Origin of the sequence: uncultured Sphingomonas sp. (assembly GCF_964235535.1) — a bacterium.
Classification (GTDB): Bacteria; Pseudomonadota; Alphaproteobacteria; order Sphingomonadales; family Sphingomonadaceae; genus Sphingomonas.
The window spans coordinates 1-55,635 of sequence record NZ_CAXSBH010000012.1 but is presented as its reverse complement, the minus strand read 5'-3'; the positions used below and the strand labels follow the sequence as shown (position 1 = coordinate 55,635).

The following is a 55,635-nucleotide window of genomic DNA, read 5'->3' as shown; positions in this document are numbered from 1 at the left end:
GGGGTTGGTGTCGACCACCTCGGGGGCGGGTTGCTGACAGCCGGTGAGCGCAAAGGCGACGGCGACGGCGACGGGGAGGAGGATGGTTTTCATGACGCGGCGGCGCTTGGCGGAGGCGTTAACACTCGTCAAGCCGGGCGGCGGACCCCGCGCAAGCCGAGCTTTAGCCCGGCGGTGAGCACTTGCCTTGCCGAGCATGCAAGCGCGCGTCATTGGCGCGGACCATGACCATCCTATCCGACCCGCTCGCGCTAATCGGCAACACGCCGCTCGTTCGGCTCAAGAGCCCGAGCGAGGCGGCCGGGGCCGAGATCTTCGGCAAATGCGAGTTCAACAATCCGGGCGCGTCGGTGAAGGACCGGGCGGCGCTGTTCATCGTCGAGGATGCGGAGGCGCGCGGGGCGTTGCTGCCCGGCGGCACGATCGTGGAGGGAACGGCCGGAAATACGGGCATCGGCCTCGCGCTCGTCGCGAACGCCAAGGGGTACAAGACAATCATCGTCATGCCCGAGACGCAGAGCCGCGAGAAGATGGACACCTTGCGCGCGCTGGGCGCCGAGCTGGTGCTGGTGCCGGCCGCGCCCTTTTCGTCGCCCTGCCATTTCGTTCACATCTCCCGGCGGATGGCGGAGGAGACGCCGGGGGCGGTGTGGGCCAACCAGTTCGACAACGTCGCCAACCGCCGCGCGCACATCGTCGGGACCGCCGAGGAGATCTGGGCGCAGATGGACGGCCGCATCGACGGCTTCACCTGCGCGGTCGGGACGGGCGGAACGCTGGCGGGGGTCGGGCTGGGACTGAAGGCCAAGGACGATCGCGTGACGATCGCGCTCACCGACCCGGACGGAGCGGCGCTGTACGACTATTACGCGCACGGGGAGCTTCGGAGCGAGGGCAGCTCGGTCGCCGAAGGGATCGGGCAGGGGCGCATCACGGGCAACCTGGAAGGCGCGCCGGTCGACACGCAGTTCCGGGTGTCGGATGCCGAAGGGTGGGATTGGGTCAAGCGGCTGCTGGGCGAGGAGGGGCTGTGCCTGGGCCTGTCGGCGGGGATCAACGTGGCCGGCGCGGTCAGGCTGGCGCGCGAACTGGGGCCCGGATCGCGCGTGGCGACGATCCTGTGCGACACGGGCTTCCGCTATCTGTCGACGCTGCACGACCCCGAATGGCGGGCGGCCAAGGGGCTCCCCGCCTGACGCGGATCGACAGTCGCTCGACATCGGGCTAGGCTCGTCGCCGAAATGAAACGGTTCGCCGATGAAAAATCGCAGACGGCGCAGCGGGTCCGGGTCGGGACGATCGGGCTTCTGGCGATCATCCTGCTGATCGGGCTGGCCTCGGTCATCCTGGGTCGTGTGCGTGACGACCGAGCGCCGGAGGCTGCGGGCGGCAGCAACGCGTCCGTGGTCGCGAACCTGGCGACGACAGACGAGACGGTCCTGAACAAGTCGGAGGAGCCGTTGGCCGATCTCGGCGTCGCGCCCGGATCGGCCAGCGTCGATGCGGCGGAGAACGCGAAAGGCCGCTGAGTCGGCCACCGAAGCCGGCATCCCGAAAAAAGAACGATGGGTGTGCGCTGTGTCCCGGACGACGGCCGATCAATCCACATTAGGATAGTTATCCCCAAAAATCCCGTAATCTCCCGTTGCGTCCCGATGGGGTGATTGGTACACCCAAATCACAACGGGGCAGACTCATCGTTCGCTGGAGACAGGGGCGGATCGCGGCGAAGGTCGCGGGCCGAATGCGATGGGTCGTGCGCCTCCCGGATGTGAGGGTGGCGTGTCGGACAGGCGTCTGTATCAGGGTGGGGGGCTCGGGCTGGTGGACGACAAGGGTCGCGTCTCCATCCCGAACGCGCTCCGTTCGATCCTGGCCGAGAACGCGCCGCGGCCCGACGGCAAGGATGGCGGAACCATCATCGTCGCGGTGCACGAGGACCAGCCGTGCCTGATGGCGTACGATCCCGCCTACCTCACCGAGCTGAAGGTCGAGCTCGACCGCCGCGCCGAACTGTCGCGCGGGGCCGACGGCAAGATCGATCCCAACATCAAGCGTGGCGGCGCGAACGGCGAGGCCGTGCCGTTCGACGGGTCGGGCCGCTTCATCATGCCCGGCTTTCCGCGATTCCACGCCGGGATCGGGCAGAACGCGTTCTTCTGGGGCACCTTCGACTATATCGAGATCTGGGATCCCGCGACGTTGCTCGCCACGCCGGGCGTCGCGCCGGCGATGGTGTCCGCCTGCCGGTACCATTGCCGGGAAAAGGGGATCGCGTTTTGAGCCCCGACACGAACGGCGCCCCGCACGTCCCCGTGCTGCTGGACGAGGTGGTGGGCGCGCTCGCGCCGGTCCCCGGCGAGGTCATGGTCGACGCGACCTTCGGGGCGGGCGGCTATACGCGCGCGCTGCTGGGGCGGGGCGCGGCGGTGATCGCGTTCGACCGCGATCCGGACGCGATCGCGGACGGTCGGACGCTGGAGGCCGAGTCGGACCTGCGTCTCGTTCACGACGACTTCTCCGGGCTTGAGCGCGGGATCGACGCGCCCGTCGACGGCGTGGTGATGGATATCGGCGTATCGTCGATGCAGCTCGACCGGGGCGAGCGAGGTTTTTCGTTCCAGGCGGACGGACCGCTCGACATGCGGATGAGCCGGGAGGGACCGACCGCGGCCGACTTCCTGAACGACGCGGACGAGGGAGCGATCGCCGACGTCATCTACACCTATGGCGAGGAGCCCAAATCGCGGCGGATCGCGCGCGCGATCGTGGAGGCGCGGCCGCTGACGCGCACGGGCGAGCTGGCCACCGTCGTGCGCCGCGCGCTGGGGCACAGGCCGCACGATAAGAAGGATCCGGCGACCCGCGTCTTCCAGGCGATCCGCATCCACGTGAACCGCGAGCTGGGCGAGCTGGCCGACGGGCTCGCAGCGGCCGAGCGCGTGCTCAAGCCCGGCGGACGGCTGGCGGTGGTCACGTTCCATTCGCTCGAGGACCGGTTGGTGAAGCGGTTCCTGCGCGACCGGTCGGGCGCTGCGCCCGGCGGCTCGCGCCACCTGCCGCAAGGGCCAGGCGGCCCGGCGGCGAGCTTCGAGAAGATCGGGCCGGCGGTGAAGGCGGGCGAGGCCGAGCTGGCGCGCAATCCCCGCGCGCGGTCGGCGACTTTGCGTACGGCGCGGCGAAGTGCTGCCGCGCCCTGGTTGGAGAAGAGCATATGACCGCGGCATACAGGTTCAAGGGGCTGGGCTGGTTCGCGAGCTGCACGGCGATCGTGCTGGGCTTCTATCTGGTCTCGCTTCAGGTCGCGTCCGAGCGGAACAAGCTCGATGCGTTGAACGGCCGCATCCGCACCGCCGAACGCGACATCCGCGCGCTCGAGACCGAGTTCGACACGCGCGCGAACCTGCAGCAGCTGGAACGGTGGAACGGAGACATCCTGGCGCTGTCCGCGCCGGTCGCGGGCCAGTTCGTTCGGCATGAGGCCCAACTGGCGTCGGTGCGCTTCGACGGGCCCGCGCCGCTCAGCGGAGCCGAGATGAAGACGGCGGCGCTGGTAGTGCCGTCGATGCCCGCGATCGAGCCGATCGCGGCACCGGTGGTGGTCGCATCGATCCCAGCACGGGTTCCGGTTGCGTCCGCATCCACGCCGACGCCTGCCCGACAGCGGATAGCATTCGTCGTCGCAAAGGCGGCCACGACCGCCAAGATGGTCGCGTCCGCGCCCAAACGGATTGCGCGGCCGGACCTGGTCCGACCGCAGGCGTCGGTGGCGGTCGCGTCTGACTCCGCCTCCGTCTCCACCGAGCGTCGTCCTTCGGCCAAGCCGCAGCGCGTGGCGATGCTCGACGGCGACCTGTTGTCCGACCTGACCTCCCGCGCCCGCGACGAGGCGGGACGCCGTTGACCCTGGTGCTGGCCCGCCCGCTGGCGTCCGGCCGCCGCACCGCCGGGCAGCGTCATGCGCTGGTCGCGGTCGCGCATATGCGGCTGATGATGCTGATGCTGCTGTTCGCGGCCGGCGTGACGCTCGTGATCGGCCGGCTGGCGATGCTGGCGCTGATGTCGGGCGGCGAGACGCAGGCGGGAATGCTCCAGCGGAGCCCGCGCGGCGACATCGTCGACCGCAACGGCCAGCCGCTGGCGCGCACGATCGACGCCTGGACGATCGCGGTGCATCCCAGGAAGCTGATCGGCGACCCGGCCGAGATCGCGACGAAGCTGGCCGAGCTGATGCCGGACAGGGGCGATCAGGCGTATTTCCACCGGCTGCTAACGAACGATGTCTCGTTCACCTATCTCCAGCGGCGCGCGTCGCCCGCGCTCGTCGAGGCGGTGAACGCGATCGGCGAGCCTGCGATCGTATTCGACCGCGAAACGCAGCGGCTCTACCCGCAATCGACGATGGCGGCGCATGCGCTCGGTTTCCTGTCCACCGACGGCCACGGTATGTCGGGGATGGAGCGTGTGCTCGACGAGCGGCTGACCAACCCGGCGTTGAACGGCAAGCCGGTCGCTCTGTCGATCGACACGCGCGTCCAGGCGGCGATGGAGTCGGAACTCGGCCGCGCGATGACGGCCTATGGCGCGCGCGGGGCGGCGGGGCTGGTGCTCGATGTCGACACGGGCGAGGTCGTGTCGATGGTGTCGCTACCCGTGTTCAACCCTAACCGGGTCGGCATGGCGGGCACGGAGGAACTCCGCAACATCAATACCCAGAGCGTGTACGAGCTGGGTTCGACCTTCAAGGTGATCACCGCCGCGATCGCGCTGGAGACCGGGGTCGCGAACCTGTCGCGCCGGTTCGACGCGACGGGCGCGCTCCAGGTGGGGCGGTTCAGGATCAAGGACGATCATCCGCAAGGCCGGTGGCTCAATATTCCCGAGACCCTGGTTCATTCGTCCAATATCGCCACCGCGCGCATGGCCGACGAGATCGGCGCGGCGCGGATGCAGGCGATGTTTCGGCGGCTGGGATTCGACACCAAGCCCGATATCGAACTGCGTGAAAAGGGCCGGCCGCTATGGCCGACCTTCTGGGCCCGGACGACGGTGATGACGACCGCCTACGGCCATGGAATCGCGGTGACGCCGCTGCATCTGGCGAGCGCCTACGCCGCGATGATCAACGGCGGCGTCTGGCGACCCTCTACCCTGCTGAAGGTCGAGCCGGGTCGCGCGCCCAAGGGCCGGCGCGTAATCAGCGCGGAGACCAGCCGGCGGATGCGGCAGATGATGCGGCTGATCGTGCAGGAGGGCACCGGCCGCAAGGGTGAGGCTCCGGGCTACCGCGTCGGCGGCAAGACTGGGACGGCCGAGGTCGCGCAGGGCGGCGGGTACGCATCGAACGCGAACGTATCGACCTTCGCCGCGGCGTTCCCGATGGACGCGCCGCGCTATGTCGTGATCGCGATGATGGATTCGCCGAAGCGCGTCGAGGCCAATCAGTTCCAGACCACGGCGGCCTACACCGCCGCGCCGGTCGTCAGCCGGGTGATCGCGCGGACGGGCGCGATCCTGGGCGTAATCCCCGACGACCACGTCGATGTCGACCAAAGCGACGTCATGCCGCTGCTGTGGCGCGCGCCGGGCGAGAGCGGCGGGCATGGCGAATGAGGCTCTGGAAATGAGGCTGGGCGCGCTCACCGGCGGCGACGAGACCGCGGCGGTGACGGGGTTCGCCATCGATCACCGGAAGGTCGCGCCGGGCACGGTGTTCGGAGCGTTCCCGGGCGCGCATTTCGACGGCGAGGCGTTCATCCCGCAGGCGATCGGCAGCGGCGCGGTGGCGGTGGTGGCGGGGCCGAACGCGGTGGTGCGGGGCGCGGCTCATATCGCCGACGCCAATCCGCGCAGACGCTTCGCCAGGCTGGCGGCGCGGTTCTTCGAACCGTTTCCGCAGGTGGCGGTGGCGGTGACCGGCACCAACGGCAAGACGTCGACCGTTGAGATGTGTCGCCAGCTGTGGCGCATGGCGGGGCATCATGCGGCTTCGATCGGGACGCTGGGCGTGACGACCGCCGACGAGCGCGTCGTCACGGGGCTGACCACGCCCGACATCGTCACCTTCCTGTCGAACGTGGCTGGGCTCGCGCGCGAGGGCGTGACGCATCTGGCGTTCGAGGCGTCGAGCCATGGGCTGGATCAGTACCGGACCGAGGGCGTACCGGTCTCAGCGGCGGCGTTCACCAACCTGTCGCGCGACCATCTCGATTATCACGGAACGATGGAGGCGTATCTCGACGCCAAGCTCCGGCTGTTCGCGGAGATGCTTGGCGTCGGCGGCGCGGCGGTGGTGTGGGCGGACGATCCCATGGCCGGCCGGGTCGGCGAGGTCACCCGGAAGCGCGGCGCGCGCGTGCTGACGGTGGGCGAGCGCGGCGAGCTGCTGCGGCTCGTCGGTCGGACCCCGACGCTGCTAGGCCAGACGTTGGCGATCGAGGCGGAGGGCGCGACGCACATCGTCGATCTGCCGTTGATCGGGGCGTATCAGGCGGCCAACGCGCTGGTCGCGGCGGGGCTGGTGATCGCCACGGGCGGCTCGGTCGATGCGACGCTCAAGGCGTTGGCGCGGCTGCAGCCCGTGCGGGGGCGGCTGGAGCGCGCGGCGATCGCGCGGTCGGGCGCGCCGGTCTATGTCGATTACGCGCATACGCCTGACGCGCTCGAGGCGGCGATCGCCGCGCTCAAGCCGCATGCGGGCGGGCGGCTGATCCTGGTGTTCGGGGCGGGCGGCGACCGCGACCCGGGCAAACGCTTGGCCATGGGCGCGGTCGCGGCGACCGGGGCGGCTCACGTGATCGTCACCGACGACAATCCGCGCACCGAGGACGCGGCGGCCGTCCGCCGCATGGTCCTGGAGGGCGCGCCGCAAGCTTTGGAAATCGGGGACCGGCGTGACGCGATCGCGGCGGCGATCGGGGAGGCCGGGCCGCACGACGTCGTGCTGGTGGCCGGCAAGGGGCATGAACAGGGTCAGGTCATCGGCGACCTGATCCTTCCTTTCGACGACGTGGCCGTGGCCAGGGAGTATGCAGCATGAGTGTGACGGAACGCAAAGCGATGTTCGAGCCTCGCAAAGACGAGGGCAAGCGACCCAAGCTGGGGCTGAAATTCGGGAGCGGGGAGACCTCCGCGCGGCCGTTGCCCCGGGTGGAAGGCGCGCGGTGAGCTTATGGACGGCCGCCGAGATCGCCATAGCGACCGGCGGCACGGTTCAGGGCGACTTCGAGGTAACAGGCGTCGCATTCGACTCTCGCGAGGTGGAGTCGGGCGACCTGTTCGTGGCTATGTCGGGTGAGGCTACCGACGGGCACCGCTTCCTGCCCCACGCCTTCGCGGCGGGCGCGGGCGGCGCGATAGCGTCCGAACGGTGTGACGGCCCGCATGTGCGGGTGGCGGACGGGTTCGCGGCGCTCCAGGCGCTCGCGCGCGCGGCGAGAGACCGGTCGGCGGCGCGGATCGTCGGGGTGACGGGATCGGTCGGCAAGACATCGGCCAAGGAGGCGCTGTACGCCGCGCTGGAGCGGTCGAACCACGGCCAAGTGCACCGGTCGGTCAAGAGCTACAACAACCATACGGGCGTGCCGCTCAGCCTTGCGCGGATGCCGCGCGACGCCGGGTTCGGCGTGTTCGAAATGGGGATGAATCATGCGGGCGAGCTCGCCGCGCTGACGCGGATGGTCAGGCCGCATGTTGCGATCGTCACCGCGATCGCGCCTGCGCATCTGGAGTTCTTCGCCGACGAAGCGGCGATCGCCGATGCCAAGGCGGAGGTGTTCGAGGGGTTGGAGCCAGGCGGGACGGCGATCGTGCCATTCGACAGCCCGCACCGCGACCGGCTCGTGGCCGCCGCGCGCGAGCACGCGGAGCGGGTGGTCACGTTCGGGTTGGAGAAGGGCGCGGACGTCCATGCTCGCGAGGCAATGCGGGTGGGGACGGGCGGCACGTTCGTGACCGTGACGCTGGGCGGCGGGCGCGAGCTGAGCCTCACGGTCGGGCAGCCCGGCGCGCACCATGTGTCGAACGCGCTGGCGGTGCTGGCAGCGGTCGATGCGCTCGGCGCGGATTTGGGGCAGGCGGGGCTGGCCTTGGCGGAGCTGGGTGGGCTGGCGGGTCGCGGCGCGCGGATCAGGGTGCCGGTCGCGGGCGGCGAGGCGCTGGTGATCGACGAGTCCTACAACGCCAACACCGCATCGATGCGCGCCGCGCTCGCCGTGCTGGGCGACGAGCCGGGGCGGCGGATCGCGGTGCTGGGCGAGATGCGCGAGCTGGGCGAGCGATCGGGCGAGCTCCATGCAGGATTGGCAGATGCGGTGATCGCCGCGCGCGTCGAACGGGCGCTGCTGGTCGGCGAAGCGACGGTGCCGCTGGCGCGCGCGCTTGAGGGCGCGGTGGATCTGGTGCATGTCGTTGACGCCAACGCGGCGCTGTCGTCCTTGCGCGATCTGATCGCGCCCGGCGACGCGGTGCTGGTCAAGGGGTCGAACGGGGTGGGGCTGTCACGCGTGGTCGCAGGCCTCGGAGGCGCATAGGTGCTGTATTGGATCGCGGAGGCGCTGGGCTTTCCCGGCGCTCTGAACCTCATCCGCTACCTCTCATTCCGCACGGGCGGCGCAGTCGCGACCGCGCTCGCCATCGGGCTGGTGATCGGGCCGAAATTCATCGGCTGGCTGCGCGTGCGCCAGGGCAAGGGCCAGCCGATCCGCGCCGACGGACCGCAATCGCATCTGGCCAAACGCGGCACGCCGACGATGGGCGGGCTGATGATCCTGACCGCGCTGACGCTGGCCGTGCTGATCTGGATGAACTTGTCGAGCCCGTTCGTGTGGGCATGCCTGTTCGTGACGCTAGGCTTCGGCGCGATCGGATTCATGGACGATTGGGACAAAGTGCGCAAAGCCAGCACGGCGGGCGTGTCCGGGCGAACACGGCTGCTGCTTGAGTTCGCGGTGGCGGGAATCGCCGCGCTGATCGTCATGCGGCAGAACGGAACGCCACTCTATTTCCCGTTCACCGACCGGTATTATCTGGAGCTAGGCTGGTTTTACCCAGTATTTGCGGCGTTCACGATCGTGGCGTTCGGGAACGCGGTGAACCTGACCGACGGGCTCGACGGGTTGGCTACGATGCCGGTGATCATCGCTTCGGTGGCGTTCATGATCATCGTCTATCTTGTTGGGAATGCACGTTTTTCCGAGTATCTGGGCATCCCGCACGTCGTGGGGGCGGGCGACCTCGCCATCTTCTGCGGCGGGATCGTCGGCGCGGGGCTGGCGTTCCTCTGGTTCAACGCGCCCCCCGCCGCCGTGTTCATGGGCGACACGGGAAGCCTCGCGCTCGGCGGCGCGCTGGGAACGATCGCGGTAGTGTCGCATCACGAAATCGTCCTGGGGATCATCGGTGGGCTGTTCGTGGCGGAGGCGATGAGCGTCATTATCCAAGTGTTTTTCTATAAGCGCACCGGGCGGCGGGTGTTCAAGATGGCCCCGATCCACCATCATTTCGAGCAGCTGGGGTGGAGCGAGCCGACGGTCGTGATCCGGTTCTGGATCATCAGCCTAGTGCTGGCGCTCGCCGGCCTGTCGACGCTGAAGCTGCGGTGATCACGAGCCGGACTTGGGCGGGGCAGCGTTACGCCGTGCTCGGGCTGGCCCGGTCGGGCACGGCGGCCGTGCGCGCGCTGGTCGCGGGCGGGGCGAATGTGATCGCGTGGGATAAGGATGAGGAACGGCGCGGTCCCTTAGCCCCTTCCTTTCAGGGGAGGGGTTGGGGAGGGGAACGCCATCAGCCGAGTGGGTCCCGGGGTGCTAGCTCGTTGACAGCGGCCCCCTCCCCAAACCCCTCCCCTGAAGGGGAGGGGCTTACTATCGCCGACCTGGACACTGTCGATCTCGCCGGGCTGGATGCGTTGGTTCTGTCCCCCGGCGTGCCGCTGAACACGCATCCGCTTGTCACTAGGGCGCGGACAGCTGGACTCACGGTGATCGGCGACATCGAGCTGTTTGCGCAAGCGAGGGCGGACCTGCCCACGCACAAGGTGGTCGGCATCACCGGCACGAATGGCAAGTCGACCACGACTGCGCTCGTCCACCATATCCTGCGGACGGCGGGGGTGCCGAGCCTTATGGGCGGCAATATCGGGTTGCCGATTTTAGCTCAGGAGCCGCTGCCCGGGGGCGGCGTGTATGTGCTCGAGCTGTCGAGCTTTCAGATTGACCTCACGGCCACGCTCGATTGCGAGGTGGCGGTGCTGCTGAACGTCACGCCCGATCATCTCGACCGATATGACGGGTTCGACGCCTACGCCGCTTCCAAGGCTCGGCTGTTCGCGATGCAGTCGGCGAGCCATGAGGCAGTGATCGGGATCGGGGACGACGCCTCCGCGAAGATCGCGCGGTCGTTGTCGGGGCGCGGGGAGCGATTGACGAAGATCGCGCCGGGCGTGTGCATGGATCAGTCGCGCTGGCCCGCGTTGCAGGGGCCGCACAACGCGCAGAACGCGCTCGCCGCGATCGCGGTCGGACGGGCACTGGGAGTGGGCGAGCAGGACATCACGCGCGGGCTCGAGAGCTTTTCCGGACTGCGGCATCGGATGGAACAGGTCGCGGTTCGGAACAAAGTTTCGTTCGTGAACGACTCCAAGGCCACGAATGCGGAGGCAGCCGCTCCGGCACTGGGCTCGTTCGAGCGGGTGCATTGGATATTAGGCGGTCGCGCGAAAGGCAACGACCTGGACGCTTGCCGGCCGCGGTTCGATCGGGTCGTGCGAGCCTACACCGTCGGCGAATCGGGCCCACACTTCGCCACATACCTGCGCGAGGCGGGCGTTGCGGTCGAGGAGGCGGGGACGGTGGCCCGCGCCGTCGAGGCGGCTGCGAGCGCCGCCCGGCCGGGAGAGGTCGTGCTACTGTCGCCCGCCGCAGCGTCGTTCGATCAGTTTCGCAATTTCGAAGAGCGCGGCGATGTATTCCGCGCGTGCGTGGGGGAACTGGCGTGAGCGACGCTCTGGGGCGCGGCGAGCAGGCGAGTGCGCAGGCGGGCGGGATCATGTCACGCATGAAGGGTCGGGGCGGGCGCGGCGACCGGTCGCCGCTCGGCACCTGGTTCTGGGATATCGACCGCGTGCTGCTGTTGCTGACGCTGTTCCTGATCGCGATCGGGCTGCTGGCAGTAGCGGCCGCCTCGCCCGCCAGCGCCCGACGCTATTCGGGCGAGGCGGTGCGGATCGCGCCACTATATTACTTCTGGCGGCAGCTGATGTGGGTAGGCGTGTCGCTGCCCGTTCTGGTCGCGACGTCGATGCTACCCGTGGCGGCAGCGCGGCGTTTGGCGTTGATCGGGGCGGCGTTGTTCGTCGCGCTGCTCGCCCTGACGCCGCTGATCGGCGTGGAGGTGAACGGGGCCAGGCGCTGGATCGGCCTCGGCATCGCGCAGTTTCAGCCTTCCGAGTTCCTCAAACCGATGTTCATAGTCTCACTCGCCTGGATCCTCTCGCTCAAGGCCAAAGACGAGGAGCTGCCGACCGTGCTGCTGACCGGAGGCGCAACCGGGTTCGTCGCGCTGCTCCTGATGCTCCAGCCTGATTTCGGGCAAACGATCATCTTCTGTCTCGTTTGGATGGCTCTGTTAATGATCGCGGGAACGCCGACCAAGATAATGGCCGGGCTGGCGGCGATGGTGCCCGTCGGATTGGTCGCAGCATATTTCTTTTATGGAACCGCACGCAATCGGATTGACGCTTTCCTGTTTCCCGATGTCGAAGGCGTCGGCGCTGGAGACCATTTTCAAACGGACGCGGCGCACCGGACGCTTACGTCGGGCGGATGGACGGGAACGGGGCCGGGTGGCGGCAACGCCAAGTTCGGACTGCCCGAGGCGCATACCGACTATATCTTCTCCGTCATCGGCGAGGAATTCGGGCTGATCGCCTGTTCGGTGATCGCGGTAGTGTTCCTGGCGATCGTCGTGCGCGTGTTCGTCAAGCTGCTCGACGAGCAGGACGAATTCCGTCTGCTCGCGGCTGCGGGGCTGGCGACGCAGTTCGGGGCGCAGGCACTGGTGTCGATGGCGGTCAATACGGGGCTTGCCCCGTCGAAGGGGATGACGATGCCGTTCATCAGCTATGGTGGATCCTCGACGATCGCATTGTCGGTTGGCATGGGGTTGCTGCTGGCGTTCACCCGGCGCAATCCGTTCCTGACGCGGAGCCCTTATGTGGTCCGCTGGAGTGGACAATGACGGCAAGGCATTTCGTACTCGCGGCCGGGGGCACCGGTGGGCACATGGTGCCGGCGGCGGCGCTGGCGACCGAGCTGGGGAGGCGTGGACACCGGGTTGCGCTGGTCAGCGACGAGCGTGGGATTCGCTTTCCGGGGGTCTTCGCTGATGGTCCCGGGGGCGTGCAGACGCATGTGCTCCCGGCCGGCCGGATCGCGGGCGGGCCCGTCGGATGGTTGCGGGCCGGGCGCGAGATGCTACGCGGGCGGTCGATGGCGCGCGAGCTGTACCGGACCTTCAAGCCAGAGGCGGTGATCGGCTTCGGCGGCTATCCGGCGCTGCCCGCACTGCTGGCGGCATTCGCGGACGGCGTGCCGACGGCGGTCCACGAGCAGAATGCGGTGTTGGGGCGCGTCAATCGGTTGGTCGCGGGGCGGGTCGATGCGATCGCCACATCGTACGCGAAGACCGAGCGGCTGGCGGGCAGGTATGCGGGCAAGGTGCGGCACATCGGCAACCCGGTGCGTGAGGCGGTGCTGGCTTTGCGGAGTCGGCCCTATCCGCTGCTGGAGGAGGACGGCATCTTCCGCGTGCTGGTGACGGGGGGTAGCCAGGGCGCGACGATCCTTGCCGACGTGGTGCCCGACGGGCTGGCGATGCTGCCGATCACCTTTCGGCGGCGGCTGCAGGTAACGCAGCAGGCGCGGATCGAGGACATCGACGCGGTGCGCGCCAAATACGCCGCGCATCAGATACCCGCCGATCTCGCCACTTACCTGCCCGATATGCCCGAGCACCTGGCCTGGGCGCACCTCGTGATCGCGCGCGCGGGCGCATCGACGATCGCCGAACTGACGGCGGCGGGGAGGCCGGGCATCTTGGTGCCCCTGCCGAGCGCGACCGACGACCACCAGACGGCCAACGCGCGCGAGATCACCACGGCGGGCGGCGCGCGGACGATCGCGCAGGGCGACTTCACCGCGGTGGAACTGGCCAAACAGATGCAGAAACTGGGGCTGGACCCGGCGGCGCTGGAGAACGCGGCCGGGCGGGCGCGGGCTTGCGGGAAGCCGGACGCGGCGCGTGAGCTGGCCGATCTGGTCGAGAATCTGGGCGCGCCCGTATCGCGACTGCCGGTCGGGGTCGCCAACACCAGGCGCAAGGCGGCGTTGGCGGGAGCTTTCGGCGCGTGAGAATGGCCGCGACCGACATCGGCGTGATCCACTTCGTGGGGATAGGCGGGATCGGCATGTCGGGAATCGCCGAGGTGATGATGAACCTGGGCTACCGCGTCCAGGGGTCGGACGTCGCCGAGGGGTATGTCGTCCAGGGCTTGCGCGCCAAGGGTATTCCCGTCGCGATAGGGCACAGCGCGGACAATCTGGGCGAAGCGGCCGTAGTGGTCGTATCGACCGCGATCACGCGGTGTAATCCGGAGGTGGAGGCCGCGTTGGAGCGGCGCGTGCCGGTAGTGCGGCGGGCGGAAATGCTGGCGGAGCTGATGCGGCTGAAATCGACGGTCGCGGTGGCGGGCACGCACGGCAAGACGACGACGACGTCGATGGTGGCGGCTCTGCTCGATGCGGGCGGGGTTGATCCGACCGTCATAAACGGCGGGATCATCAATAGCTACGGGTCGAATGCGAAGCTCGGTGCGAGCGACTGGATGGTCGTCGAAGCGGACGAGAGCGACGGGTCGTTCCTTCGGCTCGATGGCACGGTGGCGGTCGTCACCAATATCGATCCCGAACATCTGGACCATTACGGCTCGTTCGAGGCGGTGAAGGACGCGTTCGTCCAGTTCGTCGAGAACGTACCCTTCTACGGCGCGGCCTTGCTGTGCCTCGACCATTCGGAAGTGCAGGGCATCCTGCCTCGTTTGCGCGACCGACGAGTGGTGACCTACGGCTTTTCGGCGCAGGCGGACGTGCGCGGCGTCAACGTCGTGCCCGTCGCGGGGGGCAATCGGTTCGAGTGTCTGGTGCGCGCGCGCGACGGGTCGGTTCGCTCGATCGAGGGGATCGAGTTGCCGATGCCGGGCCGCCACAACGTTCAGAACGCGCTGGCGGCGATCGGCGTGGCACTGGAGCTGGGGATCGACGACGCGACGATCCAGAACGGCTTCGCGAAGTTCGGCGGGGTGAAGCGGCGTTTCACCAAGGTCGGCGAGGTAGGCGGCGCGACGATCATCGACGATTACGGTCACCATCCGGTCGAGATCCGCGCGGTGCTGGCGGCGGCGCGTGAGGGTGTGCGCGGTCGTGTGATCGCGGTGGTGCAGCCGCATCGATACTCGCGGCTCGGCGCGTTGATGGAGGAGTTTCAGACGGCGTTCAACGACGCCGACCGGGTGCTTGTGACGCCGGTCTATGCGGCGGGCGAGCAGCCGGTCTCGGGGGTGGACTCGGACGCGCTGGTCGAGGGGTTGAAGCGGCGCGGGTATCGGTATGCGGCGACGGTCGCGGACGCGGATGCGCTGGCGGTGGAGCTGGTGGGGACCATCGAGCCTGGCGATATTGTGGTGTGCCTGGGCGCGGGCGACATCACTAAATGGGCGGCGGGGCTTGCGGACGCGATCGCGGCACGGCGCGAGCGGGCGGCGGCGTGAGCATGGCCGCGACCATTCCGCGTGTTGCCGGGCGGATCACCGAACATGCACCGCTCGCGCCGCTCGTCTGGTTCAAGTCGGGAGGCGCGGCCGAGATGCTGTTCGAGCCCCGAGATACGGACGATCTATCGGCGTTTTTGGCCGACCTGGGTCCCGCGGTCCCGGTCATGGCGCTCGGGCTCGGCTCAAACCTGATCGTTCGCGACGGCGGCATGTCCGGTGTCGTGGTGCGGTTGGGCAAGCCTTTCGCCGGTGTCGAGCGGCTGGATGCGACGATGTTGCGGTGCGGTGGCGGCGCGAGCGGGATCCTGGTCTCGTCCAGTGCGAGGGATGCGGGGATAGCGGGGGTGGAGTTCCTGCGTTCGATTCCCGGAACGGTCGGCGGCGTCGTGCGCATGAACGGCGGAGCGTACGGCCGCGAGGTGAAGGACATCCTCGTCGAGTGCGAGATCGTGCTCCGCTCGGGCGAGCGGCGCGTGTTCGCCGCGCGCGAGCTCGGCTACAGCTACCGCCATAGCGAGCTGCCCGACGGGTGCGTAGTGACGAGCGCGACGTTCCGCGGCCGGCCGGGCGAGGTCGGCGCGATCCAGGCGGAGATGGACCGGATCGCCGCCGAGCGCGAGGCTTCGCAGCCGCTGCGGTCGCGGACGGGCGGGTCGACCTTCAAGAACCCCGCCGGGCATAAGGCTTGGGGGCTGATCGACGCGGCGGGGTGTCGGGGGCTTTGCAAGGGCGACGCACAAGTATCGGAGAAGCACTGCAACTTCCTCCTCAATTTGGGCGGCGCGAGTTCCGCTGAGATCGAGGCGTTGGGGGAGGAAGTGCGTGCGCGCGTGCTGGCGCATTCGGGGATCGAGTTGGAGTGGGAGATACAACGCGTGGGGAGGCCGGCGTGAGCGGGCCGCTGCACATTGTCGTGCTGATGGGTGGCTGGTCGGCGGAGCGCGAAGTGTCGCTGTCGTCGGGGTCCGGCATCGCCGAGGCGTTGGAGAGCCTGGGTCACCGGGTGACGCGCATCGACATGGGGCGCGATGTCGCCGCGCGGCTAACCGAGTCCGCGCCCGACCTGGTGTTCAACGCGCTCCACGGAACACCCGGTGAGGATGGGTCGGTGCAGGGGATGCTCGATTTGATGGGCTTCCGGTATACGCATAGCGGGCTCGCGACCTCGGTGATAGCGATCGATAAGGTGCTGACCAAGCAGTTGCTGGTCCCGCACGGCCTGCCGATGCCAGGAGGGCGCATCGTCAAGTCGGCCGAGGTGCATCAGCGCGATCCGCTGCCACGGCCGTATGTGCTCAAGCCGGTGAACGAAGGGTCGTCGGTGGGCGTCGCGATCGTTACCGATGAAGGCAATTATGGGAACCCGATAGCGCCCGATGTTCAGGGACCGTGGCAGAAGTTCGATGAGCTGCTTGCGGAGCCGTACATACGCGGGCGCGAGTTGACGACTGCGGTGCTGGGCGGGCGGGCGCTGGGCGTGACCGAGCTCAAGCCCAAGTCGGGCTGGTACGATTACGACGCGAAGTATACCGACGGGATGACCGAGCACGTCTTTCCAGCGGATATCCCTGTCGAGGTCGCAAACGCGTGCCGGGGCATCGCGATCGAGGCGCATCGGCTGCTCGGCTGCAGGGGAGCGTCGCGCGCCGACTTTCGATGGGACGACAGTCAGGGCGTCGACGGGCTGTTCCTGCTGGAGGTCAATACCCAGCCGGGTATGACGCCGCTCAGCCTTGTCCCCGAACAGGCGCGGCATACGGGCATGAGTTACCCCGAGCTGGTCCAGGCGATCGTCGAAGAGGCGATGGCCCGATGAGTCGGACGATCAAGCGCGGCGCGCCGCCCCGAAAGTCCTTACGGCGGAAGGTCGTCAAGAAGCAGCCCTTGTTCGACCGGGTGCTCGGGCGGCTGCCGGTCAGCCCGGAGCTGCTCGCGAAGGCGGCGACCTGGACGATGCTGGGCGTCGTTGGGGCGAGTGTAGTCGCGGCGGCAAGCTGGGCGGGGATGCCAGCCATGATTGGGGCCGAGCTGTCGGAGGGAGCGGGCCGCGCAGGCCTGCGCGTCGGGCGGATCGAGATCACCGGACTGAAACGGATGAGCCGCCTGGACGTGTACGCCGTGGCGATGGAGCAGCGGTCGCTGGCGATGCCGTCGGTTGATTTGGCGGCGGTGCGAGGCAAGCTTCTTAGGTACGGTTGGATCGCGGACGCACAGGTGTCGCGGCGGTTGCCCGATACGTTGCTTGTCAACATCGTGGAGCGCGTACCCGCCGCCGTGTGGCAGGATGGTGGGCGGCTGACGCTGATCGATGCGGAGGGTGTGCTGCTCGCGCCGGTGGCGCCCGGCGAAGCATTCGACCTGCCGCTTCGGATCGGGCCGGGTGCGGATCGGCAGGAGCGCGGCTATCAGGCGCTGCTCGCCGCCGCGCCGGGGCTTAGGGCGCGCGTGCGAGCCGCGACCTGGGTGGGTCACCGGCGCTGGGACCTGACCTTTCGGACGGGCGAGGTGCTGGCGCTGCCCGAGGAGGACGCGCGGCGCGCTATCGTGCGCTTCGCCGAGCTCGACCGGTCGGGTCCGCTGCTGGGGCGCGGGTGGAAGCGGTTCGACATGCGCGACCCGGCGAAACTGGTGGCGCGCAAGCCGGATTCGAGCGAACGTGTAACTGCGACGCCGGGGGGCGACGCGGAGTCTGGTGATAAGCCGACGAGCAGGGAGGGCTGAGGATGGCGAAGACGGCACCTGAAGGGTTGATCACGGCGCTCGATATCGGGTCGTCCAAGGTATCGGCGATGATCGCGCGTAAGGGCGACGGCGGCGAGTTGATCGTGCTGGGCACCGGTCAGCGCGAGAGCCGGGGCGTAAAGCGCGGCTACATCGCCGACATGGGCGCGACCGAGGCGGCGGTGCGTGAGGCGGTGGAGCAGGCCGAGCGGGTAGCGGGACTGAACATCGAGGATGTGTGGGTAGGTTTCTCCGCCGGAGGGCTGATCTCTGACGTGGCGTCGGTCGAGTCGGACTTGGGCGGGCACCGGGTGGAGCAGGGCGATATCGACGCGCTGCTCGCGGCCGGACGTCAGTCGATCGATCCGCACGGGCGCATGGTGCTCCATGCGCAGCCCGCGCTCTATACGCTCGACGGGCTGACCGGCGTCAAGAAGCCGCTCGGGCTTCATGCCGACCGGCTGGGCGTCCACATCCATGTCGTCGCGGCGGACGGGTCGCCGGTCCGAAATCTCGATCTGTGCGTGCGGTCGGCGCATCTGGAGGTGCGCTCGATCATCGCATCGCCCGTCGCGACGGGGCTTGCCTGCCTGTCGGACGAGGAGCGCGAGCTGGGCGTCGCGCTGGTCGAGATGGGAGCGGGGATCACCAACGTGTCGCTGTTCGCAGGGGGTATGCTCGTCGGGCTCACATCCATCCCGTTCGGGGCGGCGGACGTAACCGACGACATCGCCTCCGCTTTCGGAACGCGGCGGCAGCAGGCCGAGCGGATGAAGTGCTTCCACGGCTCGGCGAACACGAGCCCGCGCGACAATCACGACATGATCTCCGTGCTGCCGATCTCCGCGGAGGACGGGGCGGGCGATGCGGTGCAGATCACCAAGGCGCAGCTGATCGGCGTAATCCGCCAGCGGCTGGAACATTTGACAGGCGAGATCGGCAGGGCGCTCAAAGAGCTGAAGTTCGAGGGGCCGGTCGGGCGGCAAGTGGTGCTGACGGGCGGCGGCGCAGAGCTGAAGGGCGTGGCCGATTACGCACAGGCGGCGCTGGGCCGATCGGTCAGGATCGGGCGGCCGCGCGGGCTGACGGGGCTGCCTGACGCGCATGGCGGACCCGCCTTCGCGACGCTGGCGGGGCTGGCGTTCTACGCCGCGTCCGACCCGATCGACCTGCGCGCGATGGCTCCGCAGGCCCAGACGGTGTACCGTCCGGGTGGGTTCCAGCTGGTTCGCAAGCTGATCCAGGCGGCGCGCGCGAATTATTGAAGAGGCGGGACATTCGGACTGGCGGCGCACGGGTCGTTGGTGCATTCACGGTTAATTATCGGGGGCCGCGAGGTCGGCTTCGGGGTGTGGAGTAGAGTCGAATGCCGATCGAGTTCATGGACACCAACGACGTGGACGAGCTGACCCCGCGCATCGCGGTAATCGGCGTGGGCGGGGCGGGCGGCAACGCGATCGCCAACATGATGCGCGCAGACGTACAGGGCGTCGACTTTCTAGTCGCCAATACCGACAGCCAGGCGCTCAAGCAGTCGATCGCGCCACAGCGCATCCAGTTGGGTGCGAAGATCACGCAAGGGCTCGGCGCGGGATCGCGGCCCGAGATCGGGCGCGCGGCGGCCGAGGAGACGATCGACCAGCTGTCCAAGCTGCTCGAGGGTAGCCACATGTGCTTCATCGCAGCGGGCATGGGCGGCGGCACCGGCACGGGCGCGGCTCCCGTCATCGCCAAGGCGGCGCGCGACATGGGCATCCTGACGGTGGGCGTCGTGACCAAGCCCTTCGCCTTCGAGGGCAAGCGTCGCTCGAAAAGCGCCGAGGCGGGCATCGAGGAGCTGCAAAAGTATGTCGACACACTGATCGTCATCCCCAACCAGAACCTGTTCCTGATCGCCAACGCCAACACGACCTTCAAGGAGGCGTTCGAGATGGCGGACGAGGTGCTGCAGCAGGGCGTGCGCGGCATCACCGACCTGATGGTCATGCCCGGCCTCATCAACCTCGATTTCGCCGACGTGCGGTCGGTGATGCAGGAAATGGGCAAGGCGATGATGGGCACCGGCGAGGCAGGCGGCGACAACCGCGCGCTGGAGGCGGCGCAAAAGGCGATCGCCAATCCGCTGCTCGACGGCGTGTCGATGCAGGGGGCCAAGGGCGTCATCATATCGATCACCGGCGGCGACGACATGCGTCTGCTGGAGGTGGATGAGGCCGCGAACCACATCCGCGACCTGGTCGATCCCGACGCCAACATCATTTGGGGATCGGCGTTTAACCAGGATCTGGAGGGGCGTATCCGCGTATCCGTCGTCGCGACGGGTATCGAGGCGGAGGCGCAAATGGCCGGAGCGCCTGCGCAGCCGGAAGCGACGCGGTCCTTCGGCTTCGGCCTCGCGCGCAAGAGTGACGAGCCGCAATCCTTCCGCCCGGCTGCTTCTGCGGCGTCGATCCCGACAGCTGTGGCCACGCCGGTGACGCCCAAGGCCGCGCCGACGCTGGTCAAGGAGGAGCCGCTCGATCTCGCGACCGTTCAGGCGCAGGCCGCCGATGCGCTGCCCGAGACGGCCGACGCGGCGAATGACGAACTGGTGCTGGGCGCGGAAACGATCGTGCCACAGGTGCCGGGCGAGCGTACCGATGGCTATGCGGGTCAGGCCGTGCCCGCACCGCCGATCGCGCCCACCGGCGGTTCGGTCGACGACGCCGCAGCACGCCGCCGCTGGCTCGCGCCGGGCGCTGACGTCCAGGCGGCGGGCGAGCCCGCGCCGGCCGCGCCGCGCGTGAAGATGGGCGGAACGCTGTTCGAGCGGATGTCCAATGCCGCGAGAGGCGTTCAGCGCGACGAGCAGGTTCCCGAGGACAAGGCCGAGCTGGACATCCCGCGCTTTCTGCATCGCCAGAACAATCAGTGAGTTGACGACAAGGTCGAGCAGGGTGAAACCGCGCCGCTTCGCCGTGCGCGGGACCCGATCCGCCGCGTATAAGGTGTTACGTCATTGCCGGTTCAGGCGGTGTCGGGTTTAAATCGTCGGCGGATGCGAAGCTTATACTACATCGCTCTGGCGCTCTCTACGGGCCTCGCCGGACCAACCGCGGCGCAATATCGGGCGGCTGTGCCGGTCATGCAGCCGCCCGCGACCGCCGACCAGCTCGCGACCGTGATGCGGCGCGTCGCGGCGGCTCCGACCGACGTATATGCGTTGCTGTCGGCGGGCGAGTTGTCGATCAAGCTGGACGATATGAGCGCCGCCGCCGCATTTTTCGCACGTGCCGAGAAGATCGATCCTCGTAATGGCCGCGCTAAGGCGGGTATGGCCGCGATCCTGGTGCGCGCCGAGCGGCCAGGCGAGGCTTTGCGCTATTTCCAGACGGCCGAAGGGCTCGGGCATCCGGTCAGCCGGTTCGCGGCGGACCGGGGATTGGCGTATGATCTTCTTGGCGAGCAGGAGCGGGCGCAACGCGATTACCGGCTGGCGCTCCGGACGATCGCCGACGACGAGACGATCAGGCGCTACGCCTTGTCGCTCGGCATCTCCGGGCGGCAGGCGCTGGCGCTCGAACAACTGGAGCCGCTGACGCGGCGGCAGGACCGCGCGGCGTGGCGCGTGCGCGCGTTCGTGCTGGCGATGAGCGGCGACGTCGCGGGCGCGTCGACGATAGCCGTGACGATGATGCCGCGCGGCATGGCGGGCGGGCTTCAGCCTTTTTTCGAAAGGCTGCCGTCGCTATCCGCCGCCGACCGCGCCTTCGCCGTGCATTTCGGCGAGGTGCGGCCGACGCCTGCGCGCCTAGCCGATGCGCGCATGAAACCGGGCCTGGCTCCGCTAGGACCCGATCCTTTCCCGCCGGTGCGGGTCGCCGTCGCGCGTACCGCGACGCCGCCGGTGGTGCTCGCGTCGCGTGGGGATCGTCGGCGCGTCCGCGATCGGGTCGAGCGCCAGGCCGCCGTACCTGTCCCGCCGCGTGTAGTCGCATCGACCGTGCCGCGCGCGGTCGCTGCGCCCGAGCGCCGGGTCGTGGCGTCGGTTGCTCCGCGCATTCCCGCTTCGATCGAACGGGGTCGCGTACCGGTCGCCGTGGCCGTTCCGGTCGAGCAGCGGCGCGAACCAGTTGCGGTCGCCGCGACAGCTCCGGATCCGATCGATGCCCCGGCGCTGGCCGCGCTCCGGGCGTTGGCGCAGATTGAAGGAAGTGGATCACCCGCAACCGTCGCGGCGTCGGCAACGACGCCCTCGGTCGCGCCGACCCCTGTCCAGGTCGCCTCGGCCGCTCCGGCCCTACCGAGCCCGAGCGCTGCTGCGCCGCTCGTTGTAGGGCCTGTCCTTCCGCCCGCGAGCGCGCCGACGCAGGTCGTGGCGCTCCCGACGATCACGCCGCAGCCCACGCTGCCGAGTTACTCGCTTCCAGGGACGATCAAGTCGGTACCCGACACGAGCGCGCCGGTGCGTACCGCGGGCGTACCGTCGTCGGGAACTCCGACCCCGATCCAGACAGCGAACACGACGCTAGCTCCAACCCCCGTGGCTTCGGCGACAACTTCTAATCCAACACCAGCCGCAACGATTGACATGATTGCGGCGAGCCCGGGCTTTGCAAACCTCGCGCCCGGGTCGGCCGTGGTGCCGACCTCGGTGGCGACTACGGCCGTCGTACCGCCCTTGTCCGCCACGGCGGTCCGGAGCGAGGACTCGATCCTCGCGCGAATCGTCGCGTCAATCACGATCCCCGGCGCGGAGCTGGGCGTGGTGCAGGCCGGGCGGCACTCGCCGGGCGTAGCCGCAATCGAGCCCGCCACCGCGCGCGTGCTCGCTGCCGGTGCCGCCAAGGCGGCAAGCCAGACTACCGACCGTGCCGCGGCCGTCCGCACGATTGCGATCGCGGCGAAGAGGTCGGCGGTGGAAGCCAGGCCTGTCGGGCATAATGTACGCGGCCCGAGGACCACCGCCGAGCGCCGCGCTGCCGAGCGGGCAGAATTGGCCGAGGACAGTGCGGTCCGCGCAAAAGTCGAGAAGGTGCAAAAAGATCCCGAGCGCATCTGGGTGCAGGTGGCGGGCGGCGCGAGCGAGGGCGATCTGCCGCGGGCCTGGAATGCGGCCCAAAAGAAAGCGGCGGTGCTGAAAGGCCGCGCGGCTTACGTGACACCGCTACGCGCGACCAACCGCGTCGTTACCGGTCCGTTCAAGACCGACGCCGAAGCGCGCCTGTTTGTGAACCAATTGGCAAAGCAGGGCGTTTCGGCATTTCAGTTTAAGAGCGTGACGGGCCAAAAGATGACCAAGCTTTCCGCCAAGTGACCGTGCCGCGCGCTTGCGCGTCGGATCCGGCGCGCAGCAGAGGACGCCTTCATCTCGAAATCGCGACGGAGCGGGGACCGCGCGACGCGTTTCAACGCGACCGCGACCGCATCGTTCATTCCATCAGCTTCCGCAGACTGCGCCATAAGACGCAGGTCTTCATGGCACCCGACGGTGACCATTTCCGTGTTCGCCTGACGCACAGCATCGAGGTCGCGCAGATCGGCCGCGTGATCGCGCGGGCGCTGGGGCTGAACGAGGATCTGACTGAGGCGTTGTGCCTAGCGCACGATATTGGCCATCCACCCTTTGGCCATGCGGGCGAGGACGCGCTGAAGGCAGCGCTCGCGGAGCAAGGTGGGTTCGATCACAATGGTCATACATTGAGGGCCCTTACCGAGATCGAACGACCTTACCCGCTTTGGAATGGCTTGAACCTAACTTGGGAGACGCTTGAAGGCTTGGCCAAGCATAATGGCCCGGTAGGTCAGCCCGGCTGGGCGTTGGCGCAGGCCGAGGCGGAGTTAACGATGGATCTTTCATGCTGGCCATCGCTCGAGGCGCAAGTGGCGGCGATCGCGGACGATATCGCCTATGACAATCACGATATCGACGATGGGCTTCGTGCCGGGTTGCTGACGCTCGATCAGCTGCTGGCGGTGCCGATCGTCCAGAAGAGTTGGGACGCCGCACGTGCGCGATATCCGAAGGTCGAGCCCAACCGACTATTGGGCGAACTGGTGCGCGGACAGATCGGGGCGATGGTCAACGATCTCCTGGTCGAGACCGACCGACGGATCGCGGTGTCCGGGGTAGGGGACATCGCCGACGTGCGCGGGGCCGGGCGCGCGCTGGTCGGCTTCTCCGACGAGGTGCGTGAGGCGGAGCGTGACTTAAAACGGTTTATGTATGCCAACCTTTATCATCACCCACGCCAGGTTGCGGCGGCGGCGGCGGCTCACAACGTGGTGGCGGGGCTATTCGCGGCCTACCGCGCTAGTCCAGACGCCCTGCCGCCCGCATGGCGCGCACGGCTGCCCGGAGACGAGCCGTGGCGAAGTCGGCATATCGCCGACTTTATCGCAGGGATGACTGATCGCTACGCCGTGACGCGCTACCGCGAGGTGGTCGGGCCGATCGACCTGCCCGAGGGGTTCTAGCCTCGCGCGCGCTGGGCTAAGACGCGCTGCATGACCTTATATGTCCGTTTCGCCGCGCACATCGACGCGGCGCTCGACAGCCTTACCGCCGCGGGTACGATCCCGGCGGGCCTTGCCCGCGCGAACGTGACGGTTGAGCCGCCGCGCGATGCCGCGCACGGTGATCTCGCTACCAACGCCGCGATGGTGCTGGCCAAGCCAGCGGGCGCGAACCCGCGCAAGTTCGCCGAGGCGATCGCGGCCGAGCTCGTTCGGCTGGATGAGGTGAGCGCGGTCGCGGTCGCCGGGCTGGGCTTCATCAACCTGACGCTGACCGACGATGCGTGGCGGGACGAGCTGGCCGCCATCACGCAAGCGGGCGACGATTACGGGCGGTCGCGGACGGGCGAGGGCCGGACGGTCAACATCGAATATGTCTCCGCCAATCCGACGGGTCCGATGCATATGGGCCATTGCCGGGGCGCGGTGGTGGGCGACGCGCTGGCCAAGCTGCTTGAGTTCGCGGGTGCCAAGGTGATCCGCGAATATTACGTCAACGACGCAGGGAGCCAGGTCGATACGCTCGCGCGGTCGGTCCACCTTCGGTATCGCGAGGCGCTGGGCGAAAGCGTAATCATAGCCGAAGGACTATATCCCGGCGACTATCTCGTGCCGGTCGGCCAAGCGCTCGCGGGCGAGTTCGGCGACCGCTACGCCGTCGCGCCCGAGGGCGACTGGCTGGTCACGTTCCGGACGCGCGCGGTCGAGGCGATGTTGGTGCTGATCCGTGAGGATCTCGCGCTGCTTGGCATCCATCACGACGTGTTCGCGTCGGAGGCGGCGGTGCAAGCGGCGGGCAAGCCGGAGGCGGCGGAGGCGGCGCTGCGCGCGCGCGACCTGGTCTATGATGGCGTGCTCGAGGCACCAAAGGGGGAATTGCCCGACGACTGGGAGGCGGTCGAGCTGCCGCTCTTCCGATCGACGCGGTTCGGCGACGATCAGGACCGCCCGATCAGGAAGTCGAACGGGCAGTGGACATATTTTGGCGCAGACCTCGCTTACCACTATCAGAAGGCGGAAACGGCCGACGCGCTGATCGACATATGGGGCGCGGATCATGCGGGCACCGTCAAGCGCATCGTCGCGGCCGTACAGGCGCTGACCGAGGGGCGGACGCGGTTCGATGTGAAGCTAATCCAGATGGTCCGGTTGCTGCGTGGCGGCGAGCCGGTAAAGATGTCCAAGCGCGCGGGCAACTTCGTCACGCTGGCCGATGTCGTGCGGGAGGTCGGGCGCGACGTGGTTCGGTTCACCATGCTCACGCGTCGCGCTGACGCGCAGATGGATTTCGACTTCGCCAAGGTCGTCGAGGCGTCGAAGGACAACCCGGTCTTCTATGTCCAGTATGCGCATGCGCGGATCGCGTCGCTGCACCGTCGCGCGCTCGAGGCGGGAGTCGTGCCGGGATCGGCCGACCTGTCGCGGCTTGACACGGCGGAGCTGGCGCTGATCAAGATCGCAGCGCAGTTCCCGCGCGTGGTCGAAACGGCGGCGGCGACGCGTGAGCCGCACAGGATAGCCTTCTACCTCTATGATTTAGCGGCGGCCTTTCACGGCTGGTGGAATGTAGGGAACGATGAGCCCTCGCGTCGCGCGATCCAGGCGGAGGATCACGATCTGACGCGCGCGCGGCTTTGCCTGAGCGCCGCGATCGGGCAGACGATCCGCAACGGGCTTGCCGTAATGGGCGTGACGGCGGTCGAGGAGATGAATTGATGGCCGAGCGGACCGAACCGCGTGACGAGGATCGCCTGCCCTGGTTGGAAACGGTCGAGCCGGACGAGCCGCCCCGGAGCAACACGGGGCGCACGGTCGCGCTTGCGTTACTGGGGGTCGGCCTGCTGGTCGCGATCGTGCTCGGCCTCGCTCAGTGGCAACGCGGTCCGAGCGCGAGCGGCGACAGCACGCTGATCGCTGCGCAAGAGGGTGATTACAAGGTTCGCCCCGACGATCCCGGCGGCTTGAAGGTTGAGGGCGAGGGCGACGCGGCGATCGCCACCAGCGCGGGCGAGGGTGCGGGCAACGGCGCGGTCGACCTGAAGGCGGTGCCCGAAGTGCCTGCCTTAACCACCCGCGATCCTCGTCGCACCCCGAACCCATCGCCCACTGTCGGGCGGAGCACGGTAGCGCAGGTGCCCGCGTCCGGCGGACGGCTGGTGGCGGCCGTGCCGATAGGGTCGCCGCGCGGGGCCATCCCCGGCGCGGTCGGAGGCGGCGCGCTCGTCCAGCTCGGCGCATTTCCGAGCGAAGGTGCGGCGAACGGAGCGTGGGGCAACTTCGCCAAGCGTTTCGGATACTTGGCCGCGCTGGGCAAGTCGGTCGAGGCCGCCGAGGTGGATGGGCGTACCGTTTACCGCCTGCGCGTCAATGCGGGCAGCGCGGGCCAGGCGGCGAATATTTGTGGGCGCTTGCGCGTCGCGGGCGAGGGGTGCTTCGTCACGAGCTGACGTTCGAGCCGACAGTTGTGGCGCGGTTCGATAGGTCGCGCTAACAAACCGGGCATGAAGCCCGTCATATTCGGCCTGTCGGGGCCGGTTCTCACGCCCGACGAAGCCGCCTTCTTCCGCGTCACCGACCCGGCCGGGTTTATACTGTTTCAGCGCAATGTCGTGGATCGGAGCCAGTTGCGGGCGTTGACCGACTCGCTCCGCGATCTAACCGGCCGCACGGACCTAGCCGTGCTGATTGATCAGGAGGGCGGGCGTGTAGCGCGGATGGGGCCGCCGGAATGGCCGGCCTTTCCCGCGGGTCCGGCCTTTGACGAGTTATATGAGATCGCGCCTATGTCGGCGATCCAGGCGGCGCGCGCGAATGCGCAAGCGCTTGGGCTTATGCTGGCGGAGGTGGGGATCACCGTCGACTGCTTGCCGCTGCTGGACGTCACGCGCGCGGAAACGACCGATGCGATCGCGACGCGCGCCTATGGCGGCGAGCCGATGCGCGTCGCCGCGATGGGCCGCGCAACGTTGGAGGGTCTGGCCGCGGGCGGCGTCGTCGGCGTGGTCAAGCATATGCCGGGCCATGGCCGCGCGGTCGTCGATACGCACTATCACCTTCCCACCGTGACCGCGACGGCCGAAGAGCTGGCGATAGACCTGGAGCCGTTCCAAGCGCTCGCTCACGCGCCGATGGGGATGACGTCGCATATCGTGTTCGAGGCATGGGACCGCGACCGGCCCGCGACGCTATCGCCCATCGTGATCGAGAATGTAATCCGCGAGCGCATCGGCTTCGATGGGCTGCTGATGACCGACGATATCGATATGAAGGCGTTGTCGGGCACCGCCGGACAGAAGGCGGCGGGCGCGGTGGCGGCCGGATGCGACATTGCGCTCGATTGCTGGGCGCGGATGGCGGAGATGGAGGACATCGCGGCATCGCTCGGCGAGATCAGCGACCGATCGCGCGTGCGGCTGGACCGTGCAATGGCGACGATGACGTCGCCAGAGGGCGATTTCGCCGAGCTGATCGCGAAGCGGGATGCGTTCCTTGCGCTGGTCCGATAGGGGCGGTGGCAAATGCGGTCGCGGCACCTTAGATCATGTTGAGTCGTTACGGGAGATTCAATATGGGCGGTTTCAGCCCCATCCACCTGCTCGTTCTCGCGGTCGTTGCGATTTTGCTGCTCGGCGGCGGTCGCTTCTCCAGCCTGATGGGCGATGTCGCCAAGGGCGTGAAGAACTTCAAAAAGGGCATGGTCGAGGAGGAGGATACGTCCAAGCCCATCACGCGGATCGAGACGACCAAGGTTGTCGAGCCTGCTCATGACCGTGACGGCGCGCGCGTCCGCGACGATCGCTGACGCCGCTCCGCTCGCCTGAAGCACGGCCAGCATGTTCGACGTAGCGCCGACCGAGTTCCTGCTAGTGGCCGTGATCGCGCTGCTTGTAATTGGGCCGAAGGATCTGCCCAAGGCGATGCGCGTCGTCGGTTACTGGGTTGGGCGCATGCGCGGGGTGGCGCGGCAGTTCCGTTCGGGCTTCGATACGATGGTGCGCGAGGCGGAGCTGGAGGAGATGGAGAAGCGCTGGGCTGCGGAGAACGAGCGGATCATGCGTGAACACGCCGCCGGAACCGAAGCAGAGGCGGTCGATCCTGCGTCGCTGGGGAACCCGGCCGGTGCGGATCAGTCCGACGACGCGACCGCCGAGCCCGTTCATCTAGAGCAACCCGTACTGCGCCCCGCGCCGGGCAAGTCGCTGCCGCCGCAGGGTGATGGGGTCACGTCGTGAGCGAAATCGACGAGAGCCGCGCGCCGTTGATGGACCACATGCTCGAGCTTCGAAAACGGCTGTTATATTGCTTGGTCGCCGTAGCCATCGCGTTCGCCGCGTGCCTGTATTTCGCGCGACCGATCTTCGGGTTCCTGTTGCAGCCGCTGCTGGAGGCGGGACAGAAGACGGTGATCTACACGCAGGTGTTCGAGGCGTTCTTCGTCGAGATCAAAGTCGCGTTCTTCGCGGCGTCGATGGTCTCGTTTCCGATCATCGCCAGCCAGATGTGGCAATTCATCGCCCCCGGGTTGTACCGCAAGGAACGGCGCGCTGTATTGCCATTCCTGTTCGCGACGCCCGTGCTGTTCGGCATGGGCGCAGCGATGGCGTATTACGTCGCGATCCCGACCGCGCTCCACTTTCTGCTAGGATTCGATGGCGAGGTCGGAGGTGTGCGGCGCGAGGCTTTGCCGGCGATCGGCTATTATCTGTCGTTCATCATGCAGTTCCTGTTCGGATTCGGGCTGGCTTTCCTGCTGCCCGTGCTGCTGATGTTCCTGGAACGGGCTGGCGTCGTGACGCGCAAGCAACTCGTGGGTGCCAGGCGCTATGCGATCGTCGGCGCGTTCGCGATCGCGGCAGTCCTTACACCACCCGATGTGGGGTCGCAGCTGCTGCTCGCGATTCCCCTATGCATCCTGTACGAACTGGCGCTGATCGGCATCTGGATCACCGAACGTCGCAGGGCGAAGGGCTCGGTCGCGACCGATGTCGCGGTCGACTGACCGAGCCCGAAACGTCGATTAATCGGCGGCCTTTTCGACGGCCTTGCCTGCAGACTGCACGTCCTTGCCCGCACCCTCGACGGTATTGCAAGCAGCCATCAACAGCATTCCAGCAATGAGCGCCGAACCGAACAACTTACGCATGATGGTATCTCCGAAAAGCGGGCGTCATCGCCGCGGAGGAAATGATCAGGAAGGCCGATCGTTCCGGCAGCGAAGCTTGAATGGAATTTGAAAGCTCGACAGCGTCATCACGCGGAGCACAATCTGGGAAAAGGCCCGAAAGCGTCACCGGGGGGGGGAGGGGTGGACGCTTCCGGGCCTATCACTTGAGCAACGAGAGCGGGGGGGCTGTTCGTCGATGCTCAGGGTACCAAACAACGTGATCGCGCGCTGGTTCCCAAAAAAAAATTGCGGCGTGCAAATCAATCTCGGCCGATCACCGCGACGGTGATCTCGTACGCTCCCAACTCCGGATCGTGGAGCAGCTGCCCGCGTAGCTGGCGGGCAAGACCCGCCATGACGCGGCCGTACCGCGTGTCGATCAGATCCCGCAGCGCGCCATTCTCGACCAGTGCCCGGGAGAAGATGTGCAGGCGAGCGCGATCGTCCGTGTCGGATCGCTTCAGCGCGATACGGATGACGGAGGCCTGATCGATGCTCATCGCCAACTCGATGACCTCGGTAACGATGAACGCAACCGCGACCGCCACGTCCTGCGTGACGAGATAATTGTCGATATCGAGCGTTATGCTTAAGCCCGAAGCTCCGTCGGGCGCGGTTGCGCGGATGTTGGAGGCGAGCTCGCCCAATACCGACCGCATGCCGAGCCCGCGATTGTCCTCCATCTCCGCGAAATGGTTGCGGTGGACGACCGCGAGCGCATCAACCCGCCGTTGGATCGATGCATAGGCCGTCACCGCCTCGGGCGTCGGAGCGCCGCGGGCGTGAAAATTGATGAGGCTGGAGATGACCTGTAGGTTGTTCTTGACGCGGTGGTGAACCTCGCGGGTCAGTCTAGTCTGACGAACCAGGCCCTCGGCCAGGCCCGCCTCATGGTCGGCAACGGTGCGCGTGATCGCATCGAAGGTCGCGCCGAGTTCACGGATCTCCTGCGCGGGCAGCGTGCTCGCACCGGCGTCAATCACCTGACCAGGTCGGTAGGTCGCCACGCTCGTGCGCAGGCGGCGAAGCGGCGCGATGAGCAGATGATCGACTACGAACCACCCAATCCCAGCGGCTGCGGCCCACATCAGGATCGGCAGCAGCATCGCCACCACGAACGAGGAGGTGATCGGCGCGGCGCGTATGCTCGTCCGCAAAAAGAGGTCGGCCAGCCCCAGCGGCAACCGTATCGTTTCCATACGGTCGAGCGGAGCCGCATCCGCGATGGTCGCGAGATCGATCGCATCGGGGCCCAGCATCAATGATTGGGAGTAGCTGGTCGGTTGGCTGGTGGGTGCCCCGATCCGGCCCAGGAACGCGCCCGAAAAGAAGGCGCGCGCCGTCAAACCGTTCCGGTCCGAGACGGACAGCACCAGTCCGCGACCGGGTACGATCGCGCCGGCGATCGACGAACCGCCGTCCGCGCTGATCGGCGCAGACTGGAACGACCGACCGCACACCGCCCGCCCCGCGCGATCGAGGATGACGAAGCGCGTGCCGAGTTCGACCTGCTGGGCGAACACGCCCTCCACGCGGGCGCATGACGCCGGATCGGCCCCGGTTCGCCCGAGCATGCCGAGCGCGGACCTGAGAGCGGTCATGTCGCCGACCAATTCGATCGTGATGGACCGAGCGCTTTCGGTCGCGGCTACCCGCAACCGGGCGCGCGCTTCGGAGTCCGCCAAGCGGCTGGTCTGGAGCGTGGCGACGATGGCGATCAACGCGAGCGGGAGTAACGCCGCCGAGAGGATCAGGAAGAGCTTGGCTCCGGTCGGCAGTCGCGAGAGCGCCCCGAGCGGGGCGCCCAGCCCGCGTTCAACCTGCGGAATATTGATCACGCACCGGCTAGTCGAGCTTGCTCAGAAGGTCCAGCAACTCGTCGGGAACCGATTCCTGCACGGCTTCGTCGTACACGGACCGAAGCGCCTCGCCCATTTCGCGCTCGCGGACATCGGCTGGACCGCGCTGGCCGGCCGCGGGCTTCTTGGCGGGCGGCTCTTTTTCCGAACTCAACGCATGATCCTCTGTACCGCCCACCGGAGGTTTCGGTCGTCACAAACGCATGCGACTTATCCCCTCGCCCCGTCCGCGTTAGGTCGAGGCCTACGCGTGAAACTAAAAAGCGGGTCGTGAGTTCCGGCGCGAAGAAAAAAACGGTCAACCTTTCCCAACGGCGTCGGCGTCATCATCAAGCGTTGCAACGGGTGCCGTGGGGGTTCAGGGAACGCGGACTTCCAGGGAGCTAAGTCATCTCATGTCGCTCGGACAGCAACTCGCACCGCATCTACCATTTCTCAGGCGCTATGCCCGCGCGCTTACCGGCAGCCAGGTGCAGGGCGATCGGTATGTCCGCGCCACGCTGGAGGCGATAGTCGCCGCGCCCGATGAGTTCCCGCGCGACGTCGATCCGCGCCTGGGCATGTACCGGATGTTTCAGGGGATCTGGAACTCGACCAATTACGACGAGGTGGAAGGTCACGCGGAGCCCGGCGAAGGCGCAGAGGCGGTGACGCGGGCACGCCTCGCCAAAATGACCCCGCTGTCGCGTCAAGCGCTGCTGCTGACGGCGATGGAAGGCTTCACGCCCGAAGATGCCGGGTACCTCATCGAGGTCGACACGGCCGAGGTCGACGTGCTCGTCGCCGAAGCGCTCGCCGAGATCGAGCAGCAGACCCGCGCGCGCGTGCTCATCATCGAAGACGAGCCGATGATCGCGATGGACATCGAGACGATCGTCCGGGATCTCGGGCATGAGGTGACGGGCGTCGCGGTCACGCGCGACGAGGCGGTGGCGCTGGCGTTGGACGATCGCCCCGGGTTGGTGCTCGCCGACATCCAGCTGGCCGACGACAGCTCCGGCATAGACGCGGTCAAGGATATCCTGGTGGACCTGCAGGTGCCGGTGATCTTCATCACCGCATTCCCCGAGCGGTTGCTGACGGGTGAGCGTCCGGAGCCGACCTTCCTGATCACCAAGCCGTTCCAGCGCTCTACGGTAAAGGCGGCGATCAGCCAGGCGCTGTTCTTCGACCAGTCGACCGTTCCCGCGCAGGTGGACTGATCGCCGGCTGGGCGGACCCAAACCGAGCTCGGAAGGTTTAAGCATCATGGCTGACGAAGAGAAACCGATCCACATTTCCACCGACCGCGCACGCGGAGGGGCCACGCCGCACATGACGCGCGTGATCCTGCCCATTTCGCTGGTGCTGGTCATCGCCATCTTCGCGTACATCATCCTGGCCTGACAGGCTTTTCCCGCCGCCGCTGGCATATGCGACGCCGCTCGCCTATCTCTAGCGTGTGCGCGCTGGCCGCGCCTGTTTGGGGATGATCGGATCTACATGACGGACGCAGTCGCGCGAGACGATGGTGCCGCGCCCGAGCAGATCGAGCATGTCTCGCTGTCGGATCCCGAGTTCAAGACGCAGTTGGCTCAAGTCATTCCGCATCTGCGCGCTTTCGGGCGGTCGCTGTCGGGCAGCCGCGATCTCGCCGACGACCTTGTGCAGGAGACGCTTCTGAAGGCGTGGGCGGCGCGCAAGCGATTTCAGGCGGGCACCAACATGCGCGCCTGGACCTTCATCATCCTGCGCAATCTGTATCTTTCGCAGATGCGCCGAGCGCGGTTCAAGGGAGAGTGGGACGACCTCGTCGCCGACCGCATCCTCGCCGCTCCCGCGAGCCAGGACCGGCATGTCGAACTCGGCGACATGCAGCGCGCGCTGATGCACTTGCCGCAACCGCAACGCGAGGCGCTGATCCTCGTCGGCGCGGGCGGTTTCGCGTATGAGGAGGCGGCCGACATCTGCCGGGTCGCGGTGGGCACCATCAAGAGCCGGGTCGCGCGAGGGCGCGTCGCATTGGAGGCATTGTTGACGAGTGGTGCGCTGCCGTCACGGCGTGATCACGAGCAGGATGTGAACAAGACCGCGCTCGACACGATAATGGGCGAGGTGGATCAACTTAGCAGGGAGCGGTGACGCCTCCCGGGAAGGGATGGATCAGCGGCGCTCCCGGTCGAGCCGGTCGAGGCAGCGGCGCATGTCGTCCGGCACTGCCGCGGCATGCGAAAAGGCCCGCAGCAGAGCCCCGCCGACCGCATCGGTCGCCATCGGGCGACGGACGACATAGCCGCATACGCCGCGATCAGCCGGTCCTGACATGATGTCCGTCATGCGACTAGAAACGTCGATCGCTGCAAATCGTTTCCCGGAGCATGCTGATTCAGATGAGTATCGGTTCGCATTCATAAGCAGCGGCGCGAATCAAGCTCAGCTTTCCGCGGCCGTCCGCCGCGCGGAGGCCTGCTCCGCCTTCCTCGCCGACCTGATCGGACGCGATCCCGCTGTGGTGAGCGATCTGTCGGCGGGTGCGGCAATCTCCATCTTCGACGCGGCCGAGCGAGATGTGCCGGTGCCGCGTCGCCTGCGTCTTGCACGTCGGCGGCTCTCGCTCTTGGTCGCGTTGGCCGACCTGTCGGGTGCCTGGGACCTGACGCAGGTCACCGCCGCGTTGGCCGATTTCGCCGACTTTGCGCTCGATCTGGCGATCCGGACCGCGATCGCCGAGCGGACGCCGGGGACGAAGCCGGGCGGCTTCGTCGCGATTGCGCTCGGCAAGCAGGGTAGCCGCGAGCTCAATTATTCTTCGGACATCGACCCGCTCCTGCTATTCGATCCCGAGACGCTGCCGCGCCGCCCGCGCGAGGAACCCGGCGAGGCGGCGGTCCGCATCGCCCGGCGCGTGGTCGACCTGCTGCAGACGCGAGACCGCGACGGATACGTGTTCCGCGTCGATCTACGCCTGCGACCGTCGCCCGAGATGACGCCGATCGCGATCCCGGTCGACGCCGCAATCGGTTATTACGAAAGCCTGGCGCTGCCCTGGGAGCGTGCGGCCTTCATCAAAGCGCGGGCGGCGGCGGGCGACCGGGGGCTGGGCGAGCGTTTCGTGCGGACGATCCAGCCCTTTATCTGGCGGCGCTCGCTCGATTATGGCGCGATCGGCGAGATCCGCGCGATTACCCGGCGCATCCGCGACCATCACGCGCGTGGTCAGGCGTTTGGTCCCGGATACGACCTGAAGCGAGGGCGGGGCGGCATCCGCGAGATCGAGTTCTTCGCGCAGATGCACCAGCTGATCCATGGCGGTCGCGAGCCAAACCTACGCGCGCCTGCGACCCGCGCCGCGCTCGCCGCGCTCGCGAAGGCGGGGCGAATCGATCCGGACGAGGCGGCGGATTTGTCGCACGCCTACACTCTGCTGCGCACGATCGAGCACCGCGTCCAAATGCTCGACGACCGGCAGACGCATGCCCTTCCGACGGGTGAGGCGCTGGACCGGGTCGCGCGCCTCCACGATCTCACCAACGGGCGTGCGCTGTTGGGGCTGATCGCTCCGCACGTCGACCGGGTGGGCGCAATCTACGACGCGGTCGAGGATCAGGCGCGGCCCGGCCTGCCGCGCGACCCGGCCGCGCTCGACCAGACGTTGCGGGGGATGGGTCACGTCGATCCGGGCGGACCTGCCGAGCGTATCGCCGGGTGGCGCGCCGCCCGCTACCCCGCGTTGCGAAGCCCGGCCGCGCAGGAGGCGCTGGAATATGTGTTGCCCGGACTGTTCGCGGCGCTCGCCCGCGCACCCGACCGCGATGCGGCGCTGCTGCGGCTCGATCGATTGCTGGAGCGGTTGCCGAGCGCGGTCAACCTGCTCCGTCTGCTGCAGGCCAGGCCGGCGCTCGTCGACCTGCTGATCGCAGTCCTGAGCCATGCCGCACCGCTCGCGGACGAGATAGCCCGGCGGCCCGCGCTGCTCGACGGACTGGTGGACGCCACCGCATTCGAGGCGGTCGGGTCGGTCGAGGCCGTGGCCCGGGGAATGGCGGGCGATCCGACCGGCGATTATCAGGTGCGGCTCGACCACATCCGCGCGGTCGTGGGCGAGATGCGGTTCGCGTTGGGGGCGCAGATCGTGGCGGGACGCGCCGATCCGCTGGAGGTCGGCGAAGGCTACGCCCGGATCGCCGAGGCGGCGATCACCACGCTGGCGGCGGGGACGGCCGGGGAGTTCGAGCGGGTGCACGGCCGGGTACCGGGCGGCGAGCTGGTCGTGCTCGCGCTCGGGCGGATGGGGGGCGGGCTGCTCACCCATGCGTCCGACCTCGACCTAGTCTATCTGTTCACCGGCGACTTCGGTGCCGAGTCGGACGGGGCCAGGCCGCTCGGCGCGACGCTGTATTTCAACCGGCTGGCGCAGCGGGTAACGGGCGCGCTGTCGGTCGCGACCGCGGCGGGGCCGCTCTATCCGGTGGATACCCGGTTGCGGCCGTCGGGGAACAAGGGGCCGCTCGCGGTTTCGGTCGACAGCTTCGCGCGATATCAGCGCGAGGAGGCGTGGACGTGGGAGCACATGGCGCTCACTCGCGCGCGCGTCGTGCACGGGTCGGAGCGCGCGCGCGTCCTTGTGGGAGCAGTAATCGCGGGCGTGCTGGCGGGCGGGCGTCCCGGTCGCGACATCCGTGCCGACGCGCGCGCGATGCGGGCCGAACTGCGCGCGCACAAACCCGCGAACGGGCCGCTCGACGCGAAGCTTTTGGAAGGCGGGCTCGTGGATCTGGAGTTCGCGGTGCACGTGGTGCAGCTGACCGAGCGGACCGGTTTCGAGCCGCATCTTGGCCGGGCGATCGCGATCCTGGCCCGGCGTGGATTGGTTCCAGCGGAAATGGTCGCGGCGCACGATCTACTCACGCGGCTGCTGGTAGCGGCGCGTCTTCTCGCGCCCGACGCGCGGGAGCCGGCCGAGAGCACCCGCGCCCTGATCGCGCGCGCGCTGCGGCAACCTGACTGGGCGACCGTGGTTGCCGAGTTCGAGCGTACCCGCCATGAGGTCGCGGCAATCTGGACCCGAGTAGGAGCAGGCGCATGAACAAGGGCGATCCGATACCGGCCGTGACCGTGGCCGACGCGGACGGGGCGGTACCGCTCCGCTCGCTCGTGGGCGGGTGGGCAGTCGTGTATTTCTATCCCAAGGACGATACGTCGGGCTGCACGCGCGAGGCGCAGGACTTTACCGCGCTCGCCCCCGAGTTCGAGGCGGCGGGCATCCAGCTCGTCGGCCTGTCCAAGGACGATGCCGCCACCCACGACAAGTTCGTGGCCAAATACGATCTGCGCGTGCGGCTGCTGAGCGATGAGGGCGGTGCGGCCTGCGAGGCGTTCGGCGTCTGGACCGAGAAGTCGATGTACGGCCGTAAATACATGGGCATCGAGCGCGCGACGTTCCTGTTCGACGCGCAAGGATTGCTGATCGAGGAATGGCGCAAGGTAAAGGTGCCGGGACATGCGCAAACCGTGCTGGCCGCCGCCAAGATGGGCGGCGATGCCGGTCCGGGACGACCGGTTCGGTGAGTCGAATGTGTTGCAGGGACCGGAACTTTCGCTCGACTCAACGGTTTGCCTCGTCCTGGCGCCGGTCCGCCCCGGTTCCGAACCGGCTCTATTGATGTCATTAACCGGTTTCGCCCACACACGAATCCGTACTGAGACGCGGTGGGGCTGCGTATCAGGACGGTGTTTTGGGGGTCGACAACCCGCTTAGGCGAGAAGTCAACAAGCGAAAGCTACCGAATTTTGATAAAGAAGCATGTCATTGGCCGCGTCGCGGCGACGGTTCTGCTCTCAACGATCGGTGCCGGCCAGGCGCTTGCCGCCGAGCCGGCGGATAAGGGATCCGTGATCGCGACAGCCCAGACCGGCGGTCCCCTGATCGCCGCAGCCAGTGTCGAGGCATCCTCGGTTCTCGGCACGGATCGCAATTTCCGCTCGCTGTTCACTGCCTGGAAGAAGCTGGACGGCGGCCAAAGTCCGAGCAGCATCGGCCAGATCGCCATTCCGTCGGTCCAGCCGGTCGCGCAGATGGATTATTCCAGTAATTTCGGCATTCGCTCCGACCCGTTCCGGGGCACGGCGGCAATGCATTCGGGCGTCGATATCCGCGGGCCGCTCGGCACGCCCATCTACGCCACCGCCGACGGGATCGTCGCCGGGTCGGATCGACGCGGCGGTTACGGCAACCTTATCGAGCTCGATCACGGCAAGGGCATCGCGACGCGCTACGGCCATCTGTCGCGGCTGCTCGTCACCGCAGGCGCGCGCGTCAAGCGCGGTCAGCTGATCGGGCTGATGGGCTCAACCGGCCGGTCGACCGGCAGCCACCTGCATTACGAGGTCCGCATGGACGGTCGCGCGGTCAATCCGGTGCCGTTCCTGACCAGCGCCAACCATCTGCTCGCCGCGCAGGACCGATCGGTCCATATCGTGCCGACCTCCGCGAACGTGCCGCCGTCACTCGATTGAGCGTGAACCCCGGCCCGCACGGGGCGGGACGGCTGTTGCCCCGGATAGCGCGCGCGCCTATCTTCCGAGCATGATTGCACTCTCCTCCGACATCTCGCTTTCGCCTTCCGCCGCCGAGCGCGTCGCGGCGATCGCGGCCAAGCAGGGGCACCCGGCGATCCTGCGGCTGTCGGTGGATGGCGGGGGTTGTTCGGGCTTTCAGTACCGCTTCGGTTTCGCGGACGCGGCGGATGACGACGACGCCATCGCCGAAACAGATGGCGTGCGGCTGGTAGTCGACTCCGTTAGCCTGGACCTCGTGCGCGGCGCGCAGGTAACATATGTCGAGTCGCTCGGTGGGGCGGCGTTCCGGGTCGAGAACCCCGTCGCCGCAAGCGGCTGCGGATGCGGGTCGAGTTTCTCGATCTGACGTGAAGATCGTCACCTACAACGTCAATGGCATCAAGGCGCGCCTGCCGCGCCTGATCGAGTATCTGACCGAGGAGCAGCCCGACGTGGTCTGCCTTCAGGAACTCAAGACGACCGACGAGACCTTTCCGGAATTCGAGATCCGCGCCGCCGGTTATGGCGGGCTGTGGCATGGGCAAAAAGGTTTCAACGGCGTCGCGGTGCTCGTGCGTGGAGCGGACCCGGTGCTACGCCGACGCGGCCTGGACGGCGAGCCGGAGGACGATCAGAGCCGCTATCTTGAGGTCGACATCGACGGGCTGGTCGTGGCGTCGATCTACCTACCCAACGGCAATCCCCGGCCCGGACCCAAGTTCGACTATAAACTGCGCTGGATGGAACGCCTGCTGGCGCATGCGCGAGGTATGCTGGCCGATGAAGTACCAGCCGTGCTTGCGGGCGATTACAACGTCATCGCCAACGACGACGACAGCTACTCGGTCGCGAATGTGGCGGAGGACGCGCTGATGCAGCCTGAGAGCCGTGCCGCTTACCGCCGGCTACTTGCGCAAGGTTGGACCGATTCGCTTAGGATCCGCGCGCCGAAGGGTGGGGTCTGGACGTTCTGGGACTATCAGGCGGGCGCGTGGCAGCGCGATGCGGGCTTTCGGATCGACCATCTGCTTCTCAGCCCGGCGGTCGCCGACCGGCTGGTGGCCGCGGGCGTCGACAAGGAGCATCGAGGGCGGGAAAAGGCGAGTGACCATGCCCCGACTTGGGTCCGCCTGCGCTGATCCATCAGCCGTGCGATCGTCAAAGGTCGCGCGCGTAGATCTGGTAGACCTTGTTGACGCGGCATTCGATCGCGTCCGCGATCGAGCGCATTCCCTGATTGTCGTCCAGTATCCAACCGATCTCCGCGCGGGATGCGTCATACCCCTCGACCGAGGCGCGCCGGATATATTCGATCATCATGAAAGCGAGTTGGCTCGCCAGCCGCGACGATTGCAACTCCTTGAGAACGCCCATCAACGGTACGCGAACGGTACGGACCCTGGGACGGCGTAGCCAACGCAGGAGCTTGGCCCAGCCGAACGGGAACAGCGAACCGCCTAGTGGTTTCAGCACCTCGTTCAAATCGGGAAGCGTGATCATGAACGCGACCGGCCGCCCGTCAAGTTCGGCAATGCGGATCAGGTTTTCATAGACGATCGGCTTCAGCTTAACCCCGACATCGGCGATCTCGGGCGCGGTCAGGGGTACGAAGCCCCAATTGTCCGACCAGGCATCGTTGAGGATCGAGAGGATCAGCGCCGCCTCTTCATCGAAGCGCGACTTGTCCACGGTACGGACGCGGATGCGCGGGTTCCGCTCGCCGGACCGGACGATGCGTTGAACCAACGGCGGAAAGGGACGGGTGATGTCGAGATCGTAGGTCAGGAGCCGTTTGACCGGATGATAGCCCGCTCCCTCGATCCACCCGCGATATTCGGGTTTGGCGTGGCCCATCATCACAGTGGGTGGGTGGTCGTATCCGTCCACCAGCAGCCCGGGCTCTTCCCACACCGACATGCTGATCGGCCCGAGCGCGCGGATCATGCCCCGGTCGCGCAGCCACCCCTCCGCAGAGACAATAAGGCGCGCTGCGACCGCGGCGTCCTCCGCCTCGAACAGACCCCATTGCCCGACGCCGGGACCGAAGCCCCGGTCGGGAGGCATCGTCAGCGCGAGCGTGTCGATGTGCGCGGAGATGCGGCCGACCACCACGTCGTCGCGCTCGGCCAGAAAGAGTTGCGCCTCCGCATGGCTGAACCACCCGTTCCTGGCGGGCGTAATGAGCGCCAGCGCCTCGCGCCGGAGCGGCGGGATCCAATGCGGATCGTCGCGGTACAGGCGGTGGGGCAGGTCGACGAAGCGCCGCCGGTCGGGCGCGGTCAGGACGGGGCGGATCGTGATGTCGTCGGTCATCCAGGGTCCCAAGCGGCGCGTCGTACGCGTCTGTAGCCACGTCCCCGGGCGGGGCAAGCACCGCCGCCGCCCCTGTAAACGCCACGAAGACGCCACTATGTCATGACAATGCAACGCGTCATGAGCAGCCTCCTATCGCTTCGGCCCGACGCCGTGTCGTCATTCGTCGCGGCCGCGCCGCGCGCGCGCGCCGAACGCGTCGCCGACGACAAGGCGATGCTGAAAGCCGCGGCCGAGCTGACGCGAGATCTGAACAAGCCCCGCCCGGCAATCTATTGGGGCGACCTCGTCGCGTCCGTGATGGTCGGTTACGGCGCACTTGCGGCCGCGATGCTGATCCGGCCGGTCGGCTGGGCGCTCGTGGCGGGCATGATCGCGGTGCTGGCGCTGTACCGCGCGGGCAGCTTCATCCACGAAATCAGCCATGTGAAGCTGGCCGCGCTGCCCGGTTTCCGAGGCGGATGGAACGCGCTGGTCGGCATTCCGTTGATGGTACCGTCCTTCATGTATGAGGGCGTCCACAATCTGCATCATGCCAAGACGCGTTATGGCACAGTCGAGGACCCCGAATATTTGCCGCTCGCGTTGATGAAGCCGTGGACGGTGCCGGTGTTCGTGCTCGTCGCCGCGCTGGCGCCAATCGGGCTGCTGATCCGCTACGCCGTGCTGACGCCGGTGTCATTCGCGGTGCCCGGCCTTCGCCGCTTCGTCGTCGAGCGCCTGTCGGCATTGGCGATCAATCCGCAATTCCGCCGCCGCGCGCCCGAGGGCGATGCCAAGGCGGAGTGGACCCGGGTGGAGCTGGCGACGAGCGCGTGGGCGATCACGATGCTGACCGCGGTCGCGACGGATACGGTGCCGCTGCGCGCGTTCCTGATCTTCTTGGGCGTTGTGTCGGCGGTGACGGTGATTAACCAGGTCCGCACGTTGGTCGCGCATCTATGGGAGAATGAGGGCGAGGCGATGTCGGTCACGGCGCAGTATCTCGACTCGGTGAATGTCCCACCGCCGACGCTGCTTCCCGCGCTCTGGGCGCCGGTGGGCTTGCGCTACCACGCGCTCCACCATTTGCTGCCAGGATTGCCGTACCACAATTTGGGCGAGGCACATCGGCGCATCTCGGCGGTGGTCGACACGCACTCGCCCTATCACAAGGCGAGCTACGACGGGCTGCCAGGCCTGCTCGGGCGATTGGTGCGGAGCACCCTCGCGTCACGCTAAGTCGTTATTCCTCCGTGCGGATCAGCACGGCCTCGCCGATCAGGAAGAACAGCAGGAACGGCGCCCAGGCGGCGAGGAATGGCGGGTACGCGCCCAGATTGCCCATTGCGAGCGCGAAGCTGTCGGCTACGAAATAGCCGAAGCCCAGCGCCATGCCGATGACGGCGCGGATGAACAGCTTACCCGACCGCGCGATCCCGAACGCCGCGACTGCGCCGAGCAGCGGCATCAGCACCGATGAAAGCGGTCCCGACAATTTGTGCCATAACGCGCTCTCCAGCGCCTGTGTCGGACGGCCGGCGTCGCTGAGATCGCGGATCGCGGACCGGAGCTGGCCGAAGGGTAGACCATCGGCATTGACCGTGGCGAGCGTGAACTGATCCGGCCGCACCCCACGCGCGACGACGACGTATCCCAGCTTGGTGACCGCGCCGGTCGCGACGTCGAACCGTTCGGCCGGACCGATCCGCCAGCCGTCGCCGGCGCGTACGCCGTCCGGTCCGCTGATCGTCGAACGGAGCGAGCCGCCCTCGCGGTCATAGATGACGACGCCTGCCAGCCTCGCCGCCTCGCCGCGCCCGGTGATACGCGTCACTTCGATCAGATCGTCGCCTTCGCGCACCCAGACGTTGGTGCGATCGCCGCGGTCGATCGGCAGCGCGCGGTATTCGACGCGCTTCCACGCCTCCAGCGTCGCGGTCGCGCGCGAAACCACGCGCTCGTTGAAGGCGAACGAGAACACCGCGACGCCCAAGCTCGCGATCAGCAGCGGGGCAAGTACCTGGTGCGCGGACAGCCCCGACGCCTTCAGCGCAACGATCTCGCTGTTCTGGTTCATCGTAATCAGCGTCAGGATGGTGCCGAGCAGCACGGAGAAGGGCAGCGCGAAGGCGGCGATCTGCGGCGCGCGGAGCGAGACGTAGCGCAGCACCTCCGTCTGACCGTTGCCGGGCACGCCCAGGATGTTACCCGTTTCGCTCAACAGATCGAGCGCCTGCAGGATCAGTACGAGCGTAAAGGTGATGCCAAGGGTGCGGACAAGAAACAGCCGTGCCATGTACCGGGCGACGACGGCCGATGGGAATATCCGGAGCAGGCTCATGTCGTCGCGACCTTCCGGCGACCGGGCAGTCGGCGGGCGATGGCCGCGCCGGTCTTGGCAAGCGCCCGTTCGAGTGCACCCAGCGGCTGGCCGCCGGGCACATAGGCGACGGTGTGGAACATCCAGATCACGAGCGTGGCGAACAGCGTGAACGGCACCCAGAGTGCCACGAGCGGATCGACGCGGCCGAGCTCGCCGAAGGACGCGGCATACTCGTTCACCTTGTGATAGGTGACGATCAGGACGACGGCCAAGAACACGCCCAGCGACGAGGTCGATCGTTTGGGCGGTACCCCGAGCGCCACCGCGAGCATCGGCAGAAGGAACATCGTCGCGACCTCGACGATGCGGAAATGGAACTCGGACCGCGACGAGGCGCGCTGCTTCTCCGAGCCGGCGGTCTGGCCGAGCCGGGCCAGTTCGGGCAGCGTGAATTCAAGATTGCGGCCGCCGCGCAGGCGAAACCGTTCTGAGCGGGGAAGCGGGATCGGCAGGTCGTGCGCGCTGAAGGTCAGGACGCGCGGCGTGCGGAACTTGGCGTTGCTCTGGACGAGGGTGCCGTCGGTGAGGCGGAAGATGATCGTGTTGGGGTCGTCGGTCGCCAGGAACTGCCCTTCGCGCGCGGTGACCGAGTAGCTCATGCCGCGCGGATTGTCGTAATGGACGAAGATGCCGCTGAGTTCGCGGCCCTTGTCGCGGCTCTGCTCGATGCGCAGCGTCATGCGGTCGCCGAAATGCGTGAACTCGCCGACCTTGATCGACGCGCCGAGCGCCCCGGTACGCAACTCGAAGCGCAGTCCCTCGTAATAATAGCGGGCGATCGGCTGGACGTATCCGACGATGGCGAGGTTCACCGCCGCCAGCACGACCGCATACATATAAGGCACGCGTAACAGCCGGCCGTAGCTCATGCCGACGCCGCGCAGCACGTCGAGCTCGGACGTGGTGGCGATCCGGCGAAAGGCCAGAAGCACGCCCAGCAGCAACCCGATCGGGATGCCGAGCCCCAGATATTCGGGCAGTAGGTTGGCGAGCATGCGCCACACCACGCTGACCGGCCCGCCTTGCGTCGCGACGAAGTCGAACAAGCGCAGCATCCGATCGAGGACCAGCAGCATCGCCGCGATCACGAGCGTGGAGAAGAGCGGCACCGCGATCAGCCGGACCATGTAGCGATCGATCGATTTCATGCAGGCTCGGCTGTGATGGAACGGCGGCGGTATAGGAGAGGGGCGGTGGGGGCGCCACGCCTAATATCCCGTCGCCTGAGCGCGCTACTCCGCCGCGATCTGCTCCGGATGCGTCAGGCGGTCGGCCATGGCGGCGGTGATCGCTCGCTCGATCGCCAGCAGGGTGAACGGCTTGCGGAGCACGTGATGTCCCCCGAACTCGTTCGCTCCGCCCGCGTCGCCGGCGTATCCCGTGACGTACAGCACAGCCAGCCCCGGATACCGCGCGGTCAGTCCGGCCACCATCTCCGGCCCGGTCTGGCGCGGCATCAACACGTCCGAGATGACGAGATCGATGCCGGGGTCGCCCTGGACGATGGACGGCGCGTGGAACGGGTCGTCGCAGGCGATGCCGACATGGCCGAGCTCCTCCAGCGCGCCCATCGTGGCGGCGAGCACGCGCGGGTCGTCCTCGACGACCAGCACCTTCAGCGGCGCGGGGGCTGTGGCGGCTTCGGACGTCTGCTCGACCGCCCCAGCGGCGACCTGCTCGCCGCGGTGGCGCGGGAGGTAGAGCGTCACGGTGGTTCCTCGACCCGGCGTGCTGTCGATACCGACCTCGCCGTCCTGTTGCCGTACGAAGCCGAAGATCTGGCTCAGGCCGAGGCCGGTTCCCTTGCCGACTGGCTTGGTGGTGAAGAACGGCTCGAATACGCGCTCGGCAACCTCCGGAGCCATGCCGCAGCCGCTGTCGGACACGGCGAACGTCACATACTCGCCGCCCGCGCACTGGCCGATCTGGGCCGGAGCCAGCGTGACCGCGCCCGTGACGATCGTCAGGTCCCCGCGGCCGTTCATCGCGTCGCGCGCGTTGACCGCCAGATTCAGAAGCGCGTTCTCCAGCTGCACGCGGTCGGCGTGGACGCGCCACCCCCCCGCTTCGTCGAGCACGCGGATCGTGACCGCGTCGCCCAGCGTCCGGTCGAGCAGGTCGGACATACCCGCGACGAGCGCCCTGGGCTCGACGGCTTCCGGCTTGAGCGCCTCCTCGCGCGAGAAGGCGAGCAGCTGGCGCGTCAGCGCGGCGGCACGAACCGCCCCTTCCGTCGCGCTGTCGAGATGGCGCGCGGCGGACTCCTTGCCCAGATTGCGGCGCGCAAGCTCGAGACCGCCGAGCACGACGGCGAGCATATTGTTGAAATCGTGCGCGATGCCGCCGGTCAGCTGGCCGACCGCGTCCATCTTCTGGACCTGACGGAGTTTGGCTTCCTGCACGCGAAGCTCGTCGGTAGCGACGCGGACGGCGGCGGCGAGCTCGTCCGCGCGCGCCTCCGCCGCGTCCGCCTCCCCGCGCGCCGTTATGCTGTCGCCAAGCGTGCGCACGGTGTACCAGCCAAGCAGGATGGCGCCGAGCACCAGCATCCCGCCGAATACCGCCAATCCGACCGCTGCGGTGGTGGATCGCTCTACAAGCCGCAAAGCCGCCGAACTCCGTCGGTCGAGGATCGCTCGCTCGCTGCGGATGATGCGAGCGAGCGACCGGTCGATGAGCGTGAGCGACGTGGCGTCACGCGATTTATAGTAAAGTGCCAGTGCCTGGGCGTTCTTTGCGTATCGCGTCGAGAGGGCGATCAGCGACAGCTCTTCGCCGCGTTCGTCGTAAGCGCGGCGCAAGGCGACGATGTGGCGCTGCTGGGCGGGATTGTTTGTGGTGAGCCGACCCAGATAGGTGATCTGCGTCGCCGCCGACCGCCACTGATCGAAATAAAGCTGCCCCAGCGACCGATCGCCCGAAGTCATGTAACGCCCGAGCGATGCCTCCGACCGGGCGATCGTGCCAGCCAGCGTGCGCGCCACGATCATGACGTCGTAGCTTCGGCCCTGCGCCACCAGCGCGCGGTCGCGCTCGCGGTTCGCGCCGCCCACCGTCACGATCAAGGCGGCGAGCGTGACCGCGCCGAGGATCGCCATCACGATCAGCGTGATCGTCCGCCACGGCGGACCGCCCCTCAGAGGCCCCATCTCCCCCGCCTCGCCCTCCATCGACACCCGCCTACTACAACGCGCGAACGGTTAAAAGCGCATGAAGGTCAGGCGATCACGCCCAGCTCGCGCCCGGTCCGCTCGAACAGCGCGAGGACCTTCGTCAGCTGCTCCACCCGGTGCTCCGCACTAAGAGAGCAGCGGAGCAGAAACGTGCCAGCCGGCGTCGCGGGCGGACGCGCCATGTTGACGTAGACGCCGTTCTCGAGGAGCGCCTGCCACATCGCGATCGCCTGGACCTGATCCTCCAGGATCACCGCGATGATGGCCGACTCGGGGCTCGACGTGCCGAGATCGAAGCCGAGCGCAGTAAGCCCGTCATGCATCCGGCGCGTGTTCACCCACAACCGTCGGCGCTTGTCGTGCGCCGTCATCAGCTTGCGGATCGAGGTCGCCGCGGTCGCGACGACCGAGGGCGGTAGGGAGGCCGTGAAGATGTAAGGGCGGCAGGCGAATCGCATCACCTCGAACTTGGGATGATCCGAAACACAGAAGCCGCCGACGGTGCCGACGGATTTGGAGAAAGTGCCGATCACGAAGTCAACGTCGCGGCCCAGCGCAAGCCCCTGGTCCTCATACACGCCGCGGCCGCTCTGACCGAAGAACCCCATGGAATGTGCCTCGTCGACGAGCACCATCGCCCCGTGCCTGCGCGCGACCGCCACCATCTCGGCGAGCGGCGCGATGTCGCCGAGCATCGAGTAAACACCCTCGAGCACGACGAGCTTGCCCGGTTCCTTCGGTAGGCGGCCGAGGCGCTTGTCGAGATCGTCGACCGAGTTATGTCGGAACCGCACGACCTCCGCGTTGCCGAGCGCGCAGCCGTCATAGATCGACGCGTGGCTGTCGGCGTCGAGGATGATGTATTCGCCCTTGCCGGCGATCGTCGAGATGACCCCGAGATTGGCCTGATAGCCCGTGGAGAACACCATCGCGTGGCGTGCGCCGTAAAACTCCTTGAGCGCGTCCTCCGCGTCCACATGGTCGCGGAAGGTGCCGTTCAGCATGCGGCTGCCGTTGGTGCCCGATCCGTATTCGTCCAGCGCCCGTTTCCCCGCCGCGAGCACGTCGGCGTCGAACGTCATGCCCATGTAATTATAGGTGCCGAGCAGGATCGTCTCGCGGCCGCCGATCACCGCCTCGGTAGGGGAGCGGACCTCGTCCATGACGATCGCGAACGGATCGCGGACGCCCGACGTCAGCAGCGCCTCGCGCTCGGCGATCAGCGGATCGAACTTGGAGAACAGGTCGCGTTCAGGCGCGACCGCGGGCGGATCAAGATCGAGCGTCTCCGCCTGGAACCCCGTCTCGCTCATATCCGGAGCTTCCCGACCGCGTCCACCAGCTGGCCGACCGTTTCGATCTCCGCCTGCATGTTCATGGTGATGACGATATCGAACTCGTCCTCGACCGCGGCCACGAAGTCCATGACCGTCAGGCTGTCCCACTCAAGATCGCCTTGGAAGGTCGTCGCCTCCGCGATCGCGACGCCCTTTTTGTTGAAGGGCTCGATCTGCGCGGTGACGGTAGTTAGAACCTGCTGACGGTCGATCATGCTATCGGCCCATGGTCGGGGAATGCGGCGGGAGTGGGACCGACTATATCAGCCCACTGTCCCGGTACCAACGCGCGGTGTCGGCCAGTCCGCGGTCGAGGACGATCCGCGGCATCCACAGCTCCGGCGGTGGGCGCTTGGCCGGGTCGGCGGTCCAGTCCGGGTGTGCCAGATAGGCGGCGCGGTCGGGCGTGAGCTTGGCCCCGTCTCCCCGCAGCCGACGATCGATCCGCGCGCCGACCCGGAGCAGCGCGGCGGGCAAGGGCAGGGGCAGCACGCGCCGCCCGACCGCGCGGCCGATCGCCTGCGCGAACTCGACATGCGTGTAGGTTCGGCCGTCGTCCGCTTCGTACGAAGCACGCGGGCCGCCGCGCTCGGCGAGCGTCACCAGCAGCCGCGCGAGGTCGTCGACCGCGATCGCCGACATCCGCCCCGGCGGCGGCAGCAACGCGAGCCCGAGCTTGGCGATGCGGAACACATCGCGCATGTCCAGGTCGCCGGGCCCGTAGACGGCGGGCGGACGCACGATCGTCCAAGCGAGCGATGAAGCTTCGACCACCCGTTCGGCCTCCGCCTTGGACCAGCCATAGTCGGAGAGCCCCGGCTCGCGCGCCGCCAGCGACGAGACGTGGACGAAGCGGGCGACTCCCGCCCGGGTCGCCGCGTCTACGATCGCCCGCGTACCGTCGACGTTGCCGAACGCGAAGCCCGCCCGATCGGGCGCGTTCACGATACCCGCGACATGGAGGATAGCCTGCGCTCCGGCGACGAGTGGATCCAGCCGATCGGCTTGGTCCAGCGCCCCGTCGATCCACGTCACGCCGGTCCGAGCGGGTTGCGCCCGACGCGTCAGCGCGCGCACCGAGTGGCCGCGTTTGACCAGCAGGTCGAGCGTTCGCCGCCCGACGAAGCCGGTAGCGCCCGTCAGGGCGATCAGCACCGATGTGCGCCCGCGTTCATGACGAGCGGCTCTAGCGCGTGCGAGCCGGCCCGCCAATCACGCCCGCCCGACCTTCAGTCGCGGGTGAAGATCTCCTCGTGCGTCAGCTCGACGCCGAGCGAAGGCAGGGCGAGGACCGCCGGTTCCTGGTGAATGAGTTCGCTCCAGCCATTCGGGCCGGTGCGCTGGACGACCCGCAGCCGCTCGGTCGCGATATCGACGAACACGATCGTGTCGACGCTCGCCAGCTCCTTGTACTCTTCCAGCTTGACGCGCAGGTCGGTGCGCGCGGTGCCGGCGGACAGCACCTCAAAAATCACGCGTGGATCGTCGAACGCTTTCAGATCGTCGTTCGCCGGGCCGTTGCGGCCGCAATAGATGGTCACGTCCGGATATCGGATCGAATAATCCCGGGTACGCGTCGCCATGTCGGAAATATATGAGCGGCAGTCCGTGCCGCGAAGCTTAGATCGAAGCGCGGCGGCGACGTTCAGCTGAACGTCAGCATGCCTCGCCGTACCGCCCGCCATCATGCGTATGACGCCGTTATCCAGCTCTGCCCTGCGATCGCCAAAGTCGATTTGGAGGAACTCGGCCGCCGTCAGCAGAGGATAGTCGGGTTGCGTCGCCATAGCTTGACCATAACAGATCGGACATGTGGCTCAAAGCCAGCTCGCCGCCTCGCTCACACCGGAGACCACTCGATCGCGTCCGCGTCCGCATCGTCGGCGCCGACCATCACCGCCATCGGCCCAATTGCCTCCAGCAGACGGTCGAGCGCCCAATCAAGGCCGGTGCCCGCCGCGGCCGAAATGGGGATCACCTCCGCCCCGCTCGCATCCTGCAGTTCGCGGACGAGCGCCTCGATCAGCTCGTCGTCGAGCGTGTCGATCTTGTTCAGCGCCAGCACCTGCGGCTTGTCGGCCAGCCCCGCGCCGTAGGCGGCCAGCTCGTCGCGAACGATACGGTAGCTCGTTGCGACGTCGGCGTCCTGCGCATCGACAAGGTGAAGCAGTACGCGGCAGCGTTCGATATGGCCGAGAAAGCGGTCGCCTATGCCCGCGCCCTCGGCCGCACCCTCGATCAGGCCGGGGATGTCGGCCACGACGAACTCCTGCGCCTTGTGGCGGACCACGCCGAGCTGCGGGCGGGTGGTGGTGAAGGCGTAGGCGCCGACCTTGGCCTGCGCGTTCGTGACCGCGTTGATGAAGGTTGATTTGCCCGCATTGGGCAGCCCGACCAAGCCCGCGTCGGCGAGCAGCTTGAGCCGGAGCCACAGCCAAGCCTCCTCGCTCGGCCAGCCCGATCCGTGCTGGCGCGGCGCGCGGTTGGTCGACGTCTTGTAGCTGGCGTTGCCGCGCCCGCCATCGCCGCCGCGCAGCAGCACCTCGCGCTGGCCGACCTCGGTGAAGTCGAGCAGTACCTCGTCCTTGTCCTCGTTCAGCACCTGCGTGCCCAGCGGTACGCGGATCACGAGGTCGTCGCCGCCTCCGCCCGTGCGGTTCGACCCCGATCCTCCGGAGCCCCGGGGCGCGCGGAAATGCTGGGTGTAGCGGAAGTCGATCAGCGTGTTCAGGCCCGCTACCGCTTCGAACACGATGTCGCCGCCTTTGCCGCCGTTGCCGCCGTCAGGGCCGCCATATTCGATGTACTTCTCACGGCGGAAGCTGACGGCGCCGGGGCCGCCGCCGCCGGAGCTTACGTAGATTTTGGCTTGATCTAAGAAGTGCATGGCGAGCGCGCCTACCGCTTTGGTGCGGCTAAAGCGAGGCTTGGGCGCTTGCCCGGCCGGCCTCGCCTAAAGCGAGGACCGACGACGCAGCTTTTCCGCGACGCACTTAGTATACGTTGGTAATAACCTACTTACCCGGCCCCAAGTGCCCCGACGGCGATGTCGCGCGCCGCGTCGCGACGGAGCCCGAGCGCGCGCGCCATTGGTGCGCCAAGCAGCGCGTCGCCGAGCGCGAGCAGCACGAGCTGTAGCGTATCCTCATGGATCGGCCGGTCGGCCTGCGCATGCTCATCGGCAGCGAGCTCATCGACCAGGTCATGGACCGCGGTCAGGATGGGATCGAGTGCGTCCTCGTTCCCCGACAGGATCATCCAGCTCGCCAGCGCGCCTGCGCCGCCGCGCCCGAACGCGTCGAACGTCAGGTCGACCACCTCGCGCGGACCACGGTCCTCCGCGCGGCTGCGGAGCACGGCGTCGCGGATGGTGGCGGTAATCGATGTCGCCATGCGCGCGATCAACGCCGTTTGCAGTCCCTCGGCCGAGCCGAAATGGTGCAGCAAGGTCGCGTGCGTCCGCCCGATTCGCGCCGCCACCGCCTTCAGCGTCACCGCCTGCGGCCCGTCCTCGACGAGCAGCGCGCGCGCCGCGTCGAGCGCGGCGTCGCGCGACTCCTCGGGCGAGTTGCGGCGGCGTATCGGGAGGGCTGCTGTGGGCATCACCACGGCCGTTCGGCGTTTTGCGCGGGGAACGCAATCGGCGTCCGCTCCCAGCTATGCAGCGAGAGGCAGTGGTCCGACCCGTACGTCGTCGAGGTCGAGCTCGAACAACTCGCAAGGCGCCGCATGGCCACGTCCGCGACTATGGCGCAGGACCACACGGCCCGTCGAGCGAAAGCCGAGCTTGTGGAGCACCCGTGCGGACGCTGGGTTATCCATGAAGTGACCCGCTTGGAGTCGACCGAGCCGAAGCGCGTGGCGCGCGATCGCCACCACGGCGCGGCCCGCCTCGGTAGCGTAGCCAAAACCCCAGGCTTGCGGCGCGATCCAATATACCAAATCCGGGCCATCCCGCTCGGTCAGATCGATCGTCATCCCACCGACAAGCCTTGAGGCGGGACCGGTCCGATCAAAGATCAGAAAGCGGGGCTCGTGCGGCGCTTGCGCCTTGGCCAGCACCGCCTCGGCGTCCGTCGTTCCGTACGGCCAAGGGGCGCGGGCCAGGTTGCGCACCACCGCCTCATGTCCGATCGCACGCGCCAGTTCGGCTGCATCCTCCGGCCAGCCGGGGCGCAGCGTCAGGCGGGGTGTCAGGGCGAACATGATCGGCTCTCCTCCGTGCACGAAGTCGCTTGCACGTCGGCGTGACGCGCCCGCGACAACAAAGGTGAAGGGAGCAGTAAAAAAGGGAGCCGGTGCGACCCGACTCCCTTCTTGGATGTCCGGTTCCGTCGCCGAAACCCGGGTCGCCCTGGTGGACGACCCCTAACGGACGTCCGCTACTCGGCCGCCTGCGCGGTAAGCTGGACCGAACAGAATTTACGACCGAGCTTGCCTTCCGCGAACGCGACGCGACCGTCGACGAGCGCGAACAAGGTGTGGTCCTTACCCATGCCGACATTCGCGCCCGGGTAGAACTTGGTGCCGCGCTGGCGCACGATGATATTGCCCGCGACGCACTCCTGCCCGCCGAACTTCTTCACGCCGAGCCGGCGGCCCGCGGAGTCACGACCGTTGCGCGACGAACCGCCTGCTTTCTTATGTGCCATTCTTCGCTTCCTTACGCCTGAGCGGGCTCGGCGGTGTCCGCCGACCGCTGCTCGCCGCCGCCATGACCGCCAATGCCCACGATCCGCAGGATCGTGTGGCGCTGGCGGTGACCGTTGCGACGGCGGTAGTTATGCCGGCGACGCTTCTTGAACACGATGACCTTCTCGCCCTTGGCCTGCGCGATGATCTCGGCGGCGACGGTCAGGCCATCGGTCGAGCGGAGCTCCGAACCATCGCCTGCGAGCAGGACATCGCCCAGTTCGATCGAAGATCCGGCTTCGCCGTCGATCTTGTCGACGACGATCTTATCTCCGGCGGCGACGCGGTACTGCTTGCCGCCCGTGCGCACGATCGCGAACATGGCCCTGGTGTCTTTCTCAAAATCGAACATCCCAGGCGCGCTGATGCTCGCCGGGAAAGATGCGCCGACTAGTCACGAGCCGGTCGCGTGTCAACCGCGAGACGGTCGCTCAGGCCCTAGTGGCGGTGCTCGCGCTTCAAAGCGTAGCGCCCGTCCTGATAGTCGCGGAACAGCCCGGAAATCGCCGGATGGTCGACCGGCTCGTCGCTGTCGTCCACGAGCAGGTTCTGCTGGCTGACATAGGCGACGTAGCTCGACTCGGCGTTCTCGGCGAGCAGGTGATAGAAGGGCTGATCCTTGGACGGCCGGATCGCCGCGGGGATCGCATCGTACCACTCGTCCGAATTGGCGAAGACGGGGTCGACATCGAAGATGACGCCACGAAAGTCGAACACGCGGTGACGCACGACATCGCCGATCGAGAAGCTCGCATGCGCGATCGGCGGCGCGGAGATGGCGGCCCGGGCGGCCGGGTCGGGCAGGTCGGTGAATTGCATGAAGGGCAATCTAATGACTGCTGGCCCGGACACAAGCGCAGGTCTTGCCTGCCAGCGGGCGACCCGTTAAGTGCTCGCGGCGACCGACCGGTCCGCTCGCCGAGCGGATCCCGAGCCTCTGCGGAGAGGTGCCAGAGTGGTCGATCGGGACGGTCTCGAAAACCGTTGTGCCCTTGCGGGTACCGTGGGTTCGAATCCCACCCTCTCCGCCAACCTTGCCCTGTATGGGCCTTCCAAAATCGCCAGAAAACGGCTAAAAAGCTGGAGTTTTGGTGGTCATTTCATCCGCGCTTGTCCGCCGCAATCCGCGTCTGTCCCCCGTTGTTGGTGGGACAAATTGGGGGTTCGTGGTTGGGAGGACGTATGGGGAGCCTGACGGTAGCTCGGATCAAAGCGCTTACGGAGCCGGGGCGCTACGTTGACGGCGATGGCTTGATGCTCCGGGTTGCGACCGGCGGATCAAAGCAGTGGATACTCAGAGTGCGTATCGCTGGGGAACGCCGAAACATGGGTCTTGGCTCGCTCAAGGTACTCACCCTAGCCGAAGCCCGCGCCAAGGCGGTGGAGCTGCGCCGCGAAATCGCGCGTGGCGTCGATCCGATCGCGGAAAAGAAGAAGGTAGTCGATCCCGTTCCGACGTTCCGCGATGCGGCTACCCGCGTCCATGCCGACCACAAGGCGGCGTGGAAGAACGGCAAGCACCAGGCGCAGTGGCTCAGCACGCTAGAGAACTACGTCTTCCCCATGCTCGGCGACCGACCGGTGGATAAGATCGAAGGCCCGATCATCCGCGATGTCCTCGCGCCCATCTGGCTTAGCAAGCCGGAGACGGCCCGGCGCGTCCGCCAGCGCATCGGCGCGGTGCTCGATTGGAGCTACGTTAACGGCTATCGGAAAAGCGAAGCGCCGATGCGCTCGTTGTCCAAGGGCCTGCCGCGCCAGCCGCGCAAGGACGGCCATTTCGCGGCCATGCCGTATGCCGTTGTCCCCGCGTTCATCGCGCGCTTGCGGGAACGCGTGTCGGTCGGCCGGCTCGCCCTAGAAGCGTTGATCCTGACGGCCGCCCGCTCGGGAGAAATACGCGGGGTGACTTGGGCCGAAGTCGATCTAGAAGGTGGGATGTGGTCGGTCCCTGCCGAGCGTATGAAGATGGGCCGCGTCCACCACGTCCCGCTCGCGCCGGGGGCAATCGAGGCATTTCGTCGCGCCGAACCGCTGCGCGTACCCTGCACTAATCTCGTCTATCCCGGGCAAAGCCTAAAGAAGCCGATCTCCGACATGACGCTGCTCAAGGTCATGCGGGATTTCGAGCTGCCCTACACCGTCCACGGCTTCCGCTCGGCGTTCCGAGACTGGGTGGCGGAGGAGACAAGCTACCCCAGCGAGGTCGCCGAAGCGGCACTCGCGCACGCCATCCCGAACAAGGTCGAGGCAGCTTATCGCCGCACCGACTTCCTGGAGAAACGGCGTGCGCTGATGCGCGACTGGGCGGCGTTCTGCTTGGGCGTGGTGGATCAGCCCTCAGGCTGATCCACGCTCCGCCAGCCGCCGTAGGCTCGTCATGGTGACCAGCGTCGCGGTGCCGACCTTCACGACGTCCAGCTCGCCCGCTCGGATCAGCTCGTAGAGCTTTGACCGACCGATGCCGGTGAGCTTCACCGCGACGGGGATGCGGACAGTCAGCGGGTCCATGCGGGCCACCTCCGCCGCGCACTCATGCGTCAATGCGTTGGGCCTAGCCATGCGTGCGGCCCTCCTCGGCGAGGCGGTCGCGCCAGACCTGGATCAACTTTGACCGCAGATCGGGCTCGCGCTGGGCGTAAACACCGTCCAACAATATCGCGAGGTAGAGTATTTGGTCGAACGCTTCCTGCTTCCGCTGCTCACGGCGAGGATACGCTTCCAGTTCACGCTCGATCATCGAGCGCACCAGCGCGCTGACGCTCAACCCGCGCTGCTCGGCGAGCGCTTTGACTCCCGCGTGCTCGGTTGGCGTCACGCGGAAACTGAACAAAATATCAAACGACATTACGCATCTCCAATTTGACGGAGGAGCGTGGTCGCGCTGCGAAAGGCAGAACATAACTAGTACAAAGATGCAGGTCCGACAAGTCATTTTGCGCAGTCCGTAGATCAGAAAATTACGCGCAAAAAAACTACTTAGGCGTGTCGGACGACGTGCGACAAAGCTGCACTAACCGTAAGTCAGGGTAGACGAACAAAACCAAAGACTTAGCTGCGGCATCGCCGCGTAAGGTGTGCATATACCTCTCCGTCATGAGTCGATCTGAGCGATCTGATTCGCCTCTATGCAATGTGAATAGAACGTCGGATCCGGCAGGATTGGAAGTGGCGTTCCGCCATCATAAAACGGAGCTCGGGGAGGGAGCGAACTGTCCTTCAAACTAAATGCTCGCTAAGCGGCTATTGGCCGAGATCATATAACTTGCGAGCATAGCGACGCTACGCCCGGTATGTCGCTGTCCAGCTTCTTCCGGCTTTTGGAAGGATGCCGGGGGTGACAATCGATCGCCTCCAAGCCAAATCGCTTCACATCGATGACTGCGTCGTCAATCGCTATCGTGAAGTGGTTGCTGCGCCTTGTGACCGTCACGTCACCATAGTGCATCTGGCGGTGGTGATTTGCGCACAGGATCAGGATGTTCCCTGCGGACAATGGGCAATTGTGTACTTAACTACGCAGGTGAAACGTGCTACAGGATTCGGGACAGGCCGGCGTTCAGATTGAGATCAGTCCCGCGATGATTGAGGCGGGGGCTTTGGCTGTCGCGGAAGTAGGCGAGGCTTCTGCAAGTTATCTGGCAGAAGTGGTTTTTGAAGCAATGATGGTTGCTGCATCGGGGGATGCACAATCCCTTGCTCATCGATCGTGACCAGTGCGCTCGCGTACTCGTGCAACGTCTGACAGTGTTGGATCAGACGCTCTACGTCACCAATGCGAATGAAGGTCTGGTGCAGGGCGAACCTTCCTTTCGCTGTCGCTTGGTGAAGGTATGCGCGCGCTTCGCTGTTCTCAGGCCACATAAGAAGCGAGCTGTGCGCATAATAATTGCGATATGCGCGCAACCGATCAAAATACTCTGCGGCATGAATAAGGTGCGGGCGAATGATGTCCGTCGAAAAGTCTGCCGCGATGGTTCGGATGATGTCCGTAAGCGCCACGTTTCCCATGTGGGCAGTTAGCGCTTGCATCTTATCGCCACGCCCGAGCTGCCAAGACAGAAGGCCGTGCATCCAGCTTTCGACTGAGTTCCACGCTGTGAGTCGGCCTGCAATGTTGACCCCGTTCGGGGCGGATAGGCGTCCAACTTT

At 67.2% G+C, this 55,635-nt stretch carries 59 protein-coding genes and 1 tRNA gene (1 of these 60 only partly in view); 38 read left to right on the top strand and 22 right to left on the bottom strand.

The features are described from left to right. Positions 1-93, bottom strand: partial view of a hypothetical protein gene (locus ACFE7F_RS06045; protein WP_375402946.1) — the beginning only. It extends 288 nt beyond the left edge of the window; the window shows 93 of its 381 coding nt (coding positions 1-93); its start codon is at positions 91-93; its stop codon lies beyond the left edge, outside the window. Positions 94-224: 131 nt separating this feature from the next. Here ACFE7F_RS06045 and ACFE7F_RS06040 point away from each other — a divergent pair, with 131 nt between their 5' ends. The 27 genes from ACFE7F_RS06040 to tatC all read left to right on the top strand — a co-directional run bounded on the left by ACFE7F_RS06040 (position 225) and on the right by tatC (position 29,042). Further along, the gene (locus ACFE7F_RS06040; RefSeq protein WP_375402945.1) at positions 225-1,196 is read left to right on the top strand and encodes a cysteine synthase A; all 972 of its coding nucleotides are present in this window, start codon (positions 225-227) and stop codon (positions 1,194-1,196) included. Positions 1,197-1,241: 45 nt separating this feature from the next. Next, entirely contained in the window at positions 1,242-1,529 is a 288-nt protein-coding gene (locus tag ACFE7F_RS06035; protein WP_375402944.1) for a hypothetical protein, read from the top strand. A gap of 253 nt (positions 1,530-1,782) precedes the next feature. Then, on the top strand, positions 1,783-2,283 hold the full coding sequence (locus ACFE7F_RS06030; protein WP_375402943.1) for a division/cell wall cluster transcriptional repressor MraZ: 501 nt from the start codon (positions 1,783-1,785) through the stop codon (positions 2,281-2,283). Then, the gene (gene rsmH / locus ACFE7F_RS06025; protein WP_375402942.1) at positions 2,280-3,218 is read left to right on the top strand and encodes a 16S rRNA (cytosine(1402)-N(4))-methyltransferase RsmH; all 939 of its coding nucleotides are present in this window, start codon (positions 2,280-2,282) and stop codon (positions 3,216-3,218) included. Before ACFE7F_RS06030 ends, rsmH begins: the two co-directional genes overlap by 4 nt. Further along, positions 3,215-3,904: a hypothetical protein gene (locus tag ACFE7F_RS06020; protein WP_375402941.1), complete on the top strand. Its 690-nt coding sequence runs from the start codon at positions 3,215-3,217 to the stop codon at positions 3,902-3,904. The genes rsmH and ACFE7F_RS06020 overlap by 4 nt, the downstream gene beginning before the upstream one ends. Continuing rightward, positions 3,901-5,613 carry a peptidoglycan D,D-transpeptidase FtsI family protein gene (locus ACFE7F_RS06015; RefSeq protein ID WP_375402940.1) on the top strand — a complete coding sequence of 571 codons (1,713 nt, stop codon included), beginning with the start codon at positions 3,901-3,903 and terminating at the stop codon, positions 5,611-5,613. The genes ACFE7F_RS06020 and ACFE7F_RS06015 overlap by 4 nt, the downstream gene beginning before the upstream one ends. A 10-nt stretch (positions 5,614-5,623) precedes the next feature. After that, on the top strand, positions 5,624-7,039 hold the full coding sequence (locus ACFE7F_RS06010) for a UDP-N-acetylmuramoyl-L-alanyl-D-glutamate--2,6-diaminopimelate ligase (RefSeq protein WP_375402962.1): 1,416 nt from the start codon (positions 5,624-5,626) through the stop codon (positions 7,037-7,039). Continuing rightward, complete coding sequence (locus ACFE7F_RS06005) at positions 7,036-7,167, top strand: hypothetical protein (protein WP_375402939.1); 132 nt, start codon at positions 7,036-7,038, stop codon at positions 7,165-7,167. The genes ACFE7F_RS06010 and ACFE7F_RS06005 overlap by 4 nt, the downstream gene beginning before the upstream one ends. Further along, entirely contained in the window at positions 7,164-8,531 is a 1,368-nt protein-coding gene (gene murF, locus ACFE7F_RS06000) for a UDP-N-acetylmuramoyl-tripeptide--D-alanyl-D-alanine ligase (protein WP_375402938.1), read from the top strand. Before ACFE7F_RS06005 ends, murF begins: the two co-directional genes overlap by 4 nt. Next, the gene (gene mraY, locus ACFE7F_RS05995; protein WP_375402937.1) at positions 8,532-9,602 is read left to right on the top strand and encodes a phospho-N-acetylmuramoyl-pentapeptide-transferase; all 1,071 of its coding nucleotides are present in this window, start codon (positions 8,532-8,534) and stop codon (positions 9,600-9,602) included. Further along, positions 9,599-10,996, top strand: a complete 1,398-nt coding sequence (gene murD, locus ACFE7F_RS05990) for a UDP-N-acetylmuramoyl-L-alanine--D-glutamate ligase (protein ID WP_375402936.1) — start codon at positions 9,599-9,601, stop codon at positions 10,994-10,996. The genes mraY and murD overlap by 4 nt, the downstream gene beginning before the upstream one ends. Before the next feature lie 59 nt (positions 10,997-11,055). Then, positions 11,056-12,237, top strand: a complete 1,182-nt coding sequence (locus tag ACFE7F_RS05985; protein WP_375402961.1) for an FtsW/RodA/SpoVE family cell cycle protein — start codon at positions 11,056-11,058, stop codon at positions 12,235-12,237. Beyond that, positions 12,234-13,409, top strand: a complete 1,176-nt coding sequence (murG, locus tag ACFE7F_RS05980; protein WP_375402935.1) for an undecaprenyldiphospho-muramoylpentapeptide beta-N-acetylglucosaminyltransferase — start codon at positions 12,234-12,236, stop codon at positions 13,407-13,409. The genes ACFE7F_RS05985 and murG overlap by 4 nt, the downstream gene beginning before the upstream one ends. Beyond that, the gene (murC, locus tag ACFE7F_RS05975) at positions 13,406-14,824 is read left to right on the top strand and encodes a UDP-N-acetylmuramate--L-alanine ligase (RefSeq protein ID WP_375402934.1); all 1,419 of its coding nucleotides are present in this window, start codon (positions 13,406-13,408) and stop codon (positions 14,822-14,824) included. The genes murG and murC overlap by 4 nt, the downstream gene beginning before the upstream one ends. 2 nt (positions 14,825-14,826) lie before the next feature. Further along, complete coding sequence (murB, locus tag ACFE7F_RS05970) at positions 14,827-15,720, top strand: UDP-N-acetylmuramate dehydrogenase (RefSeq protein WP_375402933.1); 894 nt, start codon at positions 14,827-14,829, stop codon at positions 15,718-15,720. Beyond that, entirely contained in the window at positions 15,717-16,643 is a 927-nt protein-coding gene (locus tag ACFE7F_RS05965) for a D-alanine--D-alanine ligase (protein WP_375402932.1), read from the top strand. Before murB ends, ACFE7F_RS05965 begins: the two co-directional genes overlap by 4 nt. Next, positions 16,640-17,548 (top strand): cell division protein FtsQ/DivIB, encoded by a 909-nt coding sequence (locus tag ACFE7F_RS05960; protein WP_375402931.1) that lies wholly within the window; start codon positions 16,640-16,642, stop codon positions 17,546-17,548. Before ACFE7F_RS05965 ends, ACFE7F_RS05960 begins: the two co-directional genes overlap by 4 nt. 2 nt (positions 17,549-17,550) lie before the next feature. After that, on the top strand, positions 17,551-18,813 hold the full coding sequence (gene ftsA / locus ACFE7F_RS05955) for a cell division protein FtsA (protein ID WP_375402930.1): 1,263 nt from the start codon (positions 17,551-17,553) through the stop codon (positions 18,811-18,813). A 101-nt stretch (positions 18,814-18,914) separates the two neighbouring features. Further along, positions 18,915-20,462 (top strand): cell division protein FtsZ, encoded by a 1,548-nt coding sequence (ftsZ, locus tag ACFE7F_RS05950; RefSeq protein WP_375402929.1) that lies wholly within the window; start codon positions 18,915-18,917, stop codon positions 20,460-20,462. A gap of 210 nt (positions 20,463-20,672) precedes the next feature. After that, entirely contained in the window at positions 20,673-22,844 is a 2,172-nt protein-coding gene (locus tag ACFE7F_RS05945; RefSeq protein WP_375402928.1) for an SPOR domain-containing protein, read from the top strand. After that, positions 22,841-24,004, top strand: a complete 1,164-nt coding sequence (locus ACFE7F_RS05940; RefSeq protein WP_375402927.1) for a deoxyguanosinetriphosphate triphosphohydrolase — start codon at positions 22,841-22,843, stop codon at positions 24,002-24,004. Before ACFE7F_RS05945 ends, ACFE7F_RS05940 begins: the two co-directional genes overlap by 4 nt. Before the next feature lie 30 nt (positions 24,005-24,034). Then, positions 24,035-25,759 carry an arginine--tRNA ligase gene (argS, locus tag ACFE7F_RS05935; RefSeq protein WP_375402926.1) on the top strand — a complete coding sequence of 575 codons (1,725 nt, stop codon included), beginning with the start codon at positions 24,035-24,037 and terminating at the stop codon, positions 25,757-25,759. Next, the gene (locus ACFE7F_RS05930) at positions 25,759-26,490 is read left to right on the top strand and encodes an SPOR domain-containing protein (protein ID WP_375402925.1); all 732 of its coding nucleotides are present in this window, start codon (positions 25,759-25,761) and stop codon (positions 26,488-26,490) included. The genes argS and ACFE7F_RS05930 overlap by 1 nt, the downstream gene beginning before the upstream one ends. 54 nt (positions 26,491-26,544) lie before the next feature. Continuing rightward, entirely contained in the window at positions 26,545-27,549 is a 1,005-nt protein-coding gene (locus ACFE7F_RS05925) for a glycoside hydrolase family 3 N-terminal domain-containing protein (protein ID WP_375402924.1), read from the top strand. Positions 27,550-27,611: 62 nt separating this feature from the next. Beyond that, positions 27,612-27,845 carry a Sec-independent protein translocase TatA gene (locus tag ACFE7F_RS05920; RefSeq protein WP_375402923.1) on the top strand — a complete coding sequence of 78 codons (234 nt, stop codon included), beginning with the start codon at positions 27,612-27,614 and terminating at the stop codon, positions 27,843-27,845. A 31-nt stretch (positions 27,846-27,876) separates the two neighbouring features. Further along, complete coding sequence (gene tatB / locus ACFE7F_RS05915) at positions 27,877-28,275, top strand: Sec-independent protein translocase protein TatB (protein ID WP_375402922.1); 399 nt, start codon at positions 27,877-27,879, stop codon at positions 28,273-28,275. Further along, entirely contained in the window at positions 28,272-29,042 is a 771-nt protein-coding gene (tatC, locus tag ACFE7F_RS05910; protein WP_375402921.1) for a twin-arginine translocase subunit TatC, read from the top strand. Before tatB ends, tatC begins: the two co-directional genes overlap by 4 nt. An 18-nt stretch (positions 29,043-29,060) precedes the next feature. Here the strand turns inward: tatC and ACFE7F_RS05905 are convergent, their stop codons facing one another. The 3 genes from ACFE7F_RS05905 to ACFE7F_RS05895 form a co-directional block, all read right to left on the bottom strand. Beyond that, complete coding sequence (locus ACFE7F_RS05905) at positions 29,061-29,186, bottom strand: entericidin A/B family lipoprotein (protein WP_375402920.1); 126 nt, start codon at positions 29,184-29,186, stop codon at positions 29,061-29,063. A 281-nt stretch (positions 29,187-29,467) separates the two neighbouring features. Continuing rightward, the gene (locus tag ACFE7F_RS05900) at positions 29,468-31,045 is read right to left on the bottom strand and encodes a sensor histidine kinase (protein WP_375402919.1); all 1,578 of its coding nucleotides are present in this window, start codon (positions 31,043-31,045) and stop codon (positions 29,468-29,470) included. A 7-nt stretch (positions 31,046-31,052) separates the two neighbouring features. After that, a complete protein-coding gene (locus tag ACFE7F_RS05895; RefSeq protein ID WP_375402918.1) occupies positions 31,053-31,220 on the bottom strand; it encodes a NepR family anti-sigma factor in 168 nt (55 codons plus the stop codon). Positions 31,221-31,461: 241 nt separating this feature from the next. Between ACFE7F_RS05895 and ACFE7F_RS05890 the strand changes: the two genes are divergently transcribed. From ACFE7F_RS05890 to ACFE7F_RS05880, 3 genes are all read left to right on the top strand, one after another. After that, positions 31,462-32,268 carry a response regulator gene (locus ACFE7F_RS05890; protein WP_375402917.1) on the top strand — a complete coding sequence of 269 codons (807 nt, stop codon included), beginning with the start codon at positions 31,462-31,464 and terminating at the stop codon, positions 32,266-32,268. Between the two features lie 46 nt (positions 32,269-32,314). Continuing rightward, a complete protein-coding gene (locus ACFE7F_RS05885; RefSeq protein WP_375402916.1) occupies positions 32,315-32,452 on the top strand; it encodes a hypothetical protein in 138 nt (45 codons plus the stop codon). Positions 32,453-32,548: 96 nt separating this feature from the next. Beyond that, on the top strand, positions 32,549-33,187 hold the full coding sequence (locus tag ACFE7F_RS05880) for a sigma-70 family RNA polymerase sigma factor (protein WP_375402915.1): 639 nt from the start codon (positions 32,549-32,551) through the stop codon (positions 33,185-33,187). Between the two features lie 21 nt (positions 33,188-33,208). On the opposite strand, the gene ACFE7F_RS05875 is transcribed toward ACFE7F_RS05880, so the two are convergent. Continuing rightward, positions 33,209-33,382 carry a hypothetical protein gene (locus ACFE7F_RS05875; RefSeq protein WP_375402914.1) on the bottom strand — a complete coding sequence of 58 codons (174 nt, stop codon included), beginning with the start codon at positions 33,380-33,382 and terminating at the stop codon, positions 33,209-33,211. Between the two features lie 73 nt (positions 33,383-33,455). On the opposite strand from ACFE7F_RS05875, the gene ACFE7F_RS05870 reads away from it, so the two are divergent. The 5 genes from ACFE7F_RS05870 (at position 33,456) to xth (ending at position 38,742) form a co-directional block, all read left to right on the top strand. Next, positions 33,456-36,131: a bifunctional [glutamine synthetase] adenylyltransferase/[glutamine synthetase]-adenylyl-L-tyrosine phosphorylase gene (locus ACFE7F_RS05870; protein ID WP_375402960.1), complete on the top strand. Its 2,676-nt coding sequence runs from the start codon at positions 33,456-33,458 to the stop codon at positions 36,129-36,131. Next, complete coding sequence (locus ACFE7F_RS05865; protein ID WP_375402913.1) at positions 36,128-36,613, top strand: peroxiredoxin; 486 nt, start codon at positions 36,128-36,130, stop codon at positions 36,611-36,613. The genes ACFE7F_RS05870 and ACFE7F_RS05865 overlap by 4 nt, the downstream gene beginning before the upstream one ends. A 222-nt stretch (positions 36,614-36,835) precedes the next feature. Beyond that, complete coding sequence (locus ACFE7F_RS05860; protein WP_375402912.1) at positions 36,836-37,561, top strand: M23 family metallopeptidase; 726 nt, start codon at positions 36,836-36,838, stop codon at positions 37,559-37,561. 70 nt (positions 37,562-37,631) lie between these two features. Then, positions 37,632-37,970: an iron-sulfur cluster insertion protein ErpA gene (gene erpA, locus ACFE7F_RS05855; protein ID WP_375402911.1), complete on the top strand. Its 339-nt coding sequence runs from the start codon at positions 37,632-37,634 to the stop codon at positions 37,968-37,970. Between the two features lies 1 nt (position 37,971). After that, the gene (xth, locus tag ACFE7F_RS05850; protein ID WP_375402910.1) at positions 37,972-38,742 is read left to right on the top strand and encodes an exodeoxyribonuclease III; all 771 of its coding nucleotides are present in this window, start codon (positions 37,972-37,974) and stop codon (positions 38,740-38,742) included. 19 nt (positions 38,743-38,761) lie between these two features. On the opposite strand, the gene ACFE7F_RS05845 is transcribed toward xth, so the two are convergent. Continuing rightward, on the bottom strand, positions 38,762-39,916 hold the full coding sequence (locus ACFE7F_RS05845; RefSeq protein ID WP_375402909.1) for an N-acetyltransferase: 1,155 nt from the start codon (positions 39,914-39,916) through the stop codon (positions 38,762-38,764). 120 nt (positions 39,917-40,036) lie between these two features. Between ACFE7F_RS05845 and ACFE7F_RS05840 the strand changes: the two genes are divergently transcribed. Beyond that, the gene (locus tag ACFE7F_RS05840; protein WP_375402908.1) at positions 40,037-41,137 is read left to right on the top strand and encodes a fatty acid desaturase family protein; all 1,101 of its coding nucleotides are present in this window, start codon (positions 40,037-40,039) and stop codon (positions 41,135-41,137) included. A gap of 4 nt (positions 41,138-41,141) precedes the next feature. On the opposite strand, the gene lptG is transcribed toward ACFE7F_RS05840, so the two are convergent. From lptG to hspQ, 13 genes are all read right to left on the bottom strand, one after another. Next, on the bottom strand, positions 41,142-42,239 hold the full coding sequence (lptG, locus tag ACFE7F_RS05835; protein ID WP_375402907.1) for an LPS export ABC transporter permease LptG: 1,098 nt from the start codon (positions 42,237-42,239) through the stop codon (positions 41,142-41,144). Then, positions 42,236-43,429: an LPS export ABC transporter permease LptF gene (gene lptF / locus ACFE7F_RS05830; protein WP_375402906.1), complete on the bottom strand. Its 1,194-nt coding sequence runs from the start codon at positions 43,427-43,429 to the stop codon at positions 42,236-42,238. Before lptF ends, lptG begins: the two co-directional genes overlap by 4 nt. A gap of 84 nt (positions 43,430-43,513) precedes the next feature. After that, positions 43,514-45,430, bottom strand: coding sequence for an ATP-binding protein (locus tag ACFE7F_RS05825; RefSeq protein WP_375402905.1), 1,917 nt, complete (start codon positions 45,428-45,430; stop codon positions 43,514-43,516). Between the two features lie 68 nt (positions 45,431-45,498). Further along, on the bottom strand, positions 45,499-46,767 hold the full coding sequence (locus ACFE7F_RS05820; RefSeq protein WP_375402904.1) for an aminotransferase class I/II-fold pyridoxal phosphate-dependent enzyme: 1,269 nt from the start codon (positions 46,765-46,767) through the stop codon (positions 45,499-45,501). Further along, positions 46,764-47,006, bottom strand: coding sequence for an acyl carrier protein (locus ACFE7F_RS05815; RefSeq protein WP_375402903.1), 243 nt, complete (start codon positions 47,004-47,006; stop codon positions 46,764-46,766). The genes ACFE7F_RS05820 and ACFE7F_RS05815 overlap by 4 nt, the downstream gene beginning before the upstream one ends. A 43-nt stretch (positions 47,007-47,049) precedes the next feature. Then, a complete protein-coding gene (locus ACFE7F_RS05810) occupies positions 47,050-47,946 on the bottom strand; it encodes an NAD-dependent epimerase/dehydratase family protein (protein ID WP_375402902.1) in 897 nt (298 codons plus the stop codon). Positions 47,947-48,020: 74 nt separating this feature from the next. After that, positions 48,021-48,578, bottom strand: a complete 558-nt coding sequence (locus tag ACFE7F_RS05805; RefSeq protein ID WP_375402901.1) for a Uma2 family endonuclease — start codon at positions 48,576-48,578, stop codon at positions 48,021-48,023. 53 nt (positions 48,579-48,631) lie between these two features. Then, a complete protein-coding gene (gene obgE, locus ACFE7F_RS05800) occupies positions 48,632-49,678 on the bottom strand; it encodes a GTPase ObgE (protein ID WP_375402900.1) in 1,047 nt (348 codons plus the stop codon). 131 nt (positions 49,679-49,809) lie between these two features. Continuing rightward, positions 49,810-50,394 (bottom strand): TetR/AcrR family transcriptional regulator, encoded by a 585-nt coding sequence (locus ACFE7F_RS05795; protein WP_375402899.1) that lies wholly within the window; start codon positions 50,392-50,394, stop codon positions 49,810-49,812. A 54-nt stretch (positions 50,395-50,448) separates the two neighbouring features. Further along, the gene (locus ACFE7F_RS05790; protein ID WP_375402898.1) at positions 50,449-50,997 is read right to left on the bottom strand and encodes a GNAT family N-acetyltransferase; all 549 of its coding nucleotides are present in this window, start codon (positions 50,995-50,997) and stop codon (positions 50,449-50,451) included. A 176-nt stretch (positions 50,998-51,173) separates the two neighbouring features. Then, a complete protein-coding gene (gene rpmA / locus ACFE7F_RS05785) occupies positions 51,174-51,443 on the bottom strand; it encodes a 50S ribosomal protein L27 (protein WP_375402897.1) in 270 nt (89 codons plus the stop codon). Between the two features lie 11 nt (positions 51,444-51,454). Continuing rightward, positions 51,455-51,805, bottom strand: coding sequence for a 50S ribosomal protein L21 (gene rplU, locus ACFE7F_RS05780; RefSeq protein WP_375402896.1), 351 nt, complete (start codon positions 51,803-51,805; stop codon positions 51,455-51,457). 116 nt (positions 51,806-51,921) lie between these two features. After that, positions 51,922-52,302 carry a heat shock protein HspQ gene (hspQ, locus tag ACFE7F_RS05775; RefSeq protein ID WP_375402895.1) on the bottom strand — a complete coding sequence of 127 codons (381 nt, stop codon included), beginning with the start codon at positions 52,300-52,302 and terminating at the stop codon, positions 51,922-51,924. A 122-nt stretch (positions 52,303-52,424) separates the two neighbouring features. Between hspQ and ACFE7F_RS05770 the strand changes: the two genes are divergently transcribed. Next, a tRNA-Ser gene (locus ACFE7F_RS05770) sits at positions 52,425-52,514 on the top strand. A gap of 151 nt (positions 52,515-52,665) precedes the next feature. Beyond that, positions 52,666-53,832 carry a tyrosine-type recombinase/integrase gene (locus ACFE7F_RS05765; RefSeq protein WP_375402894.1) on the top strand — a complete coding sequence of 389 codons (1,167 nt, stop codon included), beginning with the start codon at positions 52,666-52,668 and terminating at the stop codon, positions 53,830-53,832. On the opposite strand, the gene ACFE7F_RS05760 is transcribed toward ACFE7F_RS05765, so the two are convergent. From ACFE7F_RS05760 to ACFE7F_RS05750, 3 genes are all read right to left on the bottom strand, one after another. Then, a complete protein-coding gene (locus ACFE7F_RS05760; RefSeq protein ID WP_375402893.1) occupies positions 53,824-54,045 on the bottom strand; it encodes a helix-turn-helix domain-containing protein in 222 nt (73 codons plus the stop codon). The genes ACFE7F_RS05765 and ACFE7F_RS05760 overlap by 9 nt on opposite strands. Continuing rightward, positions 54,038-54,331 carry a hypothetical protein gene (locus tag ACFE7F_RS05755; protein WP_375402892.1) on the bottom strand — a complete coding sequence of 98 codons (294 nt, stop codon included), beginning with the start codon at positions 54,329-54,331 and terminating at the stop codon, positions 54,038-54,040. The genes ACFE7F_RS05760 and ACFE7F_RS05755 overlap by 8 nt, the downstream gene beginning before the upstream one ends. A gap of 722 nt (positions 54,332-55,053) precedes the next feature. Beyond that, positions 55,054-55,635, bottom strand: a 582-nt coding sequence (locus ACFE7F_RS05750) for a hypothetical protein (RefSeq protein ID WP_375402891.1), incomplete at its 5' end; no start/stop codon positions are given.

Excerpts from the sequence above, each read along its gene's own strand:
- ACFE7F_RS05865 (WP_375402913.1), top strand. The coding sequence starts at position 36,128 with ATGAACAAGGGCGATCCGATACCGGCCGTGACCGTGGCCGACGCGGAC.
- ACFE7F_RS05960 (WP_375402931.1), top strand. The coding sequence starts at position 16,640 with ATGAGTCGGACGATCAAGCGCGGCGCGCCGCCCCGAAAGTCCTTACGG.
- hspQ (WP_375402895.1), bottom strand. The coding sequence starts at position 52,302 with ATGCAATTCACCGACCTGCCCGACCCGGCCGCCCGGGCCGCCATCTCC.
- ACFE7F_RS05885 (WP_375402916.1), top strand. The coding sequence starts at position 32,315 with ATGGCTGACGAAGAGAAACCGATCCACATTTCCACCGACCGCGCACGC.
- murG (WP_375402935.1), top strand. The coding sequence starts at position 12,234 with ATGACGGCAAGGCATTTCGTACTCGCGGCCGGGGGCACCGGTGGGCAC.
- ACFE7F_RS05845 (WP_375402909.1), bottom strand. The coding sequence starts at position 39,916 with ATGACCGACGACATCACGATCCGCCCCGTCCTGACCGCGCCCGACCGG.
- ACFE7F_RS06010 (WP_375402962.1), top strand. The coding sequence starts at position 5,624 with ATGAGGCTGGGCGCGCTCACCGGCGGCGACGAGACCGCGGCGGTGACG.
- ACFE7F_RS06020 (WP_375402941.1), top strand. The coding sequence starts at position 3,215 with ATGACCGCGGCATACAGGTTCAAGGGGCTGGGCTGGTTCGCGAGCTGC.
- ACFE7F_RS06005 (WP_375402939.1), top strand. The coding sequence starts at position 7,036 with ATGAGTGTGACGGAACGCAAAGCGATGTTCGAGCCTCGCAAAGACGAG.
- ACFE7F_RS05760 (WP_375402893.1), bottom strand. The coding sequence starts at position 54,045 with ATGGCTAGGCCCAACGCATTGACGCATGAGTGCGCGGCGGAGGTGGCC.
- ACFE7F_RS06035 (WP_375402944.1), top strand. The coding sequence starts at position 1,242 with ATGAAACGGTTCGCCGATGAAAAATCGCAGACGGCGCAGCGGGTCCGG.
- rplU (WP_375402896.1), bottom strand. The coding sequence starts at position 51,805 with ATGTTCGCGATCGTGCGCACGGGCGGCAAGCAGTACCGCGTCGCCGCC.
- ACFE7F_RS05805 (WP_375402901.1), bottom strand. The coding sequence starts at position 48,578 with ATGGCGACGCAACCCGACTATCCTCTGCTGACGGCGGCCGAGTTCCTC.
- ftsZ (WP_375402929.1), top strand. The coding sequence starts at position 18,915 with ATGCCGATCGAGTTCATGGACACCAACGACGTGGACGAGCTGACCCCG.
- obgE (WP_375402900.1), bottom strand. The coding sequence starts at position 49,678 with ATGCACTTCTTAGATCAAGCCAAAATCTACGTAAGCTCCGGCGGCGGC.
- ACFE7F_RS05755 (WP_375402892.1), bottom strand. The coding sequence starts at position 54,331 with ATGTCGTTTGATATTTTGTTCAGTTTCCGCGTGACGCCAACCGAGCAC.
- murB (WP_375402933.1), top strand. The coding sequence starts at position 14,827 with ATGGCCGCGACCATTCCGCGTGTTGCCGGGCGGATCACCGAACATGCA.
- tatB (WP_375402922.1), top strand. The coding sequence starts at position 27,877 with ATGTTCGACGTAGCGCCGACCGAGTTCCTGCTAGTGGCCGTGATCGCG.
- ACFE7F_RS05930 (WP_375402925.1), top strand. The coding sequence starts at position 25,759 with ATGGCCGAGCGGACCGAACCGCGTGACGAGGATCGCCTGCCCTGGTTG.
- ftsA (WP_375402930.1), top strand. The coding sequence starts at position 17,551 with ATGGCGAAGACGGCACCTGAAGGGTTGATCACGGCGCTCGATATCGGG.
- ACFE7F_RS05815 (WP_375402903.1), bottom strand. The coding sequence starts at position 47,006 with ATGATCGACCGTCAGCAGGTTCTAACTACCGTCACCGCGCAGATCGAG.
- ACFE7F_RS05820 (WP_375402904.1), bottom strand. The coding sequence starts at position 46,767 with ATGAGCGAGACGGGGTTCCAGGCGGAGACGCTCGATCTTGATCCGCCC.
- ACFE7F_RS05840 (WP_375402908.1), top strand. The coding sequence starts at position 40,037 with ATGAGCAGCCTCCTATCGCTTCGGCCCGACGCCGTGTCGTCATTCGTC.
- ACFE7F_RS05880 (WP_375402915.1), top strand. The coding sequence starts at position 32,549 with ATGACGGACGCAGTCGCGCGAGACGATGGTGCCGCGCCCGAGCAGATC.
- erpA (WP_375402911.1), top strand. The coding sequence starts at position 37,632 with ATGATTGCACTCTCCTCCGACATCTCGCTTTCGCCTTCCGCCGCCGAG.
- ACFE7F_RS05875 (WP_375402914.1), bottom strand. The coding sequence starts at position 33,382 with ATGACGGACATCATGTCAGGACCGGCTGATCGCGGCGTATGCGGCTAT.
- ACFE7F_RS05985 (WP_375402961.1), top strand. The coding sequence starts at position 11,056 with ATGAAGGGTCGGGGCGGGCGCGGCGACCGGTCGCCGCTCGGCACCTGG.
- ACFE7F_RS05890 (WP_375402917.1), top strand. The coding sequence starts at position 31,462 with ATGTCGCTCGGACAGCAACTCGCACCGCATCTACCATTTCTCAGGCGC.
- ACFE7F_RS05905 (WP_375402920.1), bottom strand. The coding sequence starts at position 29,186 with ATGCGTAAGTTGTTCGGTTCGGCGCTCATTGCTGGAATGCTGTTGATG.
- ACFE7F_RS05795 (WP_375402899.1), bottom strand. The coding sequence starts at position 50,394 with ATGCCCACAGCAGCCCTCCCGATACGCCGCCGCAACTCGCCCGAGGAG.
- ACFE7F_RS05765 (WP_375402894.1), top strand. The coding sequence starts at position 52,666 with ATGGGGAGCCTGACGGTAGCTCGGATCAAAGCGCTTACGGAGCCGGGG.
- ACFE7F_RS05790 (WP_375402898.1), bottom strand. The coding sequence starts at position 50,997 with ATGTTCGCCCTGACACCCCGCCTGACGCTGCGCCCCGGCTGGCCGGAG.
- lptG (WP_375402907.1), bottom strand. The coding sequence starts at position 42,239 with ATGAGCCTGCTCCGGATATTCCCATCGGCCGTCGTCGCCCGGTACATG.
- ACFE7F_RS06040 (WP_375402945.1), top strand. The coding sequence starts at position 225 with ATGACCATCCTATCCGACCCGCTCGCGCTAATCGGCAACACGCCGCTC.
- lptF (WP_375402906.1), bottom strand. The coding sequence starts at position 43,429 with ATGAAATCGATCGATCGCTACATGGTCCGGCTGATCGCGGTGCCGCTC.
- ACFE7F_RS05925 (WP_375402924.1), top strand. The coding sequence starts at position 26,545 with ATGAAGCCCGTCATATTCGGCCTGTCGGGGCCGGTTCTCACGCCCGAC.
- ACFE7F_RS05920 (WP_375402923.1), top strand. The coding sequence starts at position 27,612 with ATGGGCGGTTTCAGCCCCATCCACCTGCTCGTTCTCGCGGTCGTTGCG.
- rpmA (WP_375402897.1), bottom strand. The coding sequence starts at position 51,443 with ATGGCACATAAGAAAGCAGGCGGTTCGTCGCGCAACGGTCGTGACTCC.
- ACFE7F_RS05825 (WP_375402905.1), bottom strand. The coding sequence starts at position 45,430 with ATGGGGCCTCTGAGGGGCGGTCCGCCGTGGCGGACGATCACGCTGATC.
- argS (WP_375402926.1), top strand. The coding sequence starts at position 24,035 with ATGACCTTATATGTCCGTTTCGCCGCGCACATCGACGCGGCGCTCGAC.
- ACFE7F_RS05945 (WP_375402928.1), top strand. The coding sequence starts at position 20,673 with ATGCAGCCGCCCGCGACCGCCGACCAGCTCGCGACCGTGATGCGGCGC.